At 61.8% G+C, this 54,750-nt stretch carries 59 protein-coding genes and 1 tRNA gene (2 of these 60 cut by a window edge); 29 read left to right on the forward strand and 31 right to left on the reverse strand.

The features are described 5' to 3' along the window. The 3 genes from ACEXP3_RS22055 to ACEXP3_RS22065 all read left to right on the forward strand — a co-directional run. Positions 1-68, forward strand: partial view of a D-alanine--D-alanine ligase family protein gene (locus ACEXP3_RS22055; protein ID WP_377299379.1) — the end only. Its footprint begins 1,012 nt before the window's first position; 68 of the gene's 1,080 nt are visible here — the last part of the coding sequence; its start codon lies off the left edge, out of view; it ends in the stop codon at positions 66-68. Between the two features lie 110 nt (positions 69-178). Next, entirely contained in the window at positions 179-1,105 is a 927-nt protein-coding gene (locus ACEXP3_RS22060) for an ABC transporter ATP-binding protein (RefSeq protein ID WP_210105196.1), read from the forward strand. Then, complete coding sequence (locus ACEXP3_RS22065) at positions 1,102-1,863, forward strand: ABC transporter permease (protein WP_210105195.1); 762 nt, start codon at positions 1,102-1,104, stop codon at positions 1,861-1,863. The genes ACEXP3_RS22060 and ACEXP3_RS22065 overlap by 4 nt, the downstream gene beginning before the upstream one ends. A 48-nt stretch (positions 1,864-1,911) precedes the next feature. Here the strand turns inward: ACEXP3_RS22065 and ACEXP3_RS22070 are convergent, their stop codons facing one another. The 4 genes from ACEXP3_RS22070 to cobS all read right to left on the reverse strand — a co-directional run bounded on the left by ACEXP3_RS22070 (position 1,912) and on the right by cobS (position 5,039). Further along, positions 1,912-3,117, reverse strand: coding sequence for an MFS transporter (locus tag ACEXP3_RS22070; protein WP_210105194.1), 1,206 nt, complete (start codon positions 3,115-3,117; stop codon positions 1,912-1,914). A gap of 189 nt (positions 3,118-3,306) precedes the next feature. After that, positions 3,307-4,011, reverse strand: a complete 705-nt coding sequence (locus tag ACEXP3_RS22075) for a retropepsin-like aspartic protease family protein (RefSeq protein ID WP_377299380.1) — start codon at positions 4,009-4,011, stop codon at positions 3,307-3,309. Further along, positions 4,008-4,223, reverse strand: coding sequence for a DUF1289 domain-containing protein (locus ACEXP3_RS22080; RefSeq protein ID WP_377299381.1), 216 nt, complete (start codon positions 4,221-4,223; stop codon positions 4,008-4,010). The genes ACEXP3_RS22075 and ACEXP3_RS22080 overlap by 4 nt, the downstream gene beginning before the upstream one ends. A gap of 18 nt (positions 4,224-4,241) precedes the next feature. Further along, entirely contained in the window at positions 4,242-5,039 is a 798-nt protein-coding gene (gene cobS / locus ACEXP3_RS22085; protein WP_377299419.1) for an adenosylcobinamide-GDP ribazoletransferase, read from the reverse strand. Between the two features lie 99 nt (positions 5,040-5,138). On the opposite strand from cobS, the gene cobT reads away from it, so the two are divergent. Together cobT and ACEXP3_RS22095 are read left to right on the forward strand one after the other, a co-directional pair. Next, positions 5,139-6,170, forward strand: coding sequence for a nicotinate-nucleotide--dimethylbenzimidazole phosphoribosyltransferase (gene cobT, locus ACEXP3_RS22090; protein ID WP_210105190.1), 1,032 nt, complete (start codon positions 5,139-5,141; stop codon positions 6,168-6,170). Positions 6,171-6,428: 258 nt separating this feature from the next. Continuing rightward, positions 6,429-6,782 carry a hypothetical protein gene (locus ACEXP3_RS22095; RefSeq protein ID WP_377299382.1) on the forward strand — a complete coding sequence of 118 codons (354 nt, stop codon included), beginning with the start codon at positions 6,429-6,431 and terminating at the stop codon, positions 6,780-6,782. Positions 6,783-6,836: 54 nt separating this feature from the next. Here ACEXP3_RS22095 and ACEXP3_RS22100 read toward each other — a convergent pair whose 3' ends face one another. Next, positions 6,837-8,825, reverse strand: a complete 1,989-nt coding sequence (locus ACEXP3_RS22100; protein ID WP_377299383.1) for a bifunctional 2',3'-cyclic-nucleotide 2'-phosphodiesterase/3'-nucleotidase — start codon at positions 8,823-8,825, stop codon at positions 6,837-6,839. A 335-nt stretch (positions 8,826-9,160) separates the two neighbouring features. On the opposite strand from ACEXP3_RS22100, the gene ACEXP3_RS22105 reads away from it, so the two are divergent. Then, complete coding sequence (locus ACEXP3_RS22105) at positions 9,161-9,832, forward strand: PadR family transcriptional regulator (RefSeq protein WP_377299384.1); 672 nt, start codon at positions 9,161-9,163, stop codon at positions 9,830-9,832. A gap of 27 nt (positions 9,833-9,859) precedes the next feature. Here ACEXP3_RS22105 and ACEXP3_RS22110 read toward each other — a convergent pair whose 3' ends face one another. The 7 genes from ACEXP3_RS22110 to ACEXP3_RS22140 all read right to left on the reverse strand — a co-directional run bounded on the left by ACEXP3_RS22110 (position 9,860) and on the right by ACEXP3_RS22140 (position 14,847). Beyond that, entirely contained in the window at positions 9,860-10,330 is a 471-nt protein-coding gene (locus tag ACEXP3_RS22110) for a DUF1203 domain-containing protein (RefSeq protein WP_377299385.1), read from the reverse strand. Positions 10,331-10,417: 87 nt separating this feature from the next. Next, positions 10,418-11,839 carry a 3-mercaptopyruvate sulfurtransferase gene (gene sseA / locus ACEXP3_RS22115; RefSeq protein ID WP_377299386.1) on the reverse strand — a complete coding sequence of 474 codons (1,422 nt, stop codon included), beginning with the start codon at positions 11,837-11,839 and terminating at the stop codon, positions 10,418-10,420. Positions 11,840-11,916: 77 nt separating this feature from the next. Then, positions 11,917-12,657, reverse strand: a complete 741-nt coding sequence (locus tag ACEXP3_RS22120) for an alanyl-tRNA editing protein (RefSeq protein WP_377299387.1) — start codon at positions 12,655-12,657, stop codon at positions 11,917-11,919. Between the two features lie 8 nt (positions 12,658-12,665). Next, the gene (locus ACEXP3_RS22125; RefSeq protein ID WP_377299388.1) at positions 12,666-13,703 is read right to left on the reverse strand and encodes a cysteine synthase A; all 1,038 of its coding nucleotides are present in this window, start codon (positions 13,701-13,703) and stop codon (positions 12,666-12,668) included. Positions 13,704-13,947: 244 nt separating this feature from the next. After that, positions 13,948-14,247, reverse strand: coding sequence for a hypothetical protein (locus ACEXP3_RS22130; protein WP_210105182.1), 300 nt, complete (start codon positions 14,245-14,247; stop codon positions 13,948-13,950). A gap of 123 nt (positions 14,248-14,370) precedes the next feature. Continuing rightward, positions 14,371-14,544, reverse strand: a complete 174-nt coding sequence (locus tag ACEXP3_RS22135; protein WP_210105181.1) for a hypothetical protein — start codon at positions 14,542-14,544, stop codon at positions 14,371-14,373. A gap of 228 nt (positions 14,545-14,772) precedes the next feature. Next, positions 14,773-14,847: transfer RNA gene (locus ACEXP3_RS22140), tRNA-Asn, on the reverse strand. 233 nt (positions 14,848-15,080) lie between these two features. On the opposite strand from ACEXP3_RS22140, the gene ACEXP3_RS22145 reads away from it, so the two are divergent. Next, positions 15,081-15,284 (forward strand): hypothetical protein, encoded by a 204-nt coding sequence (locus ACEXP3_RS22145; protein ID WP_245365965.1) that lies wholly within the window; start codon positions 15,081-15,083, stop codon positions 15,282-15,284. Between the two features lie 64 nt (positions 15,285-15,348). On the opposite strand, the gene ACEXP3_RS22150 is transcribed toward ACEXP3_RS22145, so the two are convergent. Next, positions 15,349-15,990: an exopolysaccharide biosynthesis protein gene (locus ACEXP3_RS22150; protein ID WP_377299389.1), complete on the reverse strand. Its 642-nt coding sequence runs from the start codon at positions 15,988-15,990 to the stop codon at positions 15,349-15,351. Between the two features lie 476 nt (positions 15,991-16,466). Between ACEXP3_RS22150 and ACEXP3_RS22155 the strand changes: the two genes are divergently transcribed. Next, complete coding sequence (locus tag ACEXP3_RS22155; protein ID WP_210105179.1) at positions 16,467-16,739, forward strand: hypothetical protein; 273 nt, start codon at positions 16,467-16,469, stop codon at positions 16,737-16,739. A gap of 178 nt (positions 16,740-16,917) precedes the next feature. On the opposite strand, the gene ACEXP3_RS22160 is transcribed toward ACEXP3_RS22155, so the two are convergent. From ACEXP3_RS22160 to ACEXP3_RS22175, 4 genes are all read right to left on the reverse strand, one after another. Further along, on the reverse strand, positions 16,918-17,163 hold the full coding sequence (locus tag ACEXP3_RS22160) for a DUF982 domain-containing protein (RefSeq protein WP_377299390.1): 246 nt from the start codon (positions 17,161-17,163) through the stop codon (positions 16,918-16,920). Between the two features lie 239 nt (positions 17,164-17,402). Continuing rightward, entirely contained in the window at positions 17,403-17,528 is a 126-nt protein-coding gene (locus ACEXP3_RS22165; RefSeq protein ID WP_377299391.1) for a hypothetical protein, read from the reverse strand. 119 nt (positions 17,529-17,647) lie between these two features. Then, the gene (locus ACEXP3_RS22170) at positions 17,648-18,007 is read right to left on the reverse strand and encodes a hypothetical protein (protein ID WP_377299392.1); all 360 of its coding nucleotides are present in this window, start codon (positions 18,005-18,007) and stop codon (positions 17,648-17,650) included. Positions 18,008-18,153: 146 nt separating this feature from the next. Beyond that, on the reverse strand, positions 18,154-18,321 hold the full coding sequence (locus ACEXP3_RS22175) for a hypothetical protein (RefSeq protein WP_210105176.1): 168 nt from the start codon (positions 18,319-18,321) through the stop codon (positions 18,154-18,156). A gap of 386 nt (positions 18,322-18,707) precedes the next feature. On the opposite strand from ACEXP3_RS22175, the gene ACEXP3_RS22180 reads away from it, so the two are divergent. Beyond that, complete coding sequence (locus ACEXP3_RS22180) at positions 18,708-19,349, forward strand: hypothetical protein (RefSeq protein ID WP_377299393.1); 642 nt, start codon at positions 18,708-18,710, stop codon at positions 19,347-19,349. Positions 19,350-19,449: 100 nt separating this feature from the next. Here the strand turns inward: ACEXP3_RS22180 and ACEXP3_RS22185 are convergent, their stop codons facing one another. The 4 genes from ACEXP3_RS22185 to ACEXP3_RS22200 all read right to left on the reverse strand — a co-directional run bounded on the left by ACEXP3_RS22185 (position 19,450) and on the right by ACEXP3_RS22200 (position 23,726). Continuing rightward, complete coding sequence (locus tag ACEXP3_RS22185; protein WP_377299394.1) at positions 19,450-20,229, reverse strand: amino acid ABC transporter ATP-binding protein; 780 nt, start codon at positions 20,227-20,229, stop codon at positions 19,450-19,452. A gap of 14 nt (positions 20,230-20,243) precedes the next feature. Then, positions 20,244-21,398 (reverse strand): amino acid ABC transporter permease, encoded by a 1,155-nt coding sequence (locus ACEXP3_RS22190; protein ID WP_377299395.1) that lies wholly within the window; start codon positions 21,396-21,398, stop codon positions 20,244-20,246. 1 nt (position 21,399) lies between these two features. Beyond that, positions 21,400-22,596, reverse strand: a complete 1,197-nt coding sequence (locus ACEXP3_RS22195) for an amino acid ABC transporter permease (protein WP_210105172.1) — start codon at positions 22,594-22,596, stop codon at positions 21,400-21,402. Positions 22,597-22,703: 107 nt separating this feature from the next. Then, positions 22,704-23,726 (reverse strand): amino acid ABC transporter substrate-binding protein, encoded by a 1,023-nt coding sequence (locus ACEXP3_RS22200; RefSeq protein ID WP_210105171.1) that lies wholly within the window; start codon positions 23,724-23,726, stop codon positions 22,704-22,706. Positions 23,727-24,081: 355 nt separating this feature from the next. Here ACEXP3_RS22200 and ACEXP3_RS22205 point away from each other — a divergent pair, with 355 nt between their 5' ends. Next, positions 24,082-25,272, forward strand: coding sequence for a cystathionine beta-lyase (locus tag ACEXP3_RS22205; RefSeq protein ID WP_377299396.1), 1,191 nt, complete (start codon positions 24,082-24,084; stop codon positions 25,270-25,272). Here ACEXP3_RS22205 and ACEXP3_RS22210 read toward each other — a convergent pair whose 3' ends face one another. Both ACEXP3_RS22210 and ACEXP3_RS22215 read right to left on the reverse strand, forming a co-directional pair. Continuing rightward, positions 25,273-26,439: an FAD-dependent monooxygenase gene (locus tag ACEXP3_RS22210; protein WP_377299397.1), complete on the reverse strand. Its 1,167-nt coding sequence runs from the start codon at positions 26,437-26,439 to the stop codon at positions 25,273-25,275. It abuts the gene before it with no gap. Positions 26,440-26,451: 12 nt separating this feature from the next. Then, complete coding sequence (locus ACEXP3_RS22215; protein ID WP_210105168.1) at positions 26,452-26,697, reverse strand: zinc-finger domain-containing protein; 246 nt, start codon at positions 26,695-26,697, stop codon at positions 26,452-26,454. A gap of 157 nt (positions 26,698-26,854) precedes the next feature. Here ACEXP3_RS22215 and ACEXP3_RS22220 point away from each other — a divergent pair, with 157 nt between their 5' ends. The 8 genes from ACEXP3_RS22220 (at position 26,855) to ACEXP3_RS22255 (ending at position 33,933) form a co-directional block, all read left to right on the forward strand. After that, complete coding sequence (locus ACEXP3_RS22220) at positions 26,855-27,637, forward strand: alpha/beta fold hydrolase (RefSeq protein WP_377299398.1); 783 nt, start codon at positions 26,855-26,857, stop codon at positions 27,635-27,637. Between the two features lie 81 nt (positions 27,638-27,718). Then, positions 27,719-28,543, forward strand: a complete 825-nt coding sequence (gene cysE / locus ACEXP3_RS22225) for a serine O-acetyltransferase (RefSeq protein ID WP_210105166.1) — start codon at positions 27,719-27,721, stop codon at positions 28,541-28,543. Positions 28,544-28,765: 222 nt separating this feature from the next. Next, positions 28,766-28,969, forward strand: coding sequence for a DUF3126 family protein (locus ACEXP3_RS22230; protein WP_210105165.1), 204 nt, complete (start codon positions 28,766-28,768; stop codon positions 28,967-28,969). Positions 28,970-29,233: 264 nt separating this feature from the next. After that, positions 29,234-29,584, forward strand: a complete 351-nt coding sequence (locus ACEXP3_RS22235) for a phasin family protein (protein ID WP_377299399.1) — start codon at positions 29,234-29,236, stop codon at positions 29,582-29,584. Between the two features lie 259 nt (positions 29,585-29,843). Then, positions 29,844-30,197, forward strand: a complete 354-nt coding sequence (gene clpS, locus ACEXP3_RS22240; protein ID WP_210105163.1) for an ATP-dependent Clp protease adapter ClpS — start codon at positions 29,844-29,846, stop codon at positions 30,195-30,197. 9 nt (positions 30,198-30,206) lie between these two features. Then, the gene (clpA, locus tag ACEXP3_RS22245) at positions 30,207-32,729 is read left to right on the forward strand and encodes an ATP-dependent Clp protease ATP-binding subunit ClpA (RefSeq protein WP_377299400.1); all 2,523 of its coding nucleotides are present in this window, start codon (positions 30,207-30,209) and stop codon (positions 32,727-32,729) included. 101 nt (positions 32,730-32,830) lie between these two features. Continuing rightward, positions 32,831-33,598 (forward strand): AzlC family ABC transporter permease, encoded by a 768-nt coding sequence (locus ACEXP3_RS22250; protein ID WP_377299401.1) that lies wholly within the window; start codon positions 32,831-32,833, stop codon positions 33,596-33,598. Next, positions 33,595-33,933: an AzlD domain-containing protein gene (locus ACEXP3_RS22255; protein WP_377299402.1), complete on the forward strand. Its 339-nt coding sequence runs from the start codon at positions 33,595-33,597 to the stop codon at positions 33,931-33,933. The genes ACEXP3_RS22250 and ACEXP3_RS22255 overlap by 4 nt, the downstream gene beginning before the upstream one ends. Before the next feature lie 81 nt (positions 33,934-34,014). Here ACEXP3_RS22255 and ACEXP3_RS22260 read toward each other — a convergent pair whose 3' ends face one another. The 5 genes from ACEXP3_RS22260 to bcp form a co-directional block, all read right to left on the reverse strand. Further along, positions 34,015-34,425, reverse strand: a complete 411-nt coding sequence (locus ACEXP3_RS22260; RefSeq protein ID WP_377299403.1) for an NUDIX domain-containing protein — start codon at positions 34,423-34,425, stop codon at positions 34,015-34,017. Between the two features lie 7 nt (positions 34,426-34,432). Then, complete coding sequence (locus tag ACEXP3_RS22265) at positions 34,433-35,947, reverse strand: DEAD/DEAH box helicase (protein WP_377299404.1); 1,515 nt, start codon at positions 35,945-35,947, stop codon at positions 34,433-34,435. A 175-nt stretch (positions 35,948-36,122) separates the two neighbouring features. After that, positions 36,123-37,460 (reverse strand): M23 family metallopeptidase, encoded by a 1,338-nt coding sequence (locus ACEXP3_RS22270; RefSeq protein WP_377299405.1) that lies wholly within the window; start codon positions 37,458-37,460, stop codon positions 36,123-36,125. Positions 37,461-37,545: 85 nt separating this feature from the next. After that, positions 37,546-38,409 (reverse strand): ferritin-like domain-containing protein, encoded by an 864-nt coding sequence (locus ACEXP3_RS22275; protein ID WP_377299406.1) that lies wholly within the window; start codon positions 38,407-38,409, stop codon positions 37,546-37,548. A 13-nt stretch (positions 38,410-38,422) separates the two neighbouring features. Then, positions 38,423-38,890, reverse strand: coding sequence for a thioredoxin-dependent thiol peroxidase (gene bcp / locus ACEXP3_RS22280; RefSeq protein WP_377299407.1), 468 nt, complete (start codon positions 38,888-38,890; stop codon positions 38,423-38,425). Between the two features lie 114 nt (positions 38,891-39,004). Here bcp and ACEXP3_RS22285 point away from each other — a divergent pair, with 114 nt between their 5' ends. Beyond that, positions 39,005-42,427: a hypothetical protein gene (locus tag ACEXP3_RS22285; protein WP_377299408.1), complete on the forward strand. Its 3,423-nt coding sequence runs from the start codon at positions 39,005-39,007 to the stop codon at positions 42,425-42,427. Positions 42,428-42,517: 90 nt separating this feature from the next. Here ACEXP3_RS22285 and tyrS read toward each other — a convergent pair whose 3' ends face one another. Beyond that, the gene (gene tyrS / locus ACEXP3_RS22290; RefSeq protein ID WP_210105153.1) at positions 42,518-43,774 is read right to left on the reverse strand and encodes a tyrosine--tRNA ligase; all 1,257 of its coding nucleotides are present in this window, start codon (positions 43,772-43,774) and stop codon (positions 42,518-42,520) included. Positions 43,775-44,174: 400 nt separating this feature from the next. On the opposite strand from tyrS, the gene ACEXP3_RS22295 reads away from it, so the two are divergent. After that, positions 44,175-45,350 (forward strand): GGDEF domain-containing protein, encoded by a 1,176-nt coding sequence (locus tag ACEXP3_RS22295; protein ID WP_210105152.1) that lies wholly within the window; start codon positions 44,175-44,177, stop codon positions 45,348-45,350. A gap of 81 nt (positions 45,351-45,431) precedes the next feature. Here the strand turns inward: ACEXP3_RS22295 and ACEXP3_RS22300 are convergent, their stop codons facing one another. Continuing rightward, positions 45,432-46,109 carry an alpha/beta hydrolase gene (locus ACEXP3_RS22300; protein ID WP_210105151.1) on the reverse strand — a complete coding sequence of 226 codons (678 nt, stop codon included), beginning with the start codon at positions 46,107-46,109 and terminating at the stop codon, positions 45,432-45,434. Between the two features lie 211 nt (positions 46,110-46,320). On the opposite strand from ACEXP3_RS22300, the gene ACEXP3_RS22305 reads away from it, so the two are divergent. The 9 genes from ACEXP3_RS22305 to sufA all read left to right on the forward strand — a co-directional run bounded on the left by ACEXP3_RS22305 (position 46,321) and on the right by sufA (position 54,258). After that, positions 46,321-47,487, forward strand: coding sequence for a cysteine desulfurase family protein (locus ACEXP3_RS22305; RefSeq protein WP_377299409.1), 1,167 nt, complete (start codon positions 46,321-46,323; stop codon positions 47,485-47,487). A gap of 164 nt (positions 47,488-47,651) precedes the next feature. Next, the gene (gene sufB / locus ACEXP3_RS22310) at positions 47,652-49,121 is read left to right on the forward strand and encodes a Fe-S cluster assembly protein SufB (protein ID WP_377299410.1); all 1,470 of its coding nucleotides are present in this window, start codon (positions 47,652-47,654) and stop codon (positions 49,119-49,121) included. A gap of 163 nt (positions 49,122-49,284) precedes the next feature. Continuing rightward, complete coding sequence (sufC, locus tag ACEXP3_RS22315) at positions 49,285-50,040, forward strand: Fe-S cluster assembly ATPase SufC (protein ID WP_210105147.1); 756 nt, start codon at positions 49,285-49,287, stop codon at positions 50,038-50,040. A gap of 24 nt (positions 50,041-50,064) precedes the next feature. Beyond that, the gene (gene sufD, locus ACEXP3_RS22320; RefSeq protein ID WP_377299411.1) at positions 50,065-51,339 is read left to right on the forward strand and encodes a Fe-S cluster assembly protein SufD; all 1,275 of its coding nucleotides are present in this window, start codon (positions 50,065-50,067) and stop codon (positions 51,337-51,339) included. 197 nt (positions 51,340-51,536) lie between these two features. Next, positions 51,537-52,775: a cysteine desulfurase gene (locus ACEXP3_RS22325; protein ID WP_377299412.1), complete on the forward strand. Its 1,239-nt coding sequence runs from the start codon at positions 51,537-51,539 to the stop codon at positions 52,773-52,775. A 10-nt stretch (positions 52,776-52,785) separates the two neighbouring features. Beyond that, positions 52,786-53,166, forward strand: coding sequence for an SUF system Fe-S cluster assembly protein (locus tag ACEXP3_RS22330; protein WP_210105144.1), 381 nt, complete (start codon positions 52,786-52,788; stop codon positions 53,164-53,166). A gap of 45 nt (positions 53,167-53,211) precedes the next feature. Further along, positions 53,212-53,487, forward strand: coding sequence for a ribbon-helix-helix domain-containing protein (locus tag ACEXP3_RS22335; protein WP_377299413.1), 276 nt, complete (start codon positions 53,212-53,214; stop codon positions 53,485-53,487). Beyond that, entirely contained in the window at positions 53,487-53,774 is a 288-nt protein-coding gene (locus ACEXP3_RS22340; protein WP_377299414.1) for a type II toxin-antitoxin system RelE/ParE family toxin, read from the forward strand. Before ACEXP3_RS22335 ends, ACEXP3_RS22340 begins: the two co-directional genes overlap by 1 nt. A gap of 91 nt (positions 53,775-53,865) precedes the next feature. Then, entirely contained in the window at positions 53,866-54,258 is a 393-nt protein-coding gene (gene sufA, locus ACEXP3_RS22345) for a Fe-S cluster assembly scaffold SufA (RefSeq protein ID WP_210105141.1), read from the forward strand. Between the two features lie 97 nt (positions 54,259-54,355). Here the strand turns inward: sufA and ACEXP3_RS22350 are convergent, their stop codons facing one another. After that, positions 54,356-54,750, reverse strand: partial view of a GntR family transcriptional regulator gene (locus ACEXP3_RS22350; protein WP_377299415.1) — the 3' portion only. Its footprint extends 247 nt past the window's final position; only the last 395 of its 642 coding nucleotides appear in the window; its start codon lies off the right edge, out of view; its stop codon occupies positions 54,356-54,358.

Raw genomic sequence — 54,750 nt, forward strand, 5'->3', positions numbered from 1 at the left:
GGTGGATCGACGTGGCGGTGGAGTTTGCGCTGAAGCGCCGAAAAAGGGCTCGGCGGGGGCGCATCTGACGGGATCGAGGCGAGGGCACTTCGAGGGTTGGCGACCCCGACCCCTCGCTATTGCGGAGGCGTGCCTATATAAAGCGCATATCCTGCCCAACGCGTGTGCTCATCCCCTCATGTCCTCCATTGTTTCCATCCAAAAACTCACCAAGACCTATGCCAACGGGTTTTCGGCGCTGAAAGGCGTTGATCTGGAGATCCGCGAGGGAGAAATCCTGGCACTGCTCGGGCCGAACGGCGCCGGCAAGACTACGCTGATCTCGATCATCTGCGGGATCTCCGTTCCCACATCGGGCACGGTGCTGGTTGGCGGGCACGATGTGGTCCAGGAATTTCGCAAGACCCGCGCGCTGATCGGACTCGTGCCGCAGGAACTGACCACCGACCAGTTCGAAACCGTGTGGAACACCGTGACGTTTTCGCGCGGCGTGCATGGGGCAAAGTCCAATCCTGCGCTGATCGAGCAGATCCTCAAGGACCTGACGCTGTGGGACAAGCGCAATGCCAAGCTGCGCGAGCTTTCCGGCGGCATGAAGCGGCGCGTGCTGATTGCCAAGGCTTTGGCACATGAACCGCGCATCCTCTTCCTTGATGAGCCGACGGCGGGCGTCGATGTGGAGCTTCGGCGCGGCATGTGGGCGGCCATCGGCCGGCTGCGCGAGACGGGGGTGACGGTCATCCTCACCACGCATTACATTGAAGAAGCGGAAGAAATGGCGGACCGGATCGGCGTCATCAGCGGCGGCGAACTGCTGCTGGTCGAGGAAAAGCGGGCGCTGATGCAAAAGCTCGGGCGCAAGCAGTTGCGACTGGAGTTGAAGGAGCCGCTGGAGAGCCTGCCGCCTACGCTTGCAGCCCTTGGCCTGACGCTTGCCGATGGCGGGCGCGGACTGGTGCATGAGTATGGCAATGGCGCCGGCGAGGGGCGCATCGGCGCCGTGCTTGCCGCCATCGAGGCGGAGGGACTGTCAATCAGCGATGTCGCCACCCGGCAAAGCTCGCTTGAAGACATATTTGTCTCGCTTGTCGGAGAACGGCCATGAATATCGAGGCAATCAAGGCCATCTATTTCTTCGAGATGGCGCGGATGAAGCGCACGCTGCTGCAGAGCGTCATTTCGCCCGTCATCACCACCTCCCTCTATTTCATCGTGTTCGGCACGGCGATCGGCTCGCGCATCAACGAGGTGGGTGGCGTCTCCTATGGCGCCTTCATCACGCCGGGCCTGATCATGCTGACGCTGCTCAGCCAGTGCATCGGCAACGCCTCCATCGGCATCTATTTTCCAAAGTTCACCGGCACGATCTACGAGATCCTCTCAGCCCCTGTCTCCATGGCAGAAATCGTCATCGGCTATGTCGGGGCGGCGGCCACCAAGGGGCTCATTGTCGGCCTGATCATCCTGGCGACCGCATCGCTCTTTGTCGACCTTACCATCGCGCATCCGCTGATCATGCTGATGTTCATGGTGCTGACGGCGGTGACGTTTTCGCTCTTCGGCTTCATCATCGGCATCTGGGCGGATAATTTCGAGCAGTTGAACCTGGTGCCGATGCTGGTCGTGCCGCCGCTGACGTTTCTGGGAGGCAGCTTCTATTCCATCGACATGCTGCCGCCCTTCTGGCAGGCGGTGAGCCACCTCAACCCGGTGCTTTACCTGGTGTCCGGCTTTCGCTGGAGCTTTTACGAGATCGCCGACGTCAATCCGCTGATCAGCCTGGCGATGATCGCGGTCTTCCTGACCCTGTGCCTGAGCGTGCTGGCCTGGATCTTCAAGACCGGGTATCGCCTGCGCAAATAGCATCCACAAGGGCGGTGCCGTCGGCGACCGCCCCTGGTCCTATGCGGATCAGGCGGCGTCCTCTGCCGCCTGCCTTGACGTTCCAGCCATCATCATGAACGCGCCGAGCGCCGTCGCCGCCCCGGCAAAGCTGATGACGCCGATCGGTCCGATCGCATCCACCAGAAGGCCGCCGATGATGGCACCGGCCGATATCGCGACCTGGAAGGTGGTCAGCATCACGGCGCCGGCGCTCTCCACCTCGTCGGAGGCGATGCGGGTGATCCGGCTCTGGACGCTGACGGGAAAGGCGCCGAACCCGAAACCCCAGACAGCGACGGCAGCGATGGCGAGCGCTGGAATGCTGGCCGACAGCGCCATGGTGGCCGCCGCAAGCGCGATGAGGCCGGCGGCGAGGCCAAGCGAGAGGCTGCTGCTGCGCGCCGACACCGCGCCACCCGCCATATTCCCGAAGAACCCCGCAATCCCGAAGGCGAGCAGAACCAAGGAGACGTTCGTCACGTCAAGACGGATGACCTCGTCCAGATAGCTGCGGATGAAGGTGAAGCCGGCGAAATGTCCCGCAACGGCAAAGACGATGACGAGCAGCAGGGTGCGCAAAGCAGGGCGGCGAAACAGCCGCGCCATGGTGGCAAAGCCGGCGTGACCAGCCGGCGGCATGGCGGGCACCGTCAGTGCCTGGATCGTGAGGGCAATGATTCCGAGCCCCGCCGTTAATGCAAAGGCCGATCGCCAGCCGAGGAGGTTGCCGATCCAGGCGCCGAGCGGGGCGGCGCAAACGGTGGCGACGGAAACGCCGGCCATGACGATTGCCATGGCGCGGGGCAGGTTGTCCGTCGAAACGAGGCGCATGGCGAACGCCGCCGACAGCGCCCAGAAGCCGCCAAGCGCGACGCCGAGAAGCAAGCGGGCGAGAAGCAGAAGCGCAAAGCCCGATGCCGTGGCCGCAATCAGGCTGGAGATGACGAGCAGAAGGCTGAGGCTCAACAGCACCACCCGACGATCGAGCCTGCGGGCGCCAACGACGATGCCGGGCCCTGCAAAGGCGGCGATGGCGGCTGTCGCCGTGACCGTTTGTCCGGCAAGACCGGGGCTGATCGACAGATCGGTCGCAATGGCGGGGATGAGACTTGCCGGCAGAAATTCGGCCGTGACGAGACTGAAGCTGCCAAGAGCCAGGGAGGCGACCGCAAGCCAGGCGGACCGGCTCTCATCGCTGCGGCATATGTCGTCCGCGCAGGATTGATGCGTCATCAGAGAATTGTCCTTGTATGGGGCTGGAAGAACCATCCGCACCATGGACCTCAGGACCGTTTGGCTCCATGCCGGAAAGTCCGGCATGCTTGATCAATCCTCCGGATCTTGTCTTTTGGCGGACACGGCCACCTGCGAAGGAAAGGCCGGCATTGCGGAAGGATAGAGGGTGCGGTGGGGCTGCTGCCGTCAGTCGCGCAGCTTCAACTCGTCGGTCTGGATCTGCAGAGAGCCCAGGGTGGAGAGGAAGGTCATGCCGAGCAGGCTCTCGGTGAGGCGCCCTTCTTCGGCCACCAGGGCGCGGATATTTTCGCGCTCGATGGGGCCGATCGCCACGCGCGACAGGCGCACCGGAGCGGCATAGGCTTCGCCGTTTGCCGTCTGCACTCGCACGGAATAGGTCAGTGTCTCCGGTTTCAATCCGAGGCGTTCGGCATCTTCCGCCGACAGCACGACCGCACTTGCGCCGGTATCCACCAGCATCTGAATCGTCGTGCCATCCACCTCGACCCGCGCCTGGAAATGACCGCCGAGGCGCCGGTGCAGGATGACTTCCTGGCCGCCTTCGCTCGTCGTCATCACCACGGCGCTGCCCGGCATCAGGCCGGCGGTCATGCGCGCAGCAAAGCGGCTGAAATCGTCGCGGTACAGATAGCCGGCAACGAGCACCGTGATGATCACCAGCCAGATGACGATGTTGCGCAGCACTTCTCCGGCCGGTCCGCGCCGGCCGGCCAAAATGCCCGCAGACAAAACCGCTGCAATGGGCAGGAGATAGATGAGGTGGGCGAAATCGTCATTGGCCATGCCGAAGGTCTGGCCGGTGTCGTGGTTGAAGACCAGGAGGCCAAGACCGCCGACAAGCAGGATTAGCACGAGGGTAAGGCCGTTCATGAGGCGTGACCATCCCGACCGGTTGACGCTGTGCCTTGAACCGCCGTCAGCGCAAGGCTTGCAAGCCGCGCGGGAAGCGCTGCGATGATGTCTTGCCGCTCATGCTCGGTGAAGGTGACCCATCCGCCGATCTCGTCAAGGCTGCGGGCGCAGCCGGTGCAGAGGCCGGTTGTCTCATCAAGGCTGCAGACGCGAATACAGGGGCTGATCATAAGGATAATATTGGCCTGTCAGAGCATGATCACAAGGGTTGAGAGCAGTGCCATTTCCGTGATCTGCTGGGTGGCGCCGATGGTGTCGCCCGTATGTCCCCCGATCTTGTTCGACACAAAGCGCGTGAAGAGATGGGCAGACAGGGCGGCGACGCCGAGCGACAGCAGCAGGGGGAAAAGTCCGAACGGTCGGCCAAGACAGACAAGCGCGAGGAGGCTTGCTGAGACCAGGGCGAAAAGGCGCGCATCCGCCTGCGGCTGGCCGACGGCAACCGCCGTGCCCTTGGCGCGGGCAGGGGCAAGTGCTGCCCAGTGCCACACCATCAGCGCGCGCGATACCGCCGCGGCGGTGACGAGCGACAGGGCAGCGAGCGATGCCGAGCCCGCCGTAATCAGCGCGGAAAGGGCCGCAGCGCGCACGCCGACCGACAGGATGAGGGCAAGCACGCCGTAGCTGCCGGTCCGGCTGTCCTTCATGATGGCAAGCGCATGCTCCTTGTCGCGGCCGCCTCCGAGCCCATCGGCGCAATCGGCCACACCATCCTCGTGAAGGCCGCCGGTCAGACCCGCCATCAGCGCAAGCGTCAGAAGTGCGACGACCAGCGGCGCCGCCGTCTGGTGTCCAAGCACCAGAAGCACGAGCGCCGGCGGTACGGCAATCAGCGCGCCGGCCAGGGGAAAGGCGCGGCAGGCCCGTGATACCGTTCCGTCATGGCCTTTGAAAAACCGCGCCGGAACCGGCAGGCGCGACAGGAAGGCGAGGGAGCGGGCAAGATCGGTCGCAAAATCCAACCAAAATTCCTTGGCGTTTGGCAGTTGTTCCTCCGTCGATGCCTGATAAACAGGGGCCCAGCAAATCAGATTCCGTCGCACAAACATAGCGCGGCGAGACAAGACCAAAGGAAGAATCATCCGATGAGCATGAGCGGCCTGCCTTTCGACGATTTTCGCGTGCTGCTGCGCGAGCTTCCCGGCCCCGACACCCGTGCGCTGGTCAATGCCCGCGAGCGTGACCAGCAATTGACCAAGCCCGCCGGCTCGCTGGGTCGGCTCGAAGAGATCGCCTACTGGCTGGCGGCCTGGACGGGGCGGGCGCCGGCGGTCAACCGTCCGCTGGTCGCCATCTTTGCCGGCAATCATGGCGTGGCAAAGCATGGAATCACGCCCTATCCGCCGAGCGTGACGCAGCAGATGGTGGAAAATTTTGCCGCAGGCGGTGCCGCCATCAACCAGATCTGCGCAACCTATGACCTCGGCCTGAAGATCTTCGATCTGGCGCTGGATTATCCGACCGGCGACATCACCTGCGAGCCGGCGCTTTCGGAGCGCGACTGCGCCGCAACGATGGCCTTCGGCATGGAGGCGATTGCCGGCGGCACCGACCTTCTGTGCATCGGCGAAATGGGCATCGGCAATACGACGATCGCCGCCGCCATCAATCTGGCGCTTTACGGTGGCGATGCGGAAGACTGGGTTGGCCCGGGCACCGGCTCGCAGGGTGAGGTTCTGGCCCGCAAGATCGCTGCGGTGAAGGCGGCGGTGGCCTTCCACAAGGATCATCTGTCCGATCCGCTGGAAGTGCTGCGGCGTCTGGGTGGGCGCGAAGTGGCGGCCATGGCCGGCGCGATCTTGGCCTGCCGGGTGGAAAAGATCCCGGTGCTGATCGACGGCTATGTGGCAACGGCGGCCGCCTCGATCCTGAAGGCTGCCAATCCGGCAGCGCTCGATCATTGCCTGATCGGCCACGTGTCCGGCGAGCCGGGCCACCTGAAGGCCATCGAAAAGCTTGGAAAGACGCCGCTTCTGGCGCTTGGAATGCGGCTTGGCGAGGGAACGGGCGCGGCACTTGCTGCCGGCATCGTCAAGGCCGCCGCCGCCTGCCACTCCGGCATGGCGACGTTTTCGCAGGCAGGCGTGACCACGGCGGGCGAACCGCACCGCCACTAAGGCGGATCGCTGCCGAGAAGACCTTGTACCGATCCATCGCAGGAAGGCCGGCTTCGGCCTTCGCTGCTGTCAGCGGTTGCGCCCGCGGCAGTTTGCGTCCCTGCATGGGTGGCCTTGTGCGCCTGCGATCGCTATGACGCGATTGGCATCTCCTTGATGAAACTGTTGCGCCCTTCGACTGTTGGGAAGCATTGAACAGGTGGCAGCAGGGGTGCGTAAATAACAAAGAGATGTCCGGCGCCTGGGAGCAGCATCAAGGTGCAGAAATTGAAGATCATCATCGTTGCCGCCGAGGATTTTGTCTCTCCTTCGGCGCGGCGGGCCTGGGCAGCATCCGGCGTGGAGATCGTGGGTCCGATCACACCGGAAAAACTGGATGCGAAGATGTTGGCTGGAGCCTCCGGCGTTCTGCTCGATGTGTCGCTGGATGCATCGGTGCTTTTCGAGGCGTCCGAAACGCTGATGCTGGAAGAGGTCGCCTTCCTGTTCGTCGTCAACCAGGCAATGCCGGAAAGCGCGGCAAAGCCATTCGTCGTCAACGATGATCCCGAGGACATGCAGGCGGTGTTCGAAGCGCTTGCCCGCGAGAGCCACGGCGGGCAGCTGCATTGACGCCGTGACCGCCGGCATGGTCCTGCCGGCGGCGTGTCTGTCGAGGCTGTCCGCTCAGAGCACCAAACGGAATTTTGCAAAACCTTCGGCGCCGTCGCCGGCATCCTCGATTTTTGCGCCCTTCACGTCGGCGAGATACTGCCGGCCTTTCGGGCCGCTTTCGAAGACGGCGGTCGTGCCCGGCAACGGTTTGAACGACCAGTTGGCGTCGGCAGACGGATTGATCGTGCCCTCGGCGATGATGTAGCGCACGATCACGTCGCGGTTGGTGTCGGGTGCCACCAGGATCACCTTATCGCCGGCAATGTCGGGAAACTTGCCGCCGCCGCCGGCGCGGTAGTTGTTGGTGGCGACGACGAATTTCTGTGCCGGATCAATCGGTTTGCCGTCGAACTTCAGGTCCGTGATGCGGTTTGAATCCGGATTTGCCAGCTTGCCGTCCTTGTCGAAACGGGCCGGCTGCGACAGGTCGATCTGGTAGGTGACGCCGTCGATCACGTCATAATTATAGGAGGGGAAGGAGGTGCTGAGCAGCGGCACATCCTTTGCCCCTTCCGGCACCTGGTTGAACATGCCGGCTGACATTTCGAGCCAGTTTTTCACCTGCGCGCCGGTGATCAGCACCGCCTGCACCGTGTTCGGATAGAGATAGAGATCCGCCACGTTCTTGATGGCGATGTTGCCGGCCGGCACATCGGTAAAATAGTCCGGGCCGTTGCGGCCACCGGCCTTGAAGGGGGCCGCCGCCGAGAGCACCGGATAATCCTTGTACTGGCCTTCCTTCAGGAGATCCTTGACGTACCATGTCTGGGCATTGGAGACGATCTGCACCGACGGATCGTCGGCCACCAGCGCGAAATAGGAATAGAGCGGCGCTGACGTCTTGCCGACCGGACGGCGCACATAGGCAAGTGTTGCCTCATGCTCTTCCTTCACGGCGGCCACGATCTCCGCCTTGTCCTTGGCATCGGCCACCACCTTGCGGTTTTCGTCGCGGTGATAGATCGGCCGGGCTTCGGTGGTGAAATCGACGATCTTCCAGCTGTTGCCGTCCTTTTCGATCAGAAGATCGATGAGACCCATATGCGAGCCCCAGAAGCCGGCCATGACCGCCGGCTTGCCCATCAGCGTGCCCTTCTTGATATCGGCGCCGGCAATGCCGTCGAAATCCTTCGGGCCGGGGAAGACGAGATGCTGGTGGCCGGTGAAGATCGCATCGATGCCGTCGACGCCGGCCAGATACAGCGAGGCATTTTCCATGCGCTCGCTCTGGCCCGTGCCGTCGATGCCGGAGTGGGAGAGCGCGACGACGATGTCGGCGCCTTCTTCCTTCATGACCGGCACCCAGGCTTTCGCGGCTTCGACGATGTCACGCGTCTGCGCCTTGCCCTCGAGGTTCTTGGCGTCCCAGACCATGATCTGCGGCGGCACGAAGCCGATGAAGCCGATCTTCAGCGGGCTCGTGGCGCCGGAACCGTCGCGGATCTGCTTCTCGATGATCCGGTACGGCTTGAAGAACAGGTCGTCCTTCTTCGGGTCCGACGCAAGCTGGCCCTTGGTGAGGTTTGCGCAGACGACCGGGAATTTCGCGCCGGCCATGACGTTGAACAGGAAGTCGAGCCCGTAATTGAATTCGTGGTTGCCGAGCGTGCCGCAATCATAGCCGAGCACGTTCATCGCCTTCATCACGGGATGCAGGTCGCCGCCCTTCGTGCCCTTCTCATAGGCCATGTAATCGCCCATGGGATTGCCCTGCAACAGGTCGCCATTGTCGATCAGCATGGAATTGCCGGCTTCGGCGCGAACCTGGTCGATGAAGCTTGCGGTGCGCGACAGGCCCAGCGTGTCGTTCGGCTTATCGGCATAATAGTCGTAGGGCATGATGTTGACGTGGATATCAGTCGTCTCCATCAGCCGCAGATGCGCCTGGTTGGCGGCCGCGCGCGCTGCAAAGGGATGCAGCAGCACCAGCGCGGAGCCGGCGGCAAGGCCGCCCAGGAGCGAGCGGCGGGTCATGGAGTTCGGGGCGAGCAGCAGTGACATGGACGGTCCCTCGTTCGTTACAGCGCAAGTGTAGGGGCAATGCCACGGGGGCGCATCAGGAAAATGACAATGGCTCGGCCTTTAGATGCATATTTCAACATGTGCGCAGCTGCTCTCGGAACTTGGCGGATGCGGTCCGCATCCCTGTAAAATGAAGTCTTCGATATATCTGAGACAGCAAGTTCGCTCCTGCTTTTCCTTGCGCTGGCCTACGGTTCCAGGGGTTCGCTCAGGTCTCCTCAAAAAAAGATCGATCTTCGATAGGTCTGTATCTTGCGTTTCGGTGATTTTCGATTATCTTAGATATATCGAAAAACAATCGTGAGGAATAATCGATGTTTGGACACAGATGTGACGGCGGTCATCACCGCGGCAACCGGATGCGTATGGAACTGGAAGGCCTGTTTGCCATGCGCGGCGATGGTTTCGGTCGCGGCTTCGGCCGGGGCGGGCGGGGGCGAGGCCCCGACGATGGCGGGCAGGACGATGGCGGCGACAGCCGCATCGGGCGCTTCCTGCTGCAGGGCGATCTGCGCCTTCTGGTGCTGGCGCTGATCGAAAAGGAGCCGCGCCATGGCTATGAGATCATCCGCCATGTGGAGGAACTGACCTATGGCTTCTATGCGCCGAGCCCCGGCGTCATCTATCCGACGCTGACCTATCTGGAAGAAGCGGGCTATGTTTCTGCCGAAATGGATGGCAACAAGAAGCGTTATTCCATCACCGACGAGGGCCGCGCGCATCTCGACAGCAATCGCGGACTGGCGAGCGCCATTCTGGAGCGCCTCTCGATGGTGGCAGAACGCATCCGCCAGCGTCGCGAGGCCGGTCGAGGCCGGCGCGACGATCAGGGGCCGGATCTGCCCCGCAGTGTCGATGCCGCTCTCCTCAATCTGCGCGAGGTCATCGCGCGGCGCTTGAGCGAGGATGAACGCAGCGGAGGTGCCATCGTGAAGGCGCTTTTGCAGATGGCCGAGGATCTGCAGGCGGACGCGTCCCGCGACTGACCCCGCCTCGACTTGAGCCGGGCCGCGTCAGGCCCGGTCCACCCGGCATTGATAGCAGTTGTTGCGCGCCGAGCGGATATGCACATAGGCGATCTCGGGGCGTTGAAGAAGCGCATCGGCCCGCGCCGCAATCGCTTCCGTCGCGGTCACCGCGCCGGTGCCGTAGACGATGCGGTCGTTTTGCCCATAGCCGCGCACGATGTAATCCGGGCTGCTCAGCATCGGCGGCAGGATTTCCACCGCCTCGTAACGCGGGCAGTCGCGGCCATGCAGAAAGATCGGACCGGTTTCGGCATAGGGCTGCAGCGCCTCGAAGGGGCGGTAGGCAAGCACCAGCATCTCCTCGCCTTCAGCGATCATGTCGAGGCAATGGCGACACGGCATGCCGCCGCCGGGCGAGATCATGCGCTCGGGCACGTTTCCATAGGCGTCGACGCCGCCCTTGCGGAAGGTATCGGCCACTGGCGTGGGCATGGCGGTGAACTGGATGTTTGGCATGGCGGCATCCCTCTGTTGCGATGCTTGCGACCATGCGGACCGGGCGGCGTTGCCGCCACCCGATTCCTGCGCGTTACGCGGAAAAGTTCAGTCGCGCTTGGCAAGCGCCAGAAGCTCTGCATCCGACATGGGCTCAACCCAGGCCTCGTAGGTGCCGACAGGGGCAAAGCCCATCATCTGGTAGAGCGGCAGGGCGCGCGGGTGGTCCAGCGTGTTGGTGGTTACCGTCACCGTCTTCGGATTGAACTGCCAGGCGGCATAGAGCGCCTGCAGCAGGAACCATTTACCGATGCCAAGACCGAGCGCGTGTTCGAAGAGGCCGAAATAGCTGAGCTCCACCACGTCTTCATTCACGTGATTGAGTTCGAAGAAACCGGCCGGCGCTGCGTTCACGTAAAGGATGGTGACCGACACCCGTTCGTCGGTGAGGATCGCCGACAGCTCCTCGTCGCTGAGGCGCAGGCGGTTGTACCAGTGCCATCGCTTGCCGACCTGCCGGTAGAGATACCGATAATAATGAAGCGGAATGTTTTGGGCACTCATGAGTGCGGTATGGAGATTGACCGGCACGGCAAGGCTCTGGCGCGGCGGTGCCATCATTTCCAGACGCGTCACATGCGCCTTGAGCGGGCCGTGGGGCAAGGGCTCCAGCGGTTCGGCCGGGCCGGTGACGACCGGCGTATCGGAGCGTCCGCCCCATTCCGACCAGGAGCCGTCATAAAGCGAATTGCTGGTGTGGCCGAGGGATTCGAGCGCGAGCGTGACGACCGCGGCCGTGACGCCGGAGCCGCAGCTGGTGACGACCGGCCGCGACAGGTCGATGCCGGCTTCGGTCATCATCGTCTTCAGCGTGTCGAGGCTTTTCAGGTGGCCGCCCTCCGACAGGCTTGCGGCGGGAAGGCTGCGCGCGCCGGGCATGTGACCCGACCGCATGCCGGCGCGCGGTTCGGCCTCGTCACCGGTAAAGCGGCCGGGACCGCGCGCATCCACGACCTGCGCCGAGCCGCTGTCCACCACGGCGCGCATCTCGGTGAGGCTGGTGATGCGGCGGGCGCTGAGGCGCGGCGTGAAGATGGCAGGTTCAGGCTCGGGGAGTTCCGTCTCGAGCGGACGGCCGCTCGCCTTCCAGCCATCCAGGCCGCCATCCAGTACATAGACGTGTTCAGCCCCCATGACCCGCAGCATCCACCAGACGCGCGGCGCCGAGAAGAAGCCGGGACCGTCGTAGACGACGATGATGTCATGCTCGCTGATGCCGAGCTTGCCGACTTCGGTTGCGAAAAACTCCGGCGAGGGAAGCGAATGCGGCAGGCCGGTGGTGTGATCGGCAATGGCATCCTGGTCGAAGAACACGGCGCCCGGAATATGGCCGGCTGCATATTCAAGCGCGCCGTTGCGCCCCTGCGCCGGCAGATACCAGGAGGCGTCCACCACGCGAAAACCCGGGTCCGCAAGCTGGCTTTCCACCCATTCAGCGGAAACGACGAAGCGGCTTTGACCCGTGCTCATGGTGTTCTCTCCTCGATAGTCGGCGGCTTTTGACGCGCCCCGATGGTGTGTTGGAGCAAGGCGCCGCAACGGCGGGTTCAAGCGCTTTCGCTGTCCGGTGTCCCGAAGCGGATGCGCAGCCGGCGGTTTTCCTTGCCCTTCTTCTCGATCCGGGCAATGTAAACCGCCCCGACCTCCTGGGTTTCGGACACATGTGTGCCGCCGCAGGGTTGGCTGTCAACGGCGGAATTTTCGCCGATGCACACGAGGCTCACCCGGCCGAGACCGACTGGCGGGCGAACGTTCTTCGATTTGACGATATCCGGATTGGCCGCCAGTTCCTCGTCGGTAATCCATTGCAGGAAGACGGGGTGGTTCTCGGAGACGAGGCTCATCAGTTTGGCCGTCACCTCCTCCTTGTTCACCGTATCGCCCATGTCGAAATCGACACGCGATTCGTCTTCGCCGACGGCTGCACCGGTAATGGGGAAGGGGCAGACAACGGAAAGCAGGTGGCAGGCGGTGTGCATGCGCATCAGCTTGTAGCGCCGCGGCCAATCGACATGCAGGACAAGCTTTTCACCGAGCTGAGGCGCGGTCTGGCCGTCAAGCGGCACATGATGGATGATGTCTTTCGTCGCGCCATGCCGTGTCGGGCCGAGCAGGATCTTGGAGCCGTCGGCGCGCTCCAGAAATCCGGTATCCCCCGGCTGGCCGCCGGAGGTTGCGTAAAAACAGGTCTGGTCCAGCTCGATGGCGCCATCCTCGTGGACGGCTGTCACCGTGCCCTCTGCCGTGGAAAGATAGAAATCGTCACGGTAGAGGGCTTTCGTCGGCATGGAGATCCTCAGGCTTGCTGGAAGGGAATGACAATATCCCGTTTCTCTACCAGCCATTGCGGGATCGGCAAACCCTTCGAGGAGAGGAAGTCCGGATTGAACAGCTTGGACTGGTAGCGGTTGCCATAGTCGCACAGGATCGTCACGATCGTGTGGCCGGGGCCGAGATCCCGAGCCAGGCGAATGGCGCCGGCAATATTGATGCCGGACGAGCCGCCGAGGCAAAGTCCCTCTTCTTCCACCAGATCGAACACCGTCGGCAAGGCTTCGGCATCAGTGATGCGATAGGCGTAGTCGGGCGTAAAATCCTCGAGATTCGCGGTAATCCGGCCCTGACCGATGCCTTCGGTGATCGAAGACCCTTCCGATTTCAGTTCGCCATGGGTGTAGAATTCATAAAGGGCCGCCCCTTCCGGATCGGCAAGGCCGATCTTTATGGCGGGGTTCTTCGCCTTCAGGCCCATGCCGGTGCCGGCAAGGGTTCCGCCGGAGCCAACGGCACAGATGAAGCCATCCACCTTGCCGTCCGTCTGCGCCCAGATTTCCTCGGCCGTCGTTTCGATGTGCGCCTGCCGGTTGGCGATATTGTCGAATTGATTGGCCCAGATCGCGCCATTCGGTTCGGTCTTTGCCAGTTCCTCGGCAAGGCGTCCGGACAGTTTGACGTAATTGTTGGGGTTCTTGTAGGGAACGGCCGGCACTTCGACCAGCTCGGCCCCGAGAAGCCGCAGCGCATCCTTCTTTTCCTGGCTCTGCGTTTCCGGAATGACGATGACGGTGCGATAGCGGAGCGCCTTGGCGACCAGTGTCAGGCCGATACCGGTGTTGCCGGCCGTGCCTTCGACGATCACTCCGCCCGGCCGCAGCAGGCCCTTCTTTTCCGCATCCCGGATGATGTAGAGGGCGGCGCGGTCTTTTACGGACTGGCCGGGATTGAGAAATTCTGCCTTGCCGAGAATTTCGCAGCTCGTCAGCTCGGACGGGCCTTTGAGGCGGATCAGAGGCGTATTGCCGATCACACTCAGCACGGACGGATTGATAGTCATGGGGATGCCCTACCTTGCAAATATTGGCTGAAATGCTTTTCCGACGTTGAGGGGCGCTCGGCAAGGAAATACGTTCTGCATCCACACCTGCGCGTGCAAAAACCGTTCGGATTTTTTCAGCCGCTTAAGGTGCCGTTGCAAACCAGCTCTGCCGGTCGGTGCCTGTCAGACGGCGAAAAAAAAGGGGCGGCCTTCAGCCACCCCTTTCGATAGATCGCTACCGACCCTGTGTCGGTGGCCGGTGTCAGCACTGCGTGCGCGATACCGGGCTCTTGGAGGCTTCGACCTGATCGGCCGGAACCGGTGCGCTGCAATTGCCCTGCAGAGACAGGGACGTGCCGCTATGCGCCGGCGGGGTCGTGCTGTAGGTCATCGTCGGATCAACCGTGCCCGCACCGGACGTCGTGCCGTAGCCGGAATTCGTCGATACGCCATAGCCCGTGTCGGAGCCAGCCGAGGAACTCCCGCTCATCGAGGTCTGTGCGACAGCGCCACCTGCAAGGCCAAGCGAGAGGATGGAGACGGTCATCAGTGTCTTGATCATGAGTGTTACTCCTGTTTTTCGTTCAGGCATTCCGATTGTGCCGTGGATAGAACCGATGAAAACAGGAGTGGTTCCGAATTTTTAACTCTTTGGCGCGGCTCAGCCTGAAACCGGGCTCGACGGTCAGCTGAAGCGCAAGGGCATCTGCACGCCTTTCGGGACGTAAAGAGGCTTTTGGCTCGCGATCTGGATTCGCTGAAAAGTGTTGCGGCGTTCTTCAGCCGCTTTTTCCCGCAGGGCGCGGGAGGCGGCAACGGCGGCCAGAGCATTCTGTACGGCCTGTTCTGCGCTTGTCATAAGGCATCTCCGTATTTGTTCTCTTTTTGTTCTAATTCTGTTTGCGACTCACGTCAAGGGGTTGTTGACGGTTTGCTGATGAAGCAAGGCCTCGATGGCCAGGCGGGCAGGAGAGGGGTGTCGCGGAGAGGGCCGGCGAGCGGGTGCCGAAATCTGCGGGAAGAACGAAAAAAGCCGGTTCACAGAGGAACCGGCTTTGATCTATAATCAGTCAATCACTGAAGAAACTGGCTCCCCGGGCCGGATTCGAACCGGCGACCTGTCGATTAACAGTCGAATGCTCTACCGCTGAGCTACCAGGGAACATCGCGTCGCCGCGGTGTGAGCGGGGTAATACAAACGCTTGGCGGTTTTGCCAAGCGGTTTTTTCAAAAAAATTTCACGCGCTTGCTTTATCCACATTCCCTTCCCATCTGGCGAACGACAACAGGCGATGCTGCTGGAAGGTGAAACAGGTGGACCAAAGGGAAAAGGCAGGGAAATTCGGCTTCGACGCAGCCAGTGGCCGGTTGCATCTGGGGCGTGTGCGCGTTCCCATGCCGCGGTCGCGCATTGGGCGCATCAGCGTCGGTACGGCGCTGATTGGCGGCGGTGCACTGGGCTTTCTGCCGATTCTCGGTTTCTGGATGTTGCCGCTCGGGCTTCTGGTCCTGTCGCACGATCTGCCTTACGTGCGCCGCAAGCGCCGCCGCCTCACCCTCTGGTGGGGACGCAAGCGCGCCGCGCGGCAGAAGTCATAACAACAGCAGGCCGTTTATCAGTATCCGCCGCCGCGGCTTCCGGTCTTCGCGCGAGATCGTGCGATCAAGCAAAGGTTCCGGCAAGTCCTTTCCCGGCGGCAATGGCCATGAAGGTCAACGCGCCAAAATAAACAGTGGTGATCGCCAGGAACAGATAACCGCCCAGCACCACCAGCCCATCCCGCTGCATCATGCCGGTCGACAGCAGCAGGATCGCAATACCCGGCAGCGTGTTCGAAAAGGGGATGAGGCCGAGCGGAAACATCAGCAGCACGCCGCCAAAGGTAATGGCAAGGGCGTTGATGCGGCCAATGGCGCCACCGGCAGTCAGAGCCGCCAGGCGCGGCTTGAAAAAGCGATCCACGCGGCCGACCAGATGCGCGCCCTTTTCCAGCGCCGGAACCAGCTTTGCCGAATCAAGCTTGCGGTCCAGAATGCGGGCCGGCAGCCAGGGCATGCGGTTGAGGCAGATGGCGATGCTGACCAGAATGATCGCCGCCCCGAACACGGTGCTGACGCCGGGAATGGACACCGGGATGAGGAACGGCAGCGACGCCACGGCGCAGATCAGCAGCAGCCCCTGTTCACCCACCTGGTCCATCAGATCGCGCAGGCTGACCGTCTTGCCTCGGATACCGCTGATCAGATCACGGAGCGTCTGGCTGAGCGATCTGGATGTATCGTCAAAGGTCATGGTCTGCTGCACGAGAAGGCTCCCGGATTATTTCACCGGAGAGACTTTAACAGCATTCCCGTGATGCTTGAAGGGAAACCGGCCTTCAACAGCTGCAAGCGGCAGCCGATGAATGCAATCCCGCTTCCAGCCGCATCAATGTGAATTGTGCCATCGATCATAGGCGCCGCAAGCCAGAACCAGGGCGAGAACGGCCAGAATATAGGGATTAAGGGCCGTCACGAGCGTGAGATAATGCATTGCCGGTCTCCTCAAACCGAAATGACAAGGCGCCGAGCCCACTCCTCAATGCGCTCGACTAGGCTATCATAACAGAATTTTGATCGATCGGCCATCCATGTCCGACGCTCGGCGGACAGGTCCATTCTTACATTCTTTCGTAATGATGGATGCATGTAGGCGCGCCAGACGTGTCACTGTTCAGGTTCCCGCAAGCTTGGCGGGTCACACAGACGTCAGAAAGAGCGAAGGACTGCGAGGGGGCAAGCATGGCATCGACATTGCGGTTGATCAGGGGCGGGTTGTACCAGCCGGTTGAAGAACTGGCGCCGCCGACCGTTGCAGACGTCTACGTCGAGGCCGCACGGCGCCTCAGCGAACGCGGCTATGACGGGCATCGCCTGCGCTCGCTCGGTCTCGGTGTCCGCATGCCGCAGGAGATCCGCGACCTGAAGCTTCGGATCAGCTATGTGGTCGAGGCTTTGCTGACCGCACCCGAGATCCCGGTCAATTTTCGCGATGACGCTTACTGGCCTGTCTGAGCCTTTACGAGGCCGTGCCGCACGGCATTAGGCGTTGCGGCCACATGTTCTGAGCGCCGGCGCATGTCCTTTGACCACGCGATCTGGCGCGATGCCGCGGACCCACTTTCTGTAATCTATAGGCGCGTGTCAGAAGCTGCTGGACAAGCCAGTCGACGCGACACGCCTTGCTGATGGGTTAGCTTCGGACCAGAATGCCGGCCTCGTTGGCTGCATCGACAAAGGCCTTGCGGGCATCTTCCGGCTTGCTTTTGCGCGCGTCGACGGCTGCGCAGATGGCGAGCGCGCGGTCGAGCGCCGGCCCGTCTTCAACCGGCCAATCCTCGATCATGGCCCAGGCGGCAGCCTGGGTGGTGGTGATGAGGGTTTCTTCCGGCGGTTCACCGATCAGGATGGCAACCGGTTTGCTCCAGGGCGTGTTCATAAGATTTCCAATCTTGCAGGGACACGGGATGTGCCCGACCATTGCCGGGCAGGGGCATCACGGCGCGTGGTGCGCCCGACGCCCTGCCGCAATCCCATGCGGTCTTAGCGAATGCGCCATCCGGCGACAAGCTGCCGTCCCCTGAGATCACGGTGAAGAGGCATGTCCAGTCGGCCGGCCGCCGTTGCAAATCCGGTCAAGTCGCATGTTTCGCACGCCCTTGCGGCGCCACACCCGGTTCACGGGCTCAGTCTTGAAAATTCGATGTCATGGCGCGGCGTGTGCCCGGCATACTTGACGGCGAGCGGCAGGGAAACCACGAACAGGACGAGGCCAAGGACAAAAGCCGTTCCGTGCAATGCCATACTATTCCCCCTTGTGCATATAACCGAGGAAGAATGTAAGATGGTAAGCTTAACCGTACCTGAATGCGGTTTGCAGCATTGACGACCGGCGGTTGCGAGTGTCCCGATATGGCGAACGCCTACGCGCCATTGCCGGGCTCGATGTCCTGCGCCGTCCCTTTCGGGTGAGGTTCAAAACCGTCCGACGGGGCGACGGTCGACAAGGGATCTGCCGCCGGCTGGAGGTGCGGCGGGCGTTGCGGCAGCGCATAGCGGATTCGCACGGCAGAGTGTCGCTCCTGCAGCAGATCGAGGAAACGCTTGCGCAACTGCGACATCTCGATGGTGCCGGCAATCCAGTCGTTGATCGCACAGAGAAATTGCGGATCCGTCTCAAAGGCCATGCCATGGGCATCGAGTCGCTGGATGACCTGTTCCACGATCCTGCGCCTCTTGTCCTCGGTCATGCCTGCACTGCCGTTAAAGGATGCGATGGCCATGCCACCGCATCACTGTATTCCACGATTCCGGTTCGGTCTTCGACCGCCTAGTCGGGGTATTGCGACGTCATTCGGACGCAATTACGGCGGTGATGAGATCGCGTCGTTGATCGGTGGCGTGCGGCCCCTTGGGGGCAGGCAGGCTCTTACCAGAGGCCGGTCTGACGCCAGGCGCACAGAATGACGATGACGGATACGCCCATGGCAATGCGTGCGACGATGCGTGTGATCCTCTGGATCGGAATATCCGAAAGGGCTGCGACGGAGGTCTGTCTGCTCGACGTTTTGTCGGTATCCAGCTGCACAATGGTCATTGCTACTCTGTCTCGTTTACGCGTTGCCGGCGAGATCACCTTGCGATTAACACGCCGTCCTGACGTGTGGCTTACGTCGCAGGGGATCTAACGCCTCTGCTGAGTGCCGGTTCCGTCAGTTCGATCTCATCATGCTAACTAGTTCGCATTCGCGCAGTTCAAGGCGAAGCTACCATCAAAGGGGTCGATTGCCTGTCACATTGTGTGGCAGGTTGTAATGAAATGGAACTTGGTGCGCCAAAGTCACACAGTTGCCACATCGTCGCTGCGCCAAAACCGGATTTCCGCTATAGGCTGAAACGGTGATGGAGGAGGACCTGGGGGAGTGACGCCTGGTTCGGCTTGTGGCCGCACCAAAATGAAATCCCAGATCGAGGGCCTCCGTGATGACCCGCATTCTCCTGGCTTTTTGCTTTTCCGCTACCGTGGCAGCACCCGTGTCCGCCGAAGAACCCTTGATCATCTGGGTCCCGAGCAAAACCTCCGACACGTCCTACGCAGCACGGATGGGGTTGCGCATTCCCGGCTGGACGGCGGCCTCTGCCGGGCTGGAGACGGGTGTGGCGTCTGCCGTGGCGGGCGGCCCGGTCGACATGCCCGTCAGGCTGTGGGGGCAGGTGAGGGCGGAGCAGCTGACGACACCGGCACTGCAGCTCAACCGCACTATCGATTTCACCCTCAATGCGCTGACCGGCAGCGCGGCTGCGCAGATGAGCCGAAGCGAAAAGGAAATCCTGACGCCTGATCTCGACCTGCAGGTGAGCCGCACCTATGCCATGCGCTATGACGGCGGCACAGAGAGCTGGAGCGGGCTGGACGTGAACCAGGCGCTGAAGCTCTCCTATGGCGATACCGGGTCGGCCATCCAGGTGAAAGCGGGCGCCATCGACAGTTTCAAGCGGGTCGGCGGGGGCGTCGTGCTCGAGCAGAAGATCGGCGACCGGTTGAAGATCACTGGCGAGATGAACCGCGCAGCCGGCGGCGACTCGACCGGACGCGTGAATGCCCGCTATTTTTTCCGCTGGTAAAGGGCGAAGTGATGGGATGACCACTCGATGCGGCGCAGGTCGAACAACGACAAAAGGGCGCACGCGGCGCCCTTTTGCCTGGCTGGTGGGTCTTGTGCCCTCAGTGCAGGATCTGGCTGAGGAAGAGCTTTGTGCGCTCGTGCTGCGGATTGTCGAAGAAGGCAGCCGGTGCATTCTGCTCGACGATCTGGCCCTGGTCCATGAAGATCACCCGGTCGGCAACCTGGCGGGCAAAGCCCATTTCGTGCGTCACGCACAGCATGGTCATGCCTTCTTCGGCAAGGCTCACCATGGTGTCCAGCACTTCCTTGACCATTTCCGGATCGAGCGCCGAGGTGGGTTCATCGAACAGCATGATCTTCGGTTTCATGCACAGCGAGCGGGCAATAGCCACGCGCTGCTGCTGACCGCCGGAAAGCTGGCCGGGATATTTGTTGGCCTGCTCGGGGATCTTGACGCGCTTCAGATAGTGCATCGCGACCTCTTCGGCCTCCTTCTTCGGCATCTTGCGGACCCAGATCGGCGCGAGCGTGCAGTTTTCGAGGATCGTCAGATGCGGAAAGAGGTTGAAGTGCTGGAAGACCATGCCGACTTCGCGGCGCACTTCGTCGATCTTCTTCAGGTCGTTGGTAAGCTCGATGCCGTCGACGAGGATCTGACCGGACTGGTGTTCCTCCAGCCGGTTGATGCAGCGGATCATCGTCGACTTGCCGGAGCCCGAGGGCCCGGCAATGACGATCCGCTCGCCGTTCTTCACCTTGAGATTGATGTCGCGCAGGACGTGAAAATCACCGTACCACTTGTTCATCGCCGTGATTTCGATCGCGACGCCGCTCTGGGAAACGGCCACATTTGACTTTGGTGCTTGGGTAGCGGACATGATGTTCCCCTTGATTATCGTTTGTGACCGGTGTCGAGATGACGCTCCATGAAGAGCGAATAGCGCGACATGCCGAAGCAGAAGATCCAGAAGACGAAGCCTGCAAACACGTAGCCCGTGACCGGCGTCACCGGCGTCGACCAGTTCGCATCCGCCTGATTGAGCGTTACGATGCCGAGAAGGTCGAACATGCCGATGATCGACACGAGCGAGGTATCCTTGAACAGGCCGATGAAGGTGTTGACGATGCCGGGAATGACGAGCTTCAGCGCCTGCGGCATGATGATCAGACGGATTTTCTGCCAGTAGCTGAGGCCGAGCGAATCGGCGCCTTCGAACTGACCCTTCGGAATGGCCTGCAGGCCGCCGCGAATGACTTCCGCCATATAGGCCGACGAGAAGAGCGACACGCCGATCAGCGCCCGAAGCAGCTTGTCGAAGGTCCAGCCGACCGGCAGGAACAAGGGCAGCATGACGCTGGCCATGAACAGAACCGTGATCAGCGGAATGCCGCGGATGACCTCGATGAAGACAACGCAAAGCATCTTGATCACGGGCAGGTTGGAGCGTCGCCCAAGCGCCAGGATAATGCCGAGCGGCAATGAGACCGCGATCCCAAAGAAGGACAGGATCAGGGTGATCATCAGACCGCCCCACAGCTGCGTTTCCACATGCGGAAGGCCAAAGCCGCCGATCAGCAGGAAGAACGACACGACGGGAAGGACGATGAACAGCGCCAGCGCATTCCAGCCCTTGAAGGGCACCTTCGGAATGAGCATGGGGATCAGGAGAATGACGAACAGCGCCATCACCAGCAGGGGGCGCCACCGTTCTTCATACGTGTAACGACCGAAGATGAACTGCTGGAACTTGGCGCTGACGAAGGCCCAGCAGGCGCCCGATTGGCCGTCGGGAAGCACACCGCCCTGCGAGACGGTGGCGCAGGCCTTGCGATCGACACCGGTCCAGGTGGCGTCAATGAACAGCCATTGCACCAGCACCGGTACGATATAGGCAAGAAGCGCCAGCGCCAGAATGGTCAGCACCGTGTCCTTGGGCGTCGGAAACAGATTGAGACGAAGCCAGCGGGTGAGGCCTCCCTGGCCGGTGGGCGCCGGCAAGGGCGGGTTCATCTCCTGGCGAACGAATGCGGATTGATTGATCGTCATCTTATCTCTCCACCAGAGCCATTTTGCTGTTGAACCAGTTCATGAGCACGGCGGTGCTGACCGAAAGCGACAGGTAAATGACGAGCCAGAGCGTGACGATTTCGACCGCCTGACCGGTCTGGTTCAGCATGGTGCCGCCAACGGCGACCACATCGGCAAAGCCGACGGCCACGGCGAGCGACGAGTTCTTGGTGAGATTGAGATATTGGCTCGTGAGCGGCGGAATGATGATGCGCAGCGCCTGCGGGATGACGATGAGACGCGTCGTCATGTTGCCGCGCAGGCCAAGCGCGCTTGCCGCTTCCGTCTGGCCTTTCGCGACCGCCTTGATCCCGGCACGCACGATCTCGGCGATGAAGGACGCGGTGTAGAAGGAGAGGGCGAGATAGAGCGATATGAATTCCGGCCCGACGACCGATCCGCCGGTCAGGTTGAACTTGCCGGCCACGGGATATTCGAACGACAGCGGTGCGCCGAGCGCCAGGAAGGTTACGAGCGGCAGACCGATGATCAGCAAAAGGGCGGTCAGGCCGGACGGATACTGCTGGCCGGTCTTTTCCTGGCGCAGGCGCGCCCAGCGGCGGATCACCAGCGAAAGCACGATCGCGACGACGAGCGCGACGAGAATCAGCCAGGCGCCGCCGCCCCACAGCGGCTTGGGGAAAAACAGGCCGCGATTGTTGAGGTAGGTGCCAAAGGGCAGCGCAAGCGAGGCGCGCGCCTGCGGCAGGATCGCGATGACGCCCTTGTACCAGAAGAAGATGACGAGAAGCGGCGGGATGTTGCGGAAGATTTCCACGTAGATCTGCGCCAGCTTGGCAATCAGCCAGTTGCTGGACAGCCGTGCAATGCCGACGATGAAGCCGATGATCGAGGCCGTGATGATGCCGATGATCGCCACTTCGAGCGTGTTCAAAAGGCCGACCAGCAGCGCGCGTCCATAGGTCGAATCACTGGAATAGTCGATCAGCGTCTGGCCGATGTCGAAGCCAGCGCGGCCTTTGAGAAAGTCGAAACCTGAAGCGATATTGGCGCGATTGAGGTTGGTGATCGTGTTGTTGACGATAATCCAGACAAACAGGCCAAGAATGGCGACCGTCAGGACCTGGTAGAAGATGCCGCGCGCCTTTGGGTCGTACAAAAGCGACGAGCTGCCGGATGATGTCGGCTTCTCCGATGGTAGTGCGTTGCCTGCCATAGGCACTTTTCCCTCTTATACGCTCTTTGCGAGCTTTTTGCCCTCATGGGGTGCTGCTCGGGAGGCGGGGTCGCCGCCTCCCGGCATAAGTCCTGCCTGTCGCGCGATCAGCGGATCGGCGGAGCGTACTGGAGGCCGCCCTTGTTCCACAGGGCGTTCAGGCCGCGCTGGATCTTCAGCGGGGTGTTCGGGCCGACGTTGCGTTCAAACACTTCGCTGTAATTGCCGACGAGCTTGATGACGTTGTAGGCCCAGTCGTTGGTCAGGCCGAGGTCGGTGCCGATCTTGGTGCCTTCTTCGTTGCCGAGCATGCGCTTGACGTCCGGGCCGCCCTTGGTCTTCATCTCGTCGACATTCTTCGAGGTGATGCCGAATTCTTCAGCATTGACCATGGCGTAGTGAACCCAGCTCACCACGTCGAACCACTGGTCGTCGCCCTGGCGGACGGCCGGTCCAAGCGGCTCCTTGGAGATGACTTCCGGCAGAACGATGTTGTCATCCGGGTTCTTCAGCTTCAGGCGCATGGCATAGAGGCCGGACTGGTCGGTCGTGTAGACGTCGCAACGGCCGGCGTCGTAAGCAGACGTCGCGTCAGCTTCCTTTTCGAACACGACCGGGTTGTACTGCAGGTTGTTGGCCTTGAAGTAGTCGGCCAGGTTCAGTTCGGTCGTGGTGCCGGTCTGAACGCAGACGGCAGCGCCGGACAGTTCAAGCGCCGACTTGACGTTCAGGCCCTTCTTCACCAGGAAGCCCTGGCCGTCATAGTAGTTGACGGTGCGGAAGTTGAAGCCGAGCGAGGTGTCGCGGCTGACCGTCCAGGTCGTGTTGCGCGTCAGCACGTCGATTTCGCCGGACTGCAGGGCCGGGAAACGGTCCTTGCTCGACAGGGCGACGAACTTTGCCTTCTTCGGGTCGCCGAAGACGGCAGCAGCGATGCCGCGGCAATAATCAACGTCGATACCCGACCATTCCCCCTTGTCGTCCGGGTTGGAGAAGCCCGGAACACCCTGGCTTGCGCCGCATGTGACAAAACCCTTGGCCTTGACGTCCTGGAGCGTGCCGGCGGAAGCGGCAGAGGCAGCACCCAGAATTGCCGCGCCAATTGCGGCGGACAGAAGCGTCTTTTTCATTTTCCCAACCTTTATCTCTTGTTTTTTGATAGACCTGAAGCCCCATTGCCGATCCCTGATCAGCAACGACAGGCCGCCCGCAAGGCCTCCCGAGACGAGCTGCTTTATCACAGTCGGAAATATGTGCAGGGGTCAAGTCTTGCACTTTAATTTAGCGCCTCAAATTAGACAAATTGCCGTGGGTAGATGATATATTAGGCAGAGTGCAGGATTTTGTGCGGTCCTCTGCCTAAACGCGCGACATTGAATGGCGTTGTAGCGCATAGGTAGCAGGCTGCGCCCCTGCCGGGCTTGACCGGCGCAAGCCTTGCCTTCAAGACTTTGGCCCTCGTCAATACGAAGGCCGCAATTTTCCATGAAAAACAAAGAGACCCTTTTCGCCGGTGCCGGCGACAACACCCGCCTTGCGCATCTCGGACACGATCCGATGAGCTATCACGGGTTTGTCAATCCGCCGGTGGTGCATGGCTCCACCGTTCTTTTTCCCGACTGCAGGACGATGGAAAGCCGGGATCAGAAATACACCTATGGCACGCGCGGCACGCCGACGACTGATGCGCTGTGCGATGCGCTCAACGCGCTCGAGGGGGCGGCCGGAACGGTCCTCGTGCCCTCGGGTCTTGCCGCCATCAGCGTGCCGTTCCTGGCTTTCCTGTCGGCGGGCGACCATGCCCTGATCGTCGATTCGGTCTACACGCCGTGCCGGCATTTCTGCAATACGATGCTGTCGCGTCTCGGTGTCGAGGTGGAATATTACGCCCCCGGTATCGGCGGCGATATCGAGGCCCTGATTCGGCCCAACACCCGCCTTATCCATACCGAATCGCCCGCATCCAACACGTTCGAGATGCAGGATATCCGCGCGATTGCCGATGCCGCCCACCGGCACGACTGCGTCGTCACGCTGGACAATACCTGGGCAACGCCGCTTTATTTCCGCGGTCTGGATTTTGGTGTCGATGTCATCATCCATGCCACGACCAAGTATCCCTCCGGCCATTCCGATATCGTGATGGGATCGGTTTCCGCCAATGCCAAACACTGGCCGCGCCTGCATGAGGCGACGATGACGCTTGGCATCTGCGGCGCGCCGGACGACGCCTACCAGATCCTGCGCGGGTTGCGCACCATGGGCGTGCGCATGGCGCATCACCAGAAAAGCGCGCTCGAGATCGCCCGTTGGCTCGAGGGGCGCGCGGAGGTGGAGCGCGTGCTGCATCCTGCCCTCGAAAGCTTTCCCGGCCACGCCCTGTGGAAGCGCTACTTCAAGGGCGCGTCCGGTGTGTTTTCCTTCGTGCTGAAGGCCGATGGTGCGGAGCAGTTTCGCGCCAAGGCGCATGCTTTCCTGGATGCGCTTGCGATCTTCGGGCTCGGCTATTCCTGGGGCGGCTACGAGAGCCTGGCGGTGAAGGTCAATCTCGGTGACCGCACGATTGCCAAGGCGCCGTCCGAAGGGCCTGTGATCCGGCTGCAGATCGGGCTTGAAGACGTGGCCGATCTGCAAAAGGATCTGGAAGCGGGATTTGCAGCCGCAGCCGGCGTCTGATCAGAGGCCGGCGTCATAGCCATAGAGCCAGTCGAGATCCGCCGCAAGCGCTTGCGGCGGACGCAGGGCCAGCACCATGTCGCGCCCGAGACGCAGCGGCCCGCGCACGTGATAGGCAAAGCGGTTGAAGGCGCCACGGTTGCGAACGCGTGCGATGCGTGCCCGGCGCACCGATTCGTAAGTCGACAGCGCATCGGCAAGAACGGGCGTCATGGCGAGCCGGGCCGCCAGTTCCCAGCCGTCCTCGATGGCCATGGCTGCCCCCTGGGCCGCAAACGGCATCATGGCATGGGCGGCGTCGCCCACCAGAACCACATCGCGGCCATTGTGCCAGCGTCCGTCGCTCACCTGATAAAGCGGCCAGAATTTTCCCGATTCCATGCCGGTCAGCAGCGACAGGATCTGCGGATGCCAGCCCTTGAACTGGCGCAGCAGCATGCGCTTCTGTTCCAGGCTTGCATGCACTTCCCAGGTCTCGCCGGGGCTGACGCCGCTTGCGATGGCGACGACATTGAAGCCGCCCGCTTCGCGCAGCGGATAACAGACCAGATGGCAGGATGGTCCGACATAGGCTGTCACCGCCTGCGGCATCAGGAAGGCCGGGGCCTTTTCCGTCGGCACGGTAAAGCGCCAGGCGACGTTGCGGGAAAAATCCGGCTCCGGCGCGTTGGCAATTTCCTCGCGCATGCGCGACCAGACGCCATCGGCGCCGATGGTGACGTCTGGCGTTGCGCCGACCACGCTCGCAATGGATTGACGCCAATCGGCGCCGATGCGTATGCCCAGATGCAAGCGGCACAGCGGATTTTTGTCGACCGCCGCCTGAAGTCCCCGCTGCAGGGTTGCCCGGTGCATCACCCCGTAAGGCGCGCGCCAGCGCTCGCGTGCGAACCGGCCGGCCGGCACATGCGCGAGCTGGCGCAGCGACTTGCCCGACGAGATCGCGATACGCTCCGGCTCTGTCCAGACGGCCTCCAGGTCGGCAAGTACGCCGAGACGCGCCAGAATGCGGCTGGCATTGGGCGAGATCTGTAATCCAGCGCCCACTTCGGCCAGATGCGGTGCCTGTTCGATGATGTCGGACCGGATGCCGCGTGCGGCAAGTGCCAGCGCCGTCGTCAGACCGGCCATGCCGGCGCCGACGATCACTGCATGTGTGATGGCCATGGCCGTATCGGTTCAGGCGGCTTTGACGTGGAAGGTGCAGCCGGCCGGAATTGTCTGTTCGGCTTTCAGCGTCGGATTGTAGCGGTAAAGCGTCGAGCAGTAGGAGCAGACTTTCTCGTTGTCGTCGCCCATGTCGATATAGATATGCGGATGGTCGAAGGGCACGTTCGCCCCGGTGCACATGAATTCCTTCACGCCCACCTCAATGAGGCGATGTCCACCGTCGTTCTGGAAATGAGGGATACCGTGACCGGCCATGTTGAACTCCAATGCTTGCGATGTGCGCCGACATTATAGAGGCATGCCGTGAAAGTGTAGGGGGAAACAGCCGGCAGAAACGTGATTTTGTCACCTTGCCTGTTCAGGCAGAGCCGGACATGGCCTATGGTCGCGCTCTTCGAAAGGAAGCCTGCCCATGAACCTCAACGCACCTGATTTTTCCACGTTTACCCACCAGAACCTGCAGCTCGCCTACTTTGACGCAGGCAATGCGGATGGCGAGCCTGTGCTTCTGATTCATGGCTTTGCCTCCACCGCAAACGTCAACTGGGTCTATCCCGGCTGGCTGAAGACCCTTGGCGAGGCCGGCTACCGGGTGATTGCCATCGACAACCGGGGCCATGGCGCAAGCGACAAGCCGCGTGATCCCGAAGCCTACCGTCCTTCCGTGATGGCCGGCGATGCGATTGCGCTGCTTGATCATCTCGGCATCGATCAGGCGCATTTCATGGGTTATTCGATGGGCGCGCGCATCTCGACCTTTGCCACGCTCGCCCATCCTCGGCGGGTCCGTTCGCTCATTCTCGGCGGGCTGGGTATCGGGATGACCGATGGGGTCGGCGACTGGGATCCGATTGCCGATGCGCTGCTTGCGCCATCGCTCGACGATGTCACCCATGCGCGCGGACGCATGTTCCGGGCCTTTGCCGACCAGACCAGGAGCGACCGTGAGGCGCTTGCCGCCTGCATTCGCGGATCGCGCGACCTCGTCTCGCGCGAGGATATCGGCCGCATTGCCGCGCCGACCCTGATCGGTGTCGGCACCAAGGACGACATTGCCGGCTCGCCGCAGGACCTGGCGGCACTGATGCAAAATGCCCGCGCGGTGGATATTCCCAACCGCGATCATATGCTGGCGGTCGGCGACCGGGTGTTCAAGGCTGCCGTTCTCGACTTTTTAGAGAGCAGCGCCGGGTAAGCGCCGCCCGCTTTGCGCCGGCGTTGGTGTTTTTGAAAGAATGTTCTATATACGGGCCTCTGCGTACACGAGGATACTGCCATGTCGGCACGCACTGAAATTCGACCCCGGGAGCCGATCGCGTCGGTTGACCCGATCTGGGATACATTGCGGCACGAAGCGCAGACCAGTGCGGAGCGTGATCCGCTGCTGGCGACATTCCTCTATTCGACGGTGCTCAATCATGGCTCGCTCGAGGAGAGCGTGATCCACCGGATCTGCGAGCGGCTGGATCATCAGGATCTTCAGGCGGTGCTTTTGCGCCAGACCTTTGAGGAAATGCTGAGCGACTGGCCGGAATGGGGCGCCATCCTGCGCGTCGATATCCAGGCCTATTACGACCGTGATCCGGCCTGCCTGCGCTTCCTGGAACCAGTTCTCTATTTTAAGGGCTTTCATGCCATCCAGACGCACCGGCTTGCCCACTGGCTGATGAAGCGCGACCGTCGCGATTTTGCCATGTATCTGCAAAGTCGCGCCTCTGGCGTGTTCCAGACCGATATCAATCCGGCCGCGCGCATCGGAAAGGGCATTTTCCTCGATCACGCCACCGGCTTCGTGGTCGGCGAAACGGCGGTCATCGGCGACAATGTCTCGATCCTGCACGGCGTGACGCTGGGCGGCACGGGCAAGGAAGGCGCCGACCGCCATCCGAAAATCGGCAATGGCGTCCTCATCGGGGCAGGCGCCAAGATCCTCGGCAATATCGAGATCGGCCACTGCTCGCGCGTGGCGGCCGGTTCCGTGGTGCTGAAGCCGGTGCCGCCGAAAACCACCGTTGCCGGTGTGCCGGCGAAAGTGGTGGGAGAGGCCGGGTGTTCGGAACCCTCGCGCCTGATGGACCAGATCCTGCGCTCGGAAGACTGACCGGCGTCTGACACCCGATTTGGCGCCCCGGGCTTGATCGGGGCTCGCGGACGTCTATGTCGCAGTGTCGAGGCTTTGCCGGGCGCTTGATACGCAGTGCGCGCGCCTCGTCGGGCGGATCAGGGGGCGGATCATGGGACGGATCATGGAGACACGTTCTTTACTTTCGCCTTTGTCCCATGCCAAAAGCCCCGCAATGAGAACACTGACGGAGAGACAAAAGTGAAAGCCGATGAAATCAAGAAGCTCGACGCCTACTTCAAGCGGGTGTTCAACCCCACGATGAGCGTGCGTGCGCGGCCCCGCAAGGACGATTCGGCCGAGGTTTACGCCGGCGACGAGTTCCTTGGCGTTGTCTATGTCGATGACGAGGACGATGAGCGCTCATACAACTTCTCGATGGCCATTCTCGACGTCGATCTCTGATGACCGCATCGGCCTGACAAGCAGTTTACAGGCCGACAGGCGTGACCATCGGGACGGTCCAGATCACAAGTTCGAAAACGGCGGGCGCCTTGCGACCCGCCGTTTTTCATGGGTTTTGGACGAGATTTTTGCCAATGCGCAAATGGCCGCCGCGGCATTCGGTCGTAGCGGGCTTCTTCGCGCCTGCGATACGATTCCGCTCTTGACTTTTGCACTGCGGAATCATTCCATCAGCAAATGGGAATACACCCATAGGAGGCGGAAATGTTCAATCTCGATGAAGCCAGCCGGAAGAACAAGGAAGCAGTCGACGGGCTGCTGAAAAACTATGCCGAGGTGACGAAGGGCTTTCAGGCCATCGCATCGGAAACCGGCGAATATTCCAAGAAGTCGATACAGGAGCTGACCAGCTTCCTGGAGCAGCTGCTGGCTGTTCGCAGCATCGAAACCGCATTCGAGCTGCAGAGCAAGTTTGCCAAATCCGCCTACGAGGGCTTCGTGGCGGAAGCGACCAAGATCGGCAGCCTGTATGCCGATCTCGCCAAGAGCGCCTACAAACCTTACGAGCTGCCGGCGACGCGGGCAACGGCCGTGGTGGTGTCGAACGCCGCCTGAGCCCGGCTGCAGGTCGCACCGAGGCTTTTGAGGGTTAAAAAGAACCGGTTGCGTTCCTGGCGCAGCCGGTTTTTGTTTGTGAGGCCCGAGGCAATGGCGTTAATTTCCCGCCCGATCGGCCTCTTCACGCGGAATAGTGATTGCGCGTTGACGCGAGGGGCTTAAAATCGGCGTTCAGCGAACTAGATAAGTGCTTCTGATGTCCGGCTCCGGCTGTTCGTTCGGACGAGCCGTCGGACTGTTGGGGAATGATAGAAAGATGATCGCATTGCCGATCTACATGCAAGACGAGAAGGACGGACAGGGAGACGGCGGCAATCGCGGCACCTCGGTCATTACGCGCACCAAGGCCAAAACGAAAAAGCCCAATCTCTACCGCGTGCTTCTGCTGAACGACGATTACACGCCGATGGACTTCGTCATTCACATTCTGGAGCGTTTTTTCCAGAAGGACCGCGAAGCGGCCACCCGCATCATGCTGCACGTTCACAATCACGGTGTCGGCGAATGTGGGGTCTTTACGTACGAGGTCGCTGAGACCAAGGTGAGCCAGGTCATGGATTTTGCCCGCCAGCACCAGCACCCGCTGCAATGTGTCATGGAAAAGAAGTGAGGAACCGACGTGCCAACATTTTCGCCTAGTCTCGAAAAGGCGCTGCATCAGGCACTGACCTTCGCCAATGAGCGGCACCACGAATATGCTACCCTGGAACACCTGCTCCTGGCCTTGATCGACGATGCCGATGCCGCTGCCGTCATGGGAGCCTGCAATGTCAATCTCGACGTCCTGAAAAAGACCGTCTCCGATTACGTCGATAACGAACTCGCCAACCTGATCACGGGCTATGACGAGGATTCCAAGCCGACGTCCGGCTTCCAGCGCGTCATCCAGCGCGCCGTCATCCACGTGCAATCGTCCGGTCGCGAGGAAGTGACCGGCGCCAATGTGCTCGTGGCCATCTTTGCCGAGCGCGAAAGCCATGCGGCCTATTTCCTGCAGGAGCAGGAGATGACCCGCTATGATGCGGTCAACTACATCAGCCACGGCATCGGCAAGCGCCCCGGGGCCTCCCAGGTGCGGCCGCCGCGCGGTGCCGAGGACAGCGATGCGGATGCAAAGCCCGGCCGCGAGCAGGAAGAAGGCTCTGCCAAGAAGCCACAGGATGCGCTGAAGGCCTATTGCGTCAATCTGAACGAGAAGGCCGTCAACGGCCGCATCGACCCGCTGATCGGCCGTCACTCGGAGGTCAACCGCACCATCCAGGTGCTGTGCCGCCGCTCGAAGAACAATCCGCTCTATGTCGGCGATCCCGGTGTCGGCAAGACCGCCATTGCCGAAGGCCTTGCCAAGCGCATCGTCGAAGGCAAGGTGCCGGAAGCGTTGGCCGATGCCACGATCTTCTCGCTCGACATGGGCACGCTGCTTGCCGGCACGCGTTACCGCGGCGATTTCGAAGAGCGTCTGAAGCAGGTCGTCAAGGAACTGGAAGAGTTTCCGGGCGCCGTGCTGTTCATCGACGAGATCCACACCGTGATCGGCGCCGGTGCGACATCCGGCGGCGCCATGGATGCATCGAACCTGCTGAAGCCGGCGCTGTCATCCGGTGCCATCCGCTGCATCGGGTCCACCACCTACAAGGAATACCGCCAGTTCTTCGAAAAGGACCGGGCACTCGTGCGCCGTTTCCAGAAGATCGACGTCAACGAACCGTCCATCGATGACGCCATCGAGATCATGAAGGGGCTCAAGCCCTATTTCGAGGACTATCACAAGCTGCGCTACACCAACGAGGCGATCAAGGCCGCGGTGGAGCTGTCGTCGCGCTACATTTCCGACCGCAAGCTGCCGGACAAGGCGATCGACGTGATCGACGAGACGGGGGCGGCCCAGATGCTGCTGCCGGCGTCGAAGCGCCGCAAGCTGATCACCGAAAAGGAGATCGAGGTCACCATCGCCACGATGGCCCGCATTCCCGCCAAGACCGTCTCCAAGGACGATGAGGCGGTGCTGGCCAACCTGGACAAGGAACTGCGCTCGGTCGTCTACGGTCAGGATGCCGCCATCGAGGCTCTCTCGACGGCGATCAAGCTGGCGCGTGCCGGTCTGCGCGAACCGAACAAGCCGATCGGCTCCTATGTCTTCTCCGGCCCGACGGGCGTCGGCAAGACGGAAGTCGCCAAGCAGCTTGCCTCCTCGCTCGGGGTGGAACTGCTGCGCTTTGATATGTCGGAATACATGGAGCGGCACACGGTCTCGCGTCTGCTCGGTGCACCTCCCGGCTATGTCGGTTTCGACCAGGGCGGCCTTCTGACGGATGGGGTCGATCAGCATCCGCATTCGGTGGTGCTGCTCGATGAAATCGAAAAGGCGCATCCCGACATCTACAACATTCTGTTGCAGGTGATGGACCATGGCTCGCTCACCGACCACAACGGCAAGAAGATCGACTTCCGCAACGTCATCCTGATCATGACGACGAATGCGGGCGCGTCTGAAATGGCCAAGGCCGCCATCGGTTTCGGGTCGTCCAAGCGCACCGGCGAAGACGAGGAGGCGCTGAACCGTCTGTTCACGCCGGAATTCCGCAACCGTCTCGATGCAACGATCCCGTTTGCGCCGCTGCCGACCGAGGTCATCCATCAGGTCGTACAGAAGTTCGTCATGCAGCTGGAAAGCCAGTTGTCTGAACGCAACGTGACCTTCGACCTGCATCAGGGTGCCATCGCGTGGCTCGCTGAAAAGGGCTATGACGAGCGCATGGGGGCACGCCCGCTGTCGCGCGTCATCCAGGAGCATATCAAGAAGCCGCTCGCCAACGAGATCCTGTTCGGCGCGCTGCGCAAGGGTGGCGTCGTCAAGGTGACGGTCGGCAAGAAGCCGGACGGCACCGAAGGGCTGCTTCTCGAATCGATTGCCGAGGCGGCACCCGTGAAGCCGAAGCCCGAAGCGGAGGTGGAAGCCGTCGAGGATGGCGAAGCGTCGTCCAAGGCAAAGCCGGGCAAGGTGAAGGACGATCCGAAGTCGGCACCGCCCAAGGGCAAGGCCATCAAGGCCAAGTCTGACGCGGAGACAGACGTGCTGACCGAGGACAAGGAAAAGCCCCGCAAGGGCTCGACCGTTCCACGCGTGCCGAAGTCGAAATGATCGGTCCGATCTGACAATCCTGTGCCGGGGCTTTGATGAAAGCCCCGGCATTGCCTTTTCTGCATGCCGGTCGATTGCGAACGGCAATTCCGGACGGATCGATGCTCTCTTCTCAAGCTGACGCGCGTTCCAGCGTCTCCTGGTTCTTCACCGGCATGCGTGGCATCACGTCGCTGCCGGCGCTCATCCTGATGACATCCTTTGTCGGCTTCAGCGCCTTTGCCCTGGAATCGGGCATCACCCGCAGCCAGGCCGTGTTCATGACGCTCGCCGTCTGGGCGCTTCCGGCCAAGATGATCCTCATCGGCACCATGGTGGGCGGTGCGCCGATTGCGGCGAGCTTTCTTGCCGTGACGCTCTCCTCCATCCGCATGATGCCGATGGTCGCCTCCATCATGCCGGATATGAAGAACGAAAAAAGCCCGACCTGGCTTCTGCTGTTTCTTTCGCATTTCGTTGCGATCACCTCCTGGGTGTTTGCCATCCAGCATCTGAACGACGTGCCGCGCGACAAGCGTGTCGCCTATTTCGCCGGCTTTTCGATCACGCTGACGCTGATCAATGCGGTGATCGTCGGGGTCTGCTACGGGATCGTGGCGCAGTTTCCGCCTATTGTCGCGGGATGCCTGTTCATGCTGACGCCGGTCTATTTCTTCGCCTCGATATGGGCCTCGGCACGCCATTCGGTGGTGAAACTGGCCTTTGTCATCGGCGTGGTGATGGGACCGGCCATGGCGCTGATCGAGCCGAAATTCGACATTATCTATGCGGGCATCGGCGGCGGAACAGTCGCCTATGTCATCGACCGCTTTTTCGTGCGCCCGCGCCGCGCCGCGCCACGCGCCGCCGGGCTGGAGGACGGCCCGTGAACGGCGATATCTGGTGGTGGACCTATCTTGTGATCATCGTCGCGGGCTGGCTTGCGACGGATCTCTGGCGTTGGCTGGGCGTTCTTGTCGGCAATCGTCTGGATGAAGATTCCGAGGCGCTGCACTGGGTGAGGGCGGTGGCCACGGCACTGGTGATGGCGGTGACGGCAAAGCTTGTCGTCTTTCCGACCGGCGCGCTTGCCGGCTCGCCGCTCTGGCTGCGGCTCGGGGCCCTTGGCCTCGGCTTTGGCGCTTTTCTCGTTTTCGGACAGCGCGTGATCGTCTGCGTCGTCGTGTCGATTGCGGCCCTGTCGGCAGGCTTGCTGCTGCTTTGAATTCTTCCGGTCTCTGTCGGCAAAGGGCGGCGATCAATGGGGAAAGTGAGCTTCCGGGAGCGTCAGACAACCATCAGATGTTTAAAGATGGCGCAAGGCATCCCGGGTAAAGACCGAGAGCGGCTGCGGCAGGTCGTCGGGCGAAAACCAGCCCATGGCCGAGAGCTTGTCGGGCTCGGTCAATTGCGGTTCGCCGGAAAAATCGGAGGTAATGTAGATCATCGACAGCCAGTGCTGGCGGTCGGCCTCGATTCGCTGCTCGCTGATGCAGAGAAAATCGACCTGGCCAATGGAGAGGCCGGTTTCTTCTTCGGCCTCGCGGCGTGCCGCCTCGGCCGAGTGTTCCATGTGGTCGATCTTGCCACCGACGATGTTCCAGAAACCTGCCTCGGGCGCCTTGACGCGCTTGTAAAGGAGGATGCATCCGTCGTCACGGCGGATCACAAGACCGGCTCCGACGCCTGGAAAATCAGATCCCGGCTTTGGCGACATTGGCTTTTCAGCCCTTGGCGCCGGCAACGATCAGCATGAAGGCAGGGATGTCGTCGCCGAAGCCGACAGGCGTCGGACCGTCATCGTGGTCGCGGTGATGCCGCTGGCGGCGTTCGCGCTGGTCGTCATTGGCCGGGTTCTGCTGGCGCACTGCATTGCGCGCACCGTGCTGGGGCCTGCGGTTATCCGCCTTGTGTTGCTCGGTGTTCACGATGTCCGTCCTTGCTTCAATAGGGGTGATCGCTTCTTCGATGACGACGGGGGCCTCAACGGGGCGGGCCTCCGCCTTCGGAACTGCGGACCGTCTGCCGCGGCCCCGATCCTTGTCGCGATCACGGCCCTTGGAGCGGGGGCGGTCGCTTTCCTGGCTTTCCATCGGCGCGGGAAGTGCCGAAATGTCGCCGTTCAGCCATTCGATCTTGTTGCCGATCAACTTCTCGATGGCGTCGAGGAATTTGGTGTCAGACTTCGTCACCAGCGTGAAGGCGCGGCCGGAACGGCCGGCGCGACCGGTGCGGCCGATGCGGTGGACATAATCCTCCGCATGGATCGGCACGTCGAAATTGAACACGTGGCTGACGTCTGGAATATCAAGACCGCGAGCGGCAACGTCGGAGGCAACCAGAAGGGTAATTGCATTGGCCTTGAAGCCGGCCAGCATATCGGTGCGCGAACGCTGGTCCATGTCGCCATGCAGCGCGCCAACGGAAAAGCCGTGGCGCTCGAGCGAGCGGAACAGATCGGCCACGTCCTTCTTGCGGTTGCAGAAGATGATGGCGTTCTTCAGGTCGTCCTGGGCGCGGATGAGATCGCGCAGGATAGCGCGCTTCTCGTAATCCTTGTTGTGGGAGGCCACGAGGCGCTGCGTGACGGTGAGCGCCGTCGAGGAGGGCTTGGCCACTTCGACGCGTTCCGGGTTCTGCAGGAAGCGATCGGCCAGCTTCTGGATTTCCGGCGGCATGGTGGCCGAGAAGAACAGCGTCTGGCGGGTGAACGGGATCATCTTGGCGATGCGTTCGATATCCGGGATGAAGCCCATGTCGAGCATGCGGTCGGCTTCGTCGATGACAAGGATTTCAACGCCTGTCATCAGAAGCTTGCCGCGTTCGCAATGGTCGAGCAGGCGGCCGGGGGTGCAGATCAGAACGTCTGCGCCGCGCTCCAGCTTGCGGTTCTGCTCTTCGAAGGAGACACCGCCGATGAGAAGGGCGACATTCAGCTTGTGGTTCTTGCCGTATTTTTCGAAGTTCTCTGCAACCTGCGCTGCCAGTTCGCGCGTCGGCTCTAGGATCAGCGTGCGCGGCATGCGCGCGCGGGCCCGTCCCTTTTCCAGAAGCGTCAGCATGGGCAGTACGAACGAGGCCGTCTTGCCCGTGCCTGTCTGTGCGATGCCGCAGATGTCGCGACGCTGCAGCGCATGAGGTATGGCGCCAGCCTGGATCGGCGTGGGAATGGTGTAACCCGCGTCGGTGACGGCAGAAAGGACTTTCTGGCTCAGGCCAAGATCAGCAAATGTGGTCAAAGAGAAAACTATTTCCGTTCCGGTTCACGAAGAACGCTGTGAGTCGGATCCGCTTGGCGTCCGACGATGGGCGCGACATAGGCGCAATAAGAGCCAAAGTCAAGAAAACAGCGCGTTTGCCTGCCGGATTGGTAAATCCGACTGCACTTACAGATCAGATCGGAACAGTTTTAGCTTATTTCAAGTAGGATGTCAGTTTCAGCCCCGCATTGAGGAAGTGGATGGGATCGATAGCGGCGCCATCGCGGCGCACCTCGTAATGGACATGCGGCCCGGTCGAGCGGCCCGTCGAACCGGCCCGGCCGATGATGTCTCCATTCGACACCAGATCGCCCTCGGACACCAGAATACGCGACAAATGGCCGTAGCGGGTGGTGATGCCATGGCCGTGGTCGATCTCCACCATGTTGCCATAGCCGCTGTAGTCGCCGGCGACGGTGACCCGGCCGGCGCCGGTGGCGCGCACGGTCGCGCCGGTTTCGGCATCGAAGTCGATGCCCGCGTGCAGGGCCAGCCGCCCGAGGAAGGGATCGATGCGGTTGCCGAAGCGGCTGGTGATATCGTGGCCGGGGGCAGGGTTGCCATAGGGCAGGCTCACAGCTGTCTGGCGCACGGTTTCAAGCCGCGTCAGGGCGGCATCCAGCTGGTCGAGCTGGCTGTCGAAAAGGTCGATAGCCGCCGGTTCGATAAACGGGCCGCCAATGCCGCCGTCCTCGTTCTTTGCGGCCTGCGGCGGCGGAACGGAGATCCCCGTGCGGCGCATGATCGACGTCATGGCATCGGTCGTTTCATCGGCGGTTGCCGTCAGGTCGCGAATGCGCGCCAGTTGCTCATGCTCGATGCTCCTCAGCGATTGCGTCACCTGGAGCAGGGCGCGCCCTGTCTTCTCGCCGGCGGTTTTTGCCGGAAGCGGCTGGTCGCGAAGCGGCAGGAAGCCGAGTTTTGCGCCCTTGCCGTCACGTTCGCTCGCCGGCGTGATCTCGGGCATGATCAGGCGTTCGATGGCTTTCAGCGCACGATTGCGCGCGGTGGGTTCGTCCGTCGTGATCGGCTGGTAGGCCTGGGCTTGTCCTTGCGCCGTCTGCACGGTCGTCTCGGTGGTCAGGCCCGACGCTTGCGCCCGCTGCAGGAGATTGCCGAGCTTGCCGTGCTGCGACAGCAGGGCATTCTGCTGCTCGACAAGCTGTTTCACCTTGTCTTCCACCAGTTGCTGGTCGATGAGCTGGCGCGAGGTGATGCGGTCGATCTGGGCGCGCAGGCCCGATATGCGCTCCTCGTAAGCCTGCCGGATACGGCTCTGGCGGGCGAGCGATCCACCGATCAGATCGTCACGCATCACCAGATAGGCAGTCGCGGCGAAATAGCCGATAGAGAGAATGATGAGCAGGGTCGCGCCGGCGGCCACCATCCAGGGGCGGATGGTCATGTGACGCACTCTGTCGCCGGATGCCAGGATGAGCACGGGTCTTGAGGCTTTTTTGCCAAAGACGCGATTGTCGCAAGCTGTTGCCACGCTCGTCCCCCAGCCAATCCCCAAAGCCGTCTACCATGGATAGATTAGAACCCGTTAAGGTTAATAAGGCGTTAATTTGGGGCGTTCAGGCGCTGCTGGTGGCGGTCAGGGCGCGGTAGAAGGAGGGTGTGAGGCCGGCTTCGGCGCGGGCGAGATCATTGAACGGAGGCTTGAGGGCGCCGCGGAAATTGGCGCGCACCAGGTCCTTGAAGGTTGCGGCCGGATCCTTGCGTTCCCGCGCGCAGAGAAAGCGGAACCACTTCGCGCCGATTGCCACATGACCCTTCTCGTCCGTGTAGATGACATCGAGCACGGCTGCGGTTTCATGATCGCCGGTTTCGCGCATCTTGGCCTGCAACGATGGCGTGACGTCGAGCCCGCGCGCTTCGAGGATCAGCGGCACGACGGCCAGCCGGGCGGTCAGGTCATTGCGGGTGGAATGGGCGGCCTGCCAGAGCCCGTCATGGGCCGGCATGTCGCCATAATCGGCGCCGAGATCGTTCAGCCGCTTGCGCACCATGCGGAAATGCTTGGCTTCTTCGAAGGCCACCTGCATCCAGCCGTCGAAGAAGGAATTCGGCACCGGCTCGGTTGCGTAGCGGGCAACGATATCGAGCGCCAAGTCGACCGCGTTGAGTTCGATATGGGCAATGGCGTGCAGGATGGCGATGCGGCCCTTGACCGTGTGCAGCGAGCGTTTTTCCACGAGCTTCGGCGGCACCAGATCCGGTTTGGCGGGGCGCCCCGGGCGGTCCGGCAGCGGCGGATCGAGCGGCGATCGCAGCGAAAGGCGCCGCTCGAACCAACGTGTCGCGGTCTGCTGCGCCAGTTCCGTCTTCACGTCGAGATCGGCAGACGAAATGGCAAGGATTGCACCGGCACGCAGCGACGATGCCGGCGGCAGCGGAGTTTTCGGCAGGTCTTCGGGTTGGTGCGGGGCCTCTGTCATGGCCCCGTCCTTGTCACAAGGCCTTCACCGCTTCAAGCACTTCCTGCGCATGACCTTCCACCTTCACCTTCGGCCAGACGCGGGCAATCGTGCCATCGGCTGCGATCAGGAAGGTGGAGCGCTCGATGCCCATATAGGTCTTGCCGTACATGCTCTTCTGTTTCCAGACGCCGTAAGCATTGGCCGCCACCTGCTCCTCGTCGGCGGCGAGAGCCACGGAAAGGCTGTGCTTCTTCACGAACTTGTCGTGCTTGGCGGCCGAATCCGGCGAAACGCCGATGACGGTGGCGCCCAGTTTTTCGAACTCGGCGGAGAGAGCGGTAAACTGCAGTGCCTCGGTGGTGCAGCCGCTGGTGTCGTCCTTGGGGTAGAAATAGACAACCACCGGCCTGCCCGCAAAGGCGGACAGGGTGATGTCACCGCCGCCATCGCGGGGAAGGGTGAAATCCGGAGCCGGCATGCCGCTTGTGAGGTCCGTCATAGTTTTCCTTTCTTTCGCCTGCATATGAGGTAAATGTCACCTTAATCGTTATATACTGGCGCTGCGTCGGTCCAGATCACCCCGGCCGACCGGTGGCATGAGCTTTGGAGAAAAATGGCGGAAATCAGAGGGGAAAAGGTCAGCTTCGGCCGCAAGGATATGGTCGCGCTGCATGAACTTCCCTCCGCGCAGGTGCATGATCCGCTGATCGTGCACTGCCCGCGCGACCGTTCGCGTGCGCAAGGCATCCTGCGCTTTTGTCTTCTGTTTCTCGCCCTTTGCGCCGGTGCCGTGATCAGCGGTTTTTTCGCCATCGAAACCGGCACGATCGATGGGGCACTGAATGCGCGCGCCCAAAGCGCGCTGTCCAACGCCATCGGCAACCGTTACAGCGCAACCGTCGGCTCGACGGCCATCCGCTTCGACCACGACTTCCGCCTGGCGCTGGAAGCCCGTGACGTGGACATTGTCGAAGTGGCGACCGGCGAGCATCTGACCCGCACCGCCGCCATCCGCCTTGCCATCGATCCTGTGGCGCTCCTCAGCGGCCGGGTCTCGATCCGCCGCATGGAAGCCGACAATATCTCGCTCGATACGGCGCTTCTGCCGGCCGGCGATCCGATGGATCTGTCAAAAACCCGCGTCGACCGCCTGCCGGCAGCGCTTGAACAGGCCTTCCAGCGCCTGGACGAGGCGCGCGGCATCATCGAGCGCACGGGGACTGCGCTCGTGCGCATCAACGGCATCAATATCCAGTTTCCGCCGAATCGCGAGGGTAAGGTCTCGACGCTTATCATCGATGATCTGAAGCTGGCGCTCACGCAGGAAGGCATGGTGGGGCTGACCGGGATCCTGGAGCTCGACGGCCGGCGCGCCAACCTCAATGTGCAGGCAACAGCGGTCAACGGCGTGACGCGGCAATTGACGGCGCATGTGGCCGGCCTCGACATGACGCCCTTCCTCCTGCAGCGGATGCCGGACGGTGAGCCGCGCGAGGGCCTGCAGGGTGCGATCGACCTTGATCTCAAGGCGACCCGTGATACGCAGGAAAACGAGCCCTCGATCGAGGCGAGCATTCACCACGCGCCGGGCTTCTTCTATTTCGACGGCGTCGGCCAGGAACTGTCCGGTGCGGAAGTTCACACGGCCTATGATTTTGCCCGCAACACCATCGAGATCCGCCCGTCGAAGTTCCGCTTCGGGCCGACTGTCCTGCCGCTGACCGGCGCGATCGTTGATCTCGATCGGCTGAATACCGCGGAAACGCGGCCCGGCTTCGGCATCAGCATGTTGATCAGCGGCGGCCATGCACAGGCGGCCAATGGCGGCGAACAGCCCGTCCTCTTCGATCTCAATACCACGGGCCGATATTTTTCCGCCGATCACGTGCTCGAATTCGATGACATGCAGGTATCGAGCCCCGCAGGCCAGATGGCGGGCGCGCTGAAGGTGCATTTCCCCGGTGTCGTTTCGCCGGAAATCAGTTTTGGCGCGCAGTTGCCCCGCATGGATGTGGCGGGTGTCAAGCAGCTGTGGCCGTTCTGGATGGCGCGCAAGGCCCGCGACTGGGCCGTGGCCAACATGTTTGGCGGCACCGTTACCAATGGGTCGATTTCGGTCTTCATTCCGGCAGGCCGGATGCATGGACCCGGCATCCCGCTGCAACTGGACAGCAACGAACTGAGGATCGCGTTCGACATTGCCGATACGAGGCTGACGCTCCCGGGTGATCTTGCCCCTGTGCGCGACCTTGGCGGCCATGTGGAGGTGCAGGGCGCGCGCGTCGACGTCGGGGTCCGCAAGGCTGCGTCCTATTTCCCCTCCGGGCGCCAGGTCGTGGTCGATGAGGGCCGGTTCGTCATCGAATCCACCTATCGGCAGCCGTTGATGGCGGATCTGTCGCTCAACGTCACCGGATCGGCGGATGCGCTGGCCGAACTTGCCAGCTTCAAGCCCATCGACGGGCTTAAAAACCTGTCGTTCAAGCCGGACGATTTCAAGGGCGATGCCGAGGCGGCGGTGACGGCACGGTTCGGCCTGGTGGCATCGCAAAATCCGCCGAAACCTGCGTTCAGTGCCAAGATCGATCTGCAGGGCGTCGATGTCGGCCAACCGATTGCCGGGCGAAAGATCGGCAATCTGGAGGGGGATCTCGACATTGACGGCAGCGCCGCCCGGCTGTCCGCCAAAGGCACCATCGATGCGGTTCCCGCCCAGATCAAGCTGGTCGAGCCGATTGGCAAGACATCCAACGTGGCGCGCGACCTGCTCGTGACGACGACGCTCAGCAACGAGCAGCGCGACAAGCTGGCGCCGGGTCTTTCCGACATCGTCAGCGGACCGGTCGGTGTCGAGGTGAAGCGCATCGATGATGATCGCCAGAGCGTGAAGCTCGATCTTGCCGCTGCCGTTCTATCGGTGCCGGGGATCGGCTGGAGCAAGGGCAGCGGAATTCCGGCGACCGCCACGTTTGAGCTCAGCGAGAAGGACGGCAGCGCCGATATTCACAAGCTGGACGTCAGCGGCGATGGCTTTGGCGTGCGCGGCGATCTGAAAATGGGAACGGGTGGGCTGGTCTCCGGCGATTTCTCGCAGGTTCAGCTGTCGCCTGCCGATGATCTTGCCGTGTCTGTGCGGCGATCCAAGGGACTCTACGATATTTCAGCCTCCGGCAAAGCCGCAGATTTGCGCCCTGTCCTGCAGCAGATGCGTGCGCAGGGCGGTTCCGGTGCCGGTGGCGGCGGTGACAAGGCGTCAAGCAGCGTGCGGGTACGCGCCAAGCTCGACCGGGTCATCGGCTTCAATGACGAGAGCCTCGGGAATGTCGATTTCTCGCTCACCCTTCGCGCCAGCAAGCTGCGCCAGGTGGATCTCAACGCCGTGACCGGCAGCGGACAGGCGGTGGTGGCCCAGACGGCGGCCGGTGCCGGCGAAGGCGGCGAAACGATCACGCTCACCGGTGGCGATGCCGGCGCGCTCGTGCGGTTTGCCAATCTCTATGATCATATGCGCGGCGGCTTGCTCAATATCCGGCTGAACAACGAAGCAGCGGGTGACATGAGCGGTTCGGTCGATATCCGCAGCTTCTCGCTGGTCAATGAAAACCGCCTGCAGTCCATCGTCTCGACGCCGGTCGGCGAGGATGGGCGAAGCCTCAATGCGGCGGTGAAGCGGGATATAGACGTCAGTTCGGAAAAATTCCAGCGTGCCTTTGCCCGCCTCGTCTATCGCGGGGGAGCGTTGTCCGTGGAAAACGGCGTGGTGCGCGGCGAACAGATCGGCGCTACCTTCCAGGGCATGCTGCGCGATGCTGCAGGGCGCATGGACATGACCGGCACCTTCATGCCGGCCTATGGCCTCAACCGGCTGTTTGCCGAACTGCCGATCATCGGTGCCATCCTCGGCAATGGCCGCGACCGCGGTCTGCTCGGCATCACCTTCAAGGTGGCCGGTCGTTTCGACCAGCCGAAACTGACGGTCAACCCGCTGTCGATCATCGCGCCCGGCGTCTTTCGCCAGATCTTCGAGTTCCAGTAAGCCCGCTGCCTTTGCAGCCATGTTTATGCGGGCAAACAAAAACCCGGCAGATGGCTGCCGGGTTTTCCGTTCGGGATGGCGGTGGTTGCTTCAGGCTGGGCGCACCAGAATATGCTTCTTCTTGCCGAGCGACAGCTTGATCACGCCGTCGCCGGTGACTTCACCCGCGCCGATCAGCTTGCGCTCGTCGGCCACCGGCTGGTCGTTGATGCGCACGGCACCGCCCTGAACGTGGCGGCGCGCTTCGCCGTTGGAGGCGGCAAGGCCTGCCTTGACGATCAAGGCGAGGAGGCCGATGCCGGCCTCCAGTTCTGCCGATGCCACCTCGATCGAGGGCAGGTTGTCGGACAGCTGTCCTTCCTCGAAGGTCTTGCGGGCCGTCTCGGCCGAGGCTTCGGCGGCCGCACGGCCATGCAGGATCGCGGTGATTTCGGTCGCCAGGATCTTCTTGGCCTCGTTGATTTCCGAGCCGCCGAGGCTTGCGAGCTTCTTGATCTCGTCCATCGGCAGCGTCGTGTAGAGCTTCAGGAAGCGCTCGACATCACCGTCCTCGGTGTTGCGCCAGTACTGCCAGAAGTCGTAGGCCGACAGCAGGTCGGCGTTCAGCCAGACGGCGCCGGAGGCCGACTTGCCCATCTTGGCGCCGGACGAGGTCGTCAGGAGCGGCGAGGTCAGGGCGTAAAGCTGCGGCGTGCCCATGCGGTGGCCAAGATCGATGCCGTTGATGATATTGCCCCACTGGTCGGAGCCGCCCATCTGCAGACGGCAGTCGTAGCGCTTGTTGAGCTCGACGAAATCGTAAGCCTGCAGGATCATGTAGTTGAATTCGAGGAAGGACAGCGATTGCTCGCGGTCGAGCCGCGTCTTCACGCTGTCAAAGGACAGCATGCGGTTGACCGAGAAGTGGCGCCCGACGTCGCGCAGGAATTCGAGGTAGTTCAGGCCGCGCAGCCATTCGGCATTGTTGATCATCAGAGCGCCGCCCTTCGGGCCCGCCTCGTAGTTGAGGTAATGGGCAAAGCAGCGCTTGATCGAGGCGATGTTCTCCTCGATCTTGTCGACGGTCATCAGCTGGCGGGCTTCCTCCTTGAAGGAGGGATCGCCGACCATGCCGGTGCCGCCCCCCATCAGGGAGATCGGCTGGTGGCCGGTCTGCTGGAACCAGTGCAGCATCATGATCTGGATCAGGCTGCCGACATGCAGGCTCGAGGCCGTCGGGTCGTAACCGATATAGGCCGTCACCGTCTCTTTCGCCAGCAGGTCATCCAGCCCGGTTTCGTCGGAAACCTGGTGGATGAAGCCGCGCTCGTCGAGGGTGCGGAGGAAGTCGGATTTGAACCTGGACATGATCGATCTCTGGCAGATGTTGCTTTGTGAGGATTGGCTCTTGCGTGCCGCGCCTCTAGCACTCTTTGCCCGGATAATCACTTCAAAAGTTGACGCGCGCGGTTCTGTCCAGGCGCATAAGGGGGCGACGTTGCCAGCCTATCGCGGCGACGGATGCGAATTTTAGCGTTTTGTTTGCGTTGCACATTGAAACGAACCCATGCTGCACTGTATCAAAACGACGGAGGTGGCATTATTCGCATAGCGATGGGCCGGCCTTGGCCGCAGTGCCCCTTCGGCTTTCGGGACCCGTGACCTGCGGAGGATACCGTTATTTCGGAGGCTCGGAAGCAGCGATGGTAACCGTTCCTGCGCCCGCTGGATGGCGAAGGCGTCGAGACATGGAGGAAGGACGAGGGTTATGAACGGCGCCGACTTTTTCCTCGTCATGAATTTCTTCATCGCGATGTCATTTGCCGTGGTGTTCATCGTCGTGTCCACCCGTAGCCGGTCGCGCGAAGCCGCCCGGTGGTTTGCCGCAGGATTTGCGGTTGCCTCCCTGTCGGCGCCCGCAGAACTTCTGGTGGCGCATACGGACTTTGTGAGGTTCGGCGCCTGGCTTGCGTTTGCCACCGTCCTTGCCGGGCTTCTGCTGTTGCGGGTCGGTATCGGCAAGCTTTACGGGGCACCGGCCGACCGGGTGATGCTCGTCATCTTCTGCTGTGCGGCTTTGGCAACAGACGCCCTGATCTATCCCTTGCCGCGGGGCAGTCTGGGGCATGCGTTCCTCTACCAGATGCCCTTTGGCATCGCGCTCCTGTTCAGCGCGCTTGCGGTCATGCGTTCGCCGTATCGCGCCGCCGTCGACCGCGCTCTTCTGACGCTCCTTCTCGTCACCGCCGCGCATTTTCCCCTCAAGGCGGCCCTTGCGGTGATTTTTGGAGCCGGGGTGACGGCGAAAGATTATATCGGGTCCAATTACGCCCTGATTTCCCAGAGCATGACAGCCGTGCTGATGGTGATGACGGGGCTGATGCTGCTTGCCGTTCTGGTGCTGCAGATCATGGCGGACGAGCGCAGCAATTCCGAAGTTGATGCGCTGTCGTCGCTTTTGAACCGGCGCGGTTTCGACAATCACTGCGAACGCTTGCTGCGGCGCCAGCCCAATGGACCGTATGCGCTGATCCTGTGCGATCTCGACCACTTCAAGAAGATCAACGATACCTACGGCCATCTGAGCGGCGATTCTGTGATCAGCCTGTTCGGCCAGTTGCTGACCGCCAGCGCGCCTGACAATGCCATTATCGGGCGCATCGGCGGCGAAGAGTTTTGCGTGCTGCTGCCCGGGCAGATGGCGGATGCGGCGCTCATGCTGGCGCAGGCCCTGCGTGGATCTCTGGCCATGCAGGTCGTTCCCGGGCTGCCGCCGGCCTTTCGGGCAACTGCGAGTTTCGGCGTTTCCACCTTCAGTTCGTCCGCGGATCTATCGACGGCGCTGAGGCAGGCCGATCGCGCCCTTTACGAGGCAAAGGAGGCGGGACGCAATTGCGTGCGCCTCTATCGCCAGCACGCACCGATGACCCTGACGCTCGTCTGAGTTGGCTTTCGTCCTGTCCCAGAATGCCAAACGGCCCCGAAGGGCCGTTCGCTGATCAGGACGTGGAAAGCATCGAACGTCTTAGCGGATGCGCTTGGCGGCCGGTTCCGGCACCAGTTCGCCGTTCAGGCGACGGTCCAGGTAATCCTCGCATTCGGCCATCAGCGGCTCCACCTTGCCGTTGAAGAAGTGGTTTGCCCCTTCGACGACGCGGTGGGTGATGAGGATGCCCTTCTGCGTCTTCAGCTTTTCGACGAGGCCGTTCACATCCTTTTCCGGAGCCACCTTGTCGCCGTCGCCATTGATGATGAGGCCAGACGACGGGCAGGGCGCGAGGAAGGAAAAGTCGTAGATGTTCGGCTGCGGCGCAATCGACATGAAGCCTTCGATTTCCGGACGGCGCATCAGGAGCTGCATGCCGATCCAGGCGCCGAAGGAATAGCCCGCAACCCAGCAGCTCTTGGAATCGGGATGCAGGCCCTGCACCCAGTCGAGCGCGGAGGCCGCATCCGACAATTCGCCGGCGCCGTGGTCGAATTCACCCTGGCTGCGGCCGATGCTGCGGAAGTTGAAGCGCAGCGTGGTGAAGCCGCGCTTCTGGAACATGTAGAAGAGCTGGTATACGATCTGGTTGTTCATCGTGCCGCCGAACTGCGGATGCGGATGCAGGATGATCGCGATCGGTGCGCTCTTTTCCTTGGAGGGCTGGTAACGTCCTTCGAGGCGGCCTGCAGGGCCGTTGAAAATCACTTCGGGCATCGGTACTCCGGTCAGCTTTTTGATGTTTCCAACTGTTTCATGATGGCTTTGACTTGACGAAGTCGCTCATCTTTTCTAGAAACAGTTTAGAACCATTCGAAAGTGGGCTGGCGTGTGCCGCCCAGTTGGTCGTCTCATACGGCATGCGCGGCGAAAATTTCAAGGAAAATGCGTCGCACGGGAAGATCTAGACCGGGAAGCTCTGCAGGCAATGGCAACGGCACGGACATATCTGGACTGGAACGCGACGGCGCCGCTCTCTGAGGCGGCAAGAAGCGCCATGCTGGACGCCTACGCCCTGCCGGGCAACGCCTCTTCGGTGCATGCGGAGGGCCGTGCGGCCCGCGCCGGTCTTGATCGCGCCCGCCGGCAGGTGGCAGCGCTTATCGGTGGTGATCCGCAGCATGTGATCTTTACCAGTGGTGCGACGGAAGCGGCCAATCTGGTGCTGACGCCGGATTATCGCATGGGGCGCGCGCCGCTTGCTGTCGGGCATCTGTACGTCTCGGCCATCGAACATCCGGCCGTTCGCGAAGGCGGGCGTTTTCTGCCCGGAAAGATCAGCGAGATTGCGGTGACGCCGCAGGGTGTGATCGATCTTGCGGTGCTGGAGGCAGCGCTTGCGCGTCACGATATGGCAGCAGGCCTGCCGATGGTTGCGGTCATGCTGGTCAACAATGAGACCGGCGTCATCCAGCCGGTCGAAGAGGTTGCGCGCCTCGTGCATCAAAAGGGCGGTCTGCTGGTGGTGGATGCCGTACAGGCAGCCGGGCGCATTCCGCTCGACATCCAGGCGCTGGATGCCGACTTTCTCATTCTCTCCTCGCACAAGATCTGCGGGCCGAAGGGCGTGGGCGCCCTCGTGTCGCGCGGCGAGGTGATGATGCCAAGGCCGCTGATCCATGGCGGCGGACAGGAAAAGGGCCATCGCTCCGGCACGGAGAATTTTCCCGGCATCATCGGCTTTGGCGCAGCCGCCGAGCAGGCGTCGACTGATCTTGCCGCGAGAAACGCCGGCATCGGAGAGTTGCGCGCCGTTCTGGAGGCTGGAATGGCGGCGGTGGCACCGGATGTGATCATCCACGGAGCCGGCGTGGCGCGGGTGGCCAATACGACGTTTTTCACACTGCCCGGCCTCAAGTCGGAAACAGGCCAGATCGCCTTCGACCTCGAGGGCGTGGCGCTGTCTGCCGGCTCTGCCTGCGCCTCTGGCAAGACCGGGCAGAGCCACGTGCTGGCGGCAATGGGATGCGATCCGGGCCTCGGGGCACTGCGTATCTCGCTCGGACCGGACACCACCGGCCAGGATATCGAAAAGGCTCTTGCGGCCTTCACCAGAATTGCCGGGCGGCGCAGGCTGCCCGGACAGGCCGCGTAATGCGGTGAACTATTCGCGGCGACCCGACCGATCTGTTGCGAAAACGCAAAAATATGCTTGCCAAACGGTGTGAAAACCGCCTTCTGGCGCCTACATAGAGGCGGACCCCCGCCACGACCGACAAGCTGCCGGACCCTTGATTCCGGCGAGATTGGAGAATGAACATGGCTGCTGTGCAGGAGACGATCGATCAGGTTCGCCAGATCGATGTGGACCAGTACAAGTATGGCTTCGAAACCGTCATCGAAGTCGACAAGGCTCCCAAGGGCCTTTCCGAAGAGATCATCCGCTTCATATCCGCCAAGAAGCAGGAGCCGGAATGGATGCTGGAATGGCGTCTCGACGCCTATCGCCGCTGGCTGACGATGGAAGAGCCCACCTGGGCGCGCGTCGATTACCCGAAAATCGATTTCAGCGACCTGCATTATTATGCGGCACCGAAGACGACCCCCGGCCCGACCTCGCTGGAAGAGGTCGATCCGGAACTGTTGAAGGTCTATGAGAAACTCGGCATTCCGCTGCGGGAACAGGAAATCCTCGCCGGCGTCGAAAAGCCGCGCGTGGCCGTCGATGCCGTGTTCGATTCGGTCTCGGTCGTCACCACCTTCAAGAAGGAACTGGCCAAGGCCGGCGTGATCTTCATGTCGATCTCGGAAGCCGTGCGCGAGCATCCGGACCTGGTGAAGAAATATCTCGGCTCCGTGGTGCCGACGACCGACAATTATTACGCGACGCTGAATGCGGCGGTCTTCACGGACGGCTCCTTCGTGTTCGTGCCGAAGGGCGTGCGTTGCCCGATGGAACTGTCGACCTATTTCCGCATCAACGAGAAGAACACCGGCCAGTTCGAGCGCACGCTGATCATCGCCGAAGAGGGCGCCTATGTGTCCTATCTGGAAGGCTGCACAGCGCCGCAGCGCGATGAAAATCAGCTGCATGCGGCGGTCGTCGAGCTTGTAGCTCTGGACGATGCCGAGATCAAGTATTCGACGGTGCAGAACTGGTATCCGGGCGATGCGCAGGGCAAGGGCGGCATCTACAATTTTGTCACCAAGCGTGGCGATTGCCGCGGCCATCGCTCGAAGATTTCGTGGACGCAGGTGGAAACCGGTTCGGCCATCACCTGGAAATACCCGAGCTGCATCCTGCGCGGCGACGACAGCCGCGGCGAATTCTACTCGATTGCCGTCTCCAACGGTCATCAGCAGATCGACAGCGGCACCAAGATGATCCATCTCGGCAAGAACACTTCGAGCCGCATCGTCTCTAAGGGTATTGCCGCCGGCGTGTCGCAGAACACCTATCGCGGTCAGGTCTCGGCGCATCGCAAGGCCACCAATGCCCGCAACTTCACGCAGTGCGACTCGCTGCTGATCGGGGACCGCTGCGGTGCGCATACCGTGCCCTATATCGAGGCGAAGAATTCCTCCGCCCAGTTCGAGCACGAGGCGACCACGTCGAAGATTTCGGAAGACCAGCTGTTCTACTGCCTGCAGCGCGGCATTCCGACGGAAGCGGCGATTGCGCTGATCGTCAACGGTTTCGTCAAGGAAGTCATCCAGGAACTTCCGATGGAATTTGCGGTCGAGGCCCAGAAGCTGATCGGGATTTCGCTTGAAGGAAGCGTGGGCTAACCGTCAGGTGTCGTCATCCTCGGGCTTGTCCTGAGGATCCACGGCCCGAGGTGACGCAGATTTATGGATCCTTGGGGCAAGCCCGGGGATGATGGAACAAGCGCCGGGATGGCGCACACGGTAACAAGCGGCCCTTGAACCGCTTTTGGACAGGACGACAAACATGCTTGAGATCAAGAACCTGCACGCCCGGATTGCCGAAGACGGCACCGAAATCATCCGTGGCCTGAACCTCACCGTGAAGGCTGGCGAAGTGGCGGCCATCATGGGACCGAACGGGTCGGGCAAGTCGACGCTGTCCTACATCCTGTCGGGCCGCGAGGACTATGAGGTGACCGACGGCGAGATCCTCTATAACGGCGAAAGCATTCTGGAACTGGATCCGGCCGAGCGTGCGGCGAAGGGCATTTTCCTTGCCTTCCAGTATCCGGTCGAAATTCCTGGCGTTGCCACCATGCAGTTCCTCAAGGTCGCGATGAACGAGCAGCGCAAGGCGCGCGGCGAAGCGGAACTGACGACGCCGGACTTCATCCGTCGCGTCAAGGAATCGGCGGCCGAGCTGAAGATCAACCCGGACATGCTGAAGCGTCCGCTGAATGTCGGCTTTTCCGGTGGCGAGAAGAAGCGCGCGGAAATCCTGCAGATGGCGCTGCTTGAGCCGAAACTGTGCGTGCTGGACGAGACCGATTCCGGTCTCGACATCGACGCGCTGAAGATCGTCGCGGACGGCGTCAACGCGCTGCGTTCGCCCGATCGCGCCGTCATCGTCATCACCCATTACCAGCGCCTGCTCGACTACATCGTGCCGGATACGGTCCACGTTCTCTACAAGGGCCAGATCATCCGCACCGGTGACAAGAGCCTGGCGCACGAACTGGAAGCCAATGGCTATGCCGACATCATCGGCGAAGCGGCCTGAGGCGCCAGCAGAAGGATTTTTGCCATGAACATGCAGACGACAGCCCGGCAGACGGCCGCGGAAGCTGCGTTGATCGAGGCGTTCAACGCCCAGGTGGGTGAGCTGCCGGGCAATGGTGCGGTGATCAGCGCCCGCGACCGCCTTGTCGATGACTTGAAGAGCAACGGTTTGCCGACACGCCGCATCGAGGCCTGGCATTATACGGATTTGAAGACGCTGCTGCGCGCCATCCCGGCGGCCGTGCCGGCCGCCGTGGTCGATGCGCCGGAACCGCTGGTGGCAGGATCTGCCGTCATCACAACCCGCCATGGCCTTGCCGATCAGAAAGTCGGAATCGGTGGCGTGCTGGTGAACGCCTTTTCGGACATGCTGTCGGAAGGCACGGCAGCTCCTGGCCTGTCGGTGATCGACCGCGACGACACGATCGGCAAGATCAACGGCTCCTTCGTGCGCGATGGTTACGTGCTGGAGTTTCCCGCTGACGCCACGATCGAAAAGCCGGTGGAAATCCAGGTCCTTCATGGCGATGGACAGGTGCATACCCGCTTTCCGGTGAGCTTTGGTGCCGGATCAAAGGCAACCGTGATCGAGCGACATCTGCCGACCGCCAAGGGCGAGGCCTTCGTGACGTCCGTCAGCGATATTTCGCTGGAAGACGGCGCCGATGTGACCTGGATCATCGTGCAGCAGCAGGGTTCGGCTGATACGCATCTTGGTCAGCTGCGCGTGCGCGTCGGCTCCAATGCCAAGCTGCGGCTCTACGTCATCAATGCCGGCGGCAAGCTGGTGCGCCAGGAGCTGCGGATTGACGTGGCCGGCGAAGGCTCCGATCTGCAGCTGCGCGGCGTCAACCTTCTCGGAGGCGAAACGCATACGGATGTGACGCTGGTTCTCGGCCATCATGTGCCCAACACCACCTCGACGGAAATTTTTCGCAATGTGGTGTTCGATCGCGCCCGCGGCGTGTTCCAGGGCATGATCAAGGTGGCGCTGGATGCGCAGAAGACCGATGCCCGCATGGCCTGCAACACGCTTCTGATGTCGGACGAGGCGGAGTTTTCGGCAAAGCCGGAACTGGAAATCTTTGCCGATGACGTGCAGTGCGGCCATGGCGCAACGGTTGCCGATATCGACGCCAACCATCTCTATTACCTGATGGCCCGCGGCGTTCCGAAGAACAAGGCGCGCGCCATGCTGGTCAACGCCTTCGTGGCGGAGATCGTCGAGGAACTGGAAGACGAGCAGCTGGTCGAGGCACTTGAAGCCATCATTTCGAGCTGGCTCGAACGGCACGCCTGAGAGGGCCGGCCTGTGCGGCGCGACCTCTCTTGCCGCAGGCTCGGGCTCGTCCCGAGCATGACGGAGGGGTTTGCTGCACCGTGAATGGATCCTCGGCCAAGAGCCGAGAAAAACGCTGAGCAAGGAGCGATGCTTGTCGGCATCAGGTGGCCTCGTGCGAGGGCTCTGTCCGAAAGCGGAAATCGAAAGGGTCTGCGATGGGCCAGTTGAATTCGACCACCTATGACGTCGAGGCGATCCGCCGGGATTTCCCGATCCTCTCGACGATGGTCCACGGCAAGCCGCTGGTCTATCTGGACAACGGCGCCTCGGCGCAGAAGCCGCAAAGCGTGATCGATGCCATTTCTCACGCCTATTCGGCCGAATATGCCAATGTCCATCGCGGCCTGCATTATCTCTCGAATGCCGCGACGGAGGCTTACGAGGCCGCGCGCGAAAAGGTGCGCCGGTTTCTGAACGCGCCGAGTGTCGATGAGATCGTCTTCACCAAGAACTCCACGGAAGCCATCAACACGGTCGCCTATGGCTGGGCGATGACGCATCTGAAGGAAGGCGACGAGATCGTTCTGTCGATCATGGAGCACCACTCCAACATCGTGCCCTGGCACTTTCTGCGCGAGCGGCAGGGTGTGAAGCTGGTGTGGGTGCCGGTCGACGAGGATGGTGCCTTCCATCTGGAAGATCTGGAAAAGTGCCTCACGGAAAAGACACGGCTGATCGCGATCACCCAGATGTCCAATGCGCTCGGCACCATCGTGCCGATCAAGGATGTCTGCCGCGTCGCCCGCGAGCGCGACATTCCCGTGCTGGTCGATGGCAGCCAGGGCGCCGTCCACATGCCGGTCGATGTGCAGGATCTCGGCTGCGACTGGTATGTGATGACCGGCCACAAGCTCTACGGCCCCTCCGGCATCGGCGTGCTCTATGGCAAGAAGGAGCGTCTGTTTGCGATGCGCCCCTTCCAGGGCGGTGGGGAGATGATCATCGACGTGGAGCAGGATTTCGTCACCTATAACGATCCGCCGCACCGTTTCGAGGCCGGCACCCCGCCCATCGTTCAGGCAATTGGTCTTGGCTATGCGCTCGACTATATCGAAAGCATCGGCCGCGCCAAGATTGCCGCCCATGAAGCCGATCTCGCCGCCTATGCGACCGAACGGCTGACGGCGATCAATTCGCTGCGCATCATCGGCAATGCGCCGGGCAAGGGGGCGATCTTCTCCTTCGAGCTTGCCGGCATTCATGCCCATGACGTGTCGATGGTGATCGACCGCAAGGGTGTGGCCGTGCGGGCCGGCACCCATTGCGCCATGCCGCTCTTGAAACGCTTCGGCGTCACCTCCACTTGCCGTGCATCCTTTGCGATGTACAACACGCGCGCCGAAGTGGACGCGCTGGCCGACGCGCTCGACTACGCGCGAAACTTCTTTGCCTGAGGATTTTGCCATGGCTATCGACGAACCCGAACTGAAATGGGATGCCCGCGAGGGGCTGATCCAGTCTCAAATTCCGCAGGAGGAGCTGGCGCGCCTGTCCGACGACGTCATTTCGGCGCTGAAGACGGTCTACGACCCGGAAATTCCGGCCGATATCTTCGAGCTCGGGCTGATCTACAAGATCGACATCGAAGACGACCGCATGGTGAAGATCGTCATGACGCTGACGGCGCCCGGCTGCCCGGTCGCCGGCGAAATGCCGGGCTGGGTTGAAAATGCCGTCGGCGCCGTGGAAGGCGTGTCCGGCGTCGAAGTGGAGATGACGTTTGATCCGCCATGGACGCCCGAGCGCATGTCGGAAGAGGCGCAGGTGGCCGTCGGCTGGTATTGAGGGCCGCGATGCGCTAATCTCGTGTCGGAAGCGGAGTAACCTTTCATGGCGCGCGCACATCCCATTCGCATCGAGCTTTCGCCTGACATGAGCGACCTCGTGGAGAGTGTCGTTCAGTCGGGCGATTTTCAATCGCCGGACGAGGTGGTTGCCGCGGCGCTCAATGCCTGGCAAGCGCAGCGCATGGTTGGCAATTTTTCCGTCGAGGAGCTTGATAGCTTGATCCAGCAGGGGCTGGACAGCGGCGAACCCATTGATGGTGAGGAATCCTTCCGGCGTCTTCGCGCGGAATTCGTGCGCGAGTTTGGGGTCAAGGCCTGATGGCTTATCGTCTCAGGCCGCTGGCCGAGCGCGATATCTATCAGATCATGTCCTATATCGCTCTGCGGAACCCGCGCGCCGCCTTGCGCTGGCAGATTGAGATCTATGCGACATTTGATTTTCTGGCTGCGATGCCTGGAGCTGGAACGCAACGGCAAAGTGATCGGCTGAACGTCAGCATGTTTCCGAAAGATGGGTATCTGATTTTCTATCAAATCAACGAGACGAACATCGATATTCTGCGTGTTCTGCATGCCGCGCGCGACTGGCCAAAACTGGTTCGGTGAACACAGTTATTGATCGTGCGCCCTGGTGTGCCTACATTGAGAAACGAAACCGCCGGGCCTTGAACCCGGTTGCGTGAAGGAGAATGAGCCGATGGGCTTTGCCGTGATGACCATGACCGATGCCGCCGCCGATCGCGTGAAGGCAATTGTTGACAATGCCGGGCCGCAGGCGCTCGGGATCCGCGTCGGCATCAAGAAGGGCGGATGCGCCGGCATGGAATATACGATCGATCTGGTGACCGAGCCCAATGCCAAGGATGATCTCATCCAGCATGGCGGCGCAAGCGTCTGGGTCGAGCCGTCGGCCGTGCTTTATCTTCTCGGCACGCAGATGGATTTTGAAGTCACCAGGATGCGCTCCGGCTTTACCTTCAATAATCCCAACCAGACATCCGCCTGCGGCTGCGGCGAATCGGTGGAGCTGAAACCTGCCGATCTGGCGGCACTTGCCCGGGAAAGGGCAGGGCAGGCACCCTCGGCCTGAACCCTGGCCGCGCCGCCCGAATCGTCCGGTTGCGCCGGGTGATCGGACCATTCGCATCCTCACACACCGGCCGGGACGTCACTGTCCGCTGATCGAATCAGCCGGTTCTGATCAAGTCGTCGAGCAGCTTTTCCGTGGCGACGCCAGCGCCCGCTGCATCCTCTCTTCCGATGGCGCGGATGACCCCGACATGCAGGCCGACTGATCGGTCCATCGCCTCGATATCGGCGGTGGAAAACCACAGGCGACGCGAATGGCTGCGCAAGGGCGCAAGCGCGCTGGTGATGAAGCGGTTGGGGCAGGCTTCGTCCACGATATCGTCGAAGCGCTTGTCTGCCGCCAGGAACCCCGCCATGTCTGCGGTGGCTGCCGCCGTCGTCATGTCGCGCGCACAATCTACCAGCCGCGTGCGCTGGCGCTCATCGGCGTGGGTTGCCACAAGAGATGCAGCCAGTGGCTCCAGCCGGCAGCGCACGGCCATGATGTCGGCAG

The organism is Neorhizobium fuzhouense (assembly GCF_042611105.1).
GTDB lineage: Bacteria > Pseudomonadota > Alphaproteobacteria > Rhizobiales > Rhizobiaceae > Neorhizobium > Neorhizobium galegae_A.

Excerpts from the sequence above, each read along its gene's own strand:
- ACEXP3_RS22060 (WP_210105196.1), top strand. The coding sequence starts at position 179 with ATGTCCTCCATTGTTTCCATCCAAAAACTCACCAAGACCTATGCCAAC.
- ACEXP3_RS22065 (WP_210105195.1), top strand. The coding sequence starts at position 1,102 with ATGAATATCGAGGCAATCAAGGCCATCTATTTCTTCGAGATGGCGCGG.
- ACEXP3_RS22070 (WP_210105194.1), bottom strand. The coding sequence starts at position 3,117 with ATGACGCATCAATCCTGCGCGGACGACATATGCCGCAGCGATGAGAGC.
- ACEXP3_RS22075 (WP_377299380.1), bottom strand. The coding sequence starts at position 4,011 with ATGAACGGCCTTACCCTCGTGCTAATCCTGCTTGTCGGCGGTCTTGGC.
- ACEXP3_RS22080 (WP_377299381.1), bottom strand. The coding sequence starts at position 4,223 with ATGATCAGCCCCTGTATTCGCGTCTGCAGCCTTGATGAGACAACCGGC.
- cobT (WP_210105190.1), top strand. The coding sequence starts at position 5,139 with ATGAGCATGAGCGGCCTGCCTTTCGACGATTTTCGCGTGCTGCTGCGC.
- ACEXP3_RS22100 (WP_377299383.1), bottom strand. The coding sequence starts at position 8,825 with ATGTCACTGCTGCTCGCCCCGAACTCCATGACCCGCCGCTCGCTCCTG.
- ACEXP3_RS22105 (WP_377299384.1), top strand. The coding sequence starts at position 9,161 with ATGTTTGGACACAGATGTGACGGCGGTCATCACCGCGGCAACCGGATG.
- ACEXP3_RS22110 (WP_377299385.1), bottom strand. The coding sequence starts at position 10,330 with ATGCCAAACATCCAGTTCACCGCCATGCCCACGCCAGTGGCCGATACC.
- sseA (WP_377299386.1), bottom strand. The coding sequence starts at position 11,839 with ATGAGCACGGGTCAAAGCCGCTTCGTCGTTTCCGCTGAATGGGTGGAA.
- ACEXP3_RS22120 (WP_377299387.1), bottom strand. The coding sequence starts at position 12,657 with ATGCCGACGAAAGCCCTCTACCGTGACGATTTCTATCTTTCCACGGCA.
- ACEXP3_RS22125 (WP_377299388.1), bottom strand. The coding sequence starts at position 13,703 with ATGACTATCAATCCGTCCGTGCTGAGTGTGATCGGCAATACGCCTCTG.
- ACEXP3_RS22130 (WP_210105182.1), bottom strand. The coding sequence starts at position 14,247 with ATGATCAAGACACTGATGACCGTCTCCATCCTCTCGCTTGGCCTTGCA.
- ACEXP3_RS22135 (WP_210105181.1), bottom strand. The coding sequence starts at position 14,544 with ATGACAAGCGCAGAACAGGCCGTACAGAATGCTCTGGCCGCCGTTGCC.
- ACEXP3_RS22145 (WP_245365965.1), top strand. The coding sequence starts at position 15,081 with ATGCCGCGGTCGCGCATTGGGCGCATCAGCGTCGGTACGGCGCTGATT.
- ACEXP3_RS22155 (WP_210105179.1), top strand. The coding sequence starts at position 16,467 with ATGGCATCGACATTGCGGTTGATCAGGGGCGGGTTGTACCAGCCGGTT.
- ACEXP3_RS22160 (WP_377299390.1), bottom strand. The coding sequence starts at position 17,163 with ATGAACACGCCCTGGAGCAAACCGGTTGCCATCCTGATCGGTGAACCG.
- ACEXP3_RS22165 (WP_377299391.1), bottom strand. The coding sequence starts at position 17,528 with ATGGCATTGCACGGAACGGCTTTTGTCCTTGGCCTCGTCCTGTTCGTG.
- ACEXP3_RS22170 (WP_377299392.1), bottom strand. The coding sequence starts at position 18,007 with ATGGCCATCGCATCCTTTAACGGCAGTGCAGGCATGACCGAGGACAAG.
- ACEXP3_RS22175 (WP_210105176.1), bottom strand. The coding sequence starts at position 18,321 with ATGACCATTGTGCAGCTGGATACCGACAAAACGTCGAGCAGACAGACC.
- ACEXP3_RS22180 (WP_377299393.1), top strand. The coding sequence starts at position 18,708 with ATGACCCGCATTCTCCTGGCTTTTTGCTTTTCCGCTACCGTGGCAGCA.
- ACEXP3_RS22185 (WP_377299394.1), bottom strand. The coding sequence starts at position 20,229 with ATGTCCGCTACCCAAGCACCAAAGTCAAATGTGGCCGTTTCCCAGAGC.
- ACEXP3_RS22190 (WP_377299395.1), bottom strand. The coding sequence starts at position 21,398 with ATGACGATCAATCAATCCGCATTCGTTCGCCAGGAGATGAACCCGCCC.
- ACEXP3_RS22195 (WP_210105172.1), bottom strand. The coding sequence starts at position 22,596 with ATGGCAGGCAACGCACTACCATCGGAGAAGCCGACATCATCCGGCAGC.
- ACEXP3_RS22200 (WP_210105171.1), bottom strand. The coding sequence starts at position 23,726 with ATGAAAAAGACGCTTCTGTCCGCCGCAATTGGCGCGGCAATTCTGGGT.
- ACEXP3_RS22205 (WP_377299396.1), top strand. The coding sequence starts at position 24,082 with ATGAAAAACAAAGAGACCCTTTTCGCCGGTGCCGGCGACAACACCCGC.
- ACEXP3_RS22210 (WP_377299397.1), bottom strand. The coding sequence starts at position 26,439 with ATGGCCATCACACATGCAGTGATCGTCGGCGCCGGCATGGCCGGTCTG.
- ACEXP3_RS22215 (WP_210105168.1), bottom strand. The coding sequence starts at position 26,697 with ATGGCCGGTCACGGTATCCCTCATTTCCAGAACGACGGTGGACATCGC.
- ACEXP3_RS22220 (WP_377299398.1), top strand. The coding sequence starts at position 26,855 with ATGAACCTCAACGCACCTGATTTTTCCACGTTTACCCACCAGAACCTG.
- cysE (WP_210105166.1), top strand. The coding sequence starts at position 27,719 with ATGTCGGCACGCACTGAAATTCGACCCCGGGAGCCGATCGCGTCGGTT.
- ACEXP3_RS22235 (WP_377299399.1), top strand. The coding sequence starts at position 29,234 with ATGTTCAATCTCGATGAAGCCAGCCGGAAGAACAAGGAAGCAGTCGAC.
- clpS (WP_210105163.1), top strand. The coding sequence starts at position 29,844 with ATGATCGCATTGCCGATCTACATGCAAGACGAGAAGGACGGACAGGGA.
- ACEXP3_RS22250 (WP_377299401.1), top strand. The coding sequence starts at position 32,831 with ATGCTCTCTTCTCAAGCTGACGCGCGTTCCAGCGTCTCCTGGTTCTTC.
- ACEXP3_RS22260 (WP_377299403.1), bottom strand. The coding sequence starts at position 34,425 with ATGTCGCCAAAGCCGGGATCTGATTTTCCAGGCGTCGGAGCCGGTCTT.
- ACEXP3_RS22275 (WP_377299406.1), bottom strand. The coding sequence starts at position 38,409 with ATGACAGAGGCCCCGCACCAACCCGAAGACCTGCCGAAAACTCCGCTG.
- bcp (WP_377299407.1), bottom strand. The coding sequence starts at position 38,890 with ATGACGGACCTCACAAGCGGCATGCCGGCTCCGGATTTCACCCTTCCC.
- ACEXP3_RS22285 (WP_377299408.1), top strand. The coding sequence starts at position 39,005 with ATGGCGGAAATCAGAGGGGAAAAGGTCAGCTTCGGCCGCAAGGATATG.
- tyrS (WP_210105153.1), bottom strand. The coding sequence starts at position 43,774 with ATGTCCAGGTTCAAATCCGACTTCCTCCGCACCCTCGACGAGCGCGGC.
- ACEXP3_RS22295 (WP_210105152.1), top strand. The coding sequence starts at position 44,175 with ATGAACGGCGCCGACTTTTTCCTCGTCATGAATTTCTTCATCGCGATG.
- ACEXP3_RS22300 (WP_210105151.1), bottom strand. The coding sequence starts at position 46,109 with ATGCCCGAAGTGATTTTCAACGGCCCTGCAGGCCGCCTCGAAGGACGT.
- ACEXP3_RS22305 (WP_377299409.1), top strand. The coding sequence starts at position 46,321 with ATGGCAACGGCACGGACATATCTGGACTGGAACGCGACGGCGCCGCTC.
- sufB (WP_377299410.1), top strand. The coding sequence starts at position 47,652 with ATGGCTGCTGTGCAGGAGACGATCGATCAGGTTCGCCAGATCGATGTG.
- sufC (WP_210105147.1), top strand. The coding sequence starts at position 49,285 with ATGCTTGAGATCAAGAACCTGCACGCCCGGATTGCCGAAGACGGCACC.
- sufD (WP_377299411.1), top strand. The coding sequence starts at position 50,065 with ATGAACATGCAGACGACAGCCCGGCAGACGGCCGCGGAAGCTGCGTTG.
- ACEXP3_RS22325 (WP_377299412.1), top strand. The coding sequence starts at position 51,537 with ATGGGCCAGTTGAATTCGACCACCTATGACGTCGAGGCGATCCGCCGG.
- ACEXP3_RS22330 (WP_210105144.1), top strand. The coding sequence starts at position 52,786 with ATGGCTATCGACGAACCCGAACTGAAATGGGATGCCCGCGAGGGGCTG.
- ACEXP3_RS22335 (WP_377299413.1), top strand. The coding sequence starts at position 53,212 with ATGGCGCGCGCACATCCCATTCGCATCGAGCTTTCGCCTGACATGAGC.
- ACEXP3_RS22340 (WP_377299414.1), top strand. The coding sequence starts at position 53,487 with ATGGCTTATCGTCTCAGGCCGCTGGCCGAGCGCGATATCTATCAGATC.
- sufA (WP_210105141.1), top strand. The coding sequence starts at position 53,866 with ATGGGCTTTGCCGTGATGACCATGACCGATGCCGCCGCCGATCGCGTG.